Origin of the sequence: Bacteroides mediterraneensis (genome assembly GCF_025993685.1) — a bacterium.
Lineage (GTDB): Bacteria > Bacteroidota > Bacteroidia > Bacteroidales > Bacteroidaceae > Phocaeicola > Phocaeicola mediterraneensis_A.
In genome coordinates this window covers 1,728,376-1,786,046 of sequence record NZ_DAJPEN010000001.1, presented here as the reverse complement: position 1 = coordinate 1,786,046, position 57,671 = coordinate 1,728,376, and the positions used below count along the sequence as shown (strand labels likewise).

Annotated in this window: 47 protein-coding genes and 3 tRNA genes (1 of these 50 running past the window's edge); 29 read left to right on the top strand and 21 right to left on the bottom strand. The window is 45.4% G+C overall.

What is annotated here, in order from left to right:
- The 12 genes from OIM59_RS07535 to OIM59_RS07480 form a co-directional block, all read right to left on the bottom strand.
- Nucleotides 1-37: the start of a RadC family protein gene (locus OIM59_RS07535; protein ID WP_303896005.1), read on the bottom strand. 410 nt of this gene lie to the left of the window's left edge; 37 of the gene's 447 nt are visible here — the first part of the coding sequence; its start codon is at nt 35-37; its stop codon lies beyond the left edge, outside the window.
- Nucleotides 38-47: 10 nt separating this feature from the next.
- Entirely contained in the window at nt 48-320 is a 273-nt protein-coding gene (locus OIM59_RS07530; RefSeq protein WP_299170784.1) for a hypothetical protein, read from the bottom strand.
- 78 nt (nt 321-398) lie between these two features.
- On the bottom strand, nt 399-674 hold the full coding sequence (locus OIM59_RS07525; protein ID WP_303896003.1) for a Txe/YoeB family addiction module toxin: 276 nt from the start codon (nt 672-674) through the stop codon (nt 399-401).
- Nucleotides 662-952 (bottom strand): type II toxin-antitoxin system Phd/YefM family antitoxin, encoded by a 291-nt coding sequence (locus tag OIM59_RS07520; RefSeq protein ID WP_303896002.1) that lies wholly within the window; start codon nt 950-952, stop codon nt 662-664. The genes OIM59_RS07525 and OIM59_RS07520 overlap by 13 nt, the downstream gene beginning before the upstream one ends.
- A 116-nt stretch (nt 953-1,068) precedes the next feature.
- The gene (locus OIM59_RS07515; protein ID WP_303896001.1) at nt 1,069-2,088 is read right to left on the bottom strand and encodes a DUF3871 family protein; all 1,020 of its coding nucleotides are present in this window, start codon (nt 2,086-2,088) and stop codon (nt 1,069-1,071) included.
- A gap of 318 nt (nt 2,089-2,406) precedes the next feature.
- Nucleotides 2,407-4,017 carry a hypothetical protein gene (locus tag OIM59_RS07510; protein WP_303896000.1) on the bottom strand — a complete coding sequence of 537 codons (1,611 nt, stop codon included), beginning with the start codon at nt 4,015-4,017 and terminating at the stop codon, nt 2,407-2,409.
- 166 nt (nt 4,018-4,183) lie between these two features.
- On the bottom strand, nt 4,184-5,098 hold the full coding sequence (locus tag OIM59_RS07505) for a hypothetical protein (protein WP_303895999.1): 915 nt from the start codon (nt 5,096-5,098) through the stop codon (nt 4,184-4,186).
- Between the two features lie 169 nt (nt 5,099-5,267).
- On the bottom strand, nt 5,268-6,128 hold the full coding sequence (locus OIM59_RS07500; RefSeq protein ID WP_303895998.1) for a hypothetical protein: 861 nt from the start codon (nt 6,126-6,128) through the stop codon (nt 5,268-5,270).
- A 77-nt stretch (nt 6,129-6,205) separates the two neighbouring features.
- Nucleotides 6,206-7,420 (bottom strand): site-specific integrase, encoded by a 1,215-nt coding sequence (locus OIM59_RS07495; protein ID WP_303895997.1) that lies wholly within the window; start codon nt 7,418-7,420, stop codon nt 6,206-6,208.
- Between the two features lie 119 nt (nt 7,421-7,539).
- Nucleotides 7,540-7,612 (bottom strand) — tRNA-Gly (locus OIM59_RS07490).
- Nucleotides 7,613-7,705: 93 nt separating this feature from the next.
- On the bottom strand, nt 7,706-9,028 hold the full coding sequence (locus OIM59_RS07485) for a cobyrinate a,c-diamide synthase (RefSeq protein ID WP_303895996.1): 1,323 nt from the start codon (nt 9,026-9,028) through the stop codon (nt 7,706-7,708).
- A gap of 4 nt (nt 9,029-9,032) precedes the next feature.
- Nucleotides 9,033-10,700 carry a formate--tetrahydrofolate ligase gene (locus OIM59_RS07480; RefSeq protein ID WP_303895995.1) on the bottom strand — a complete coding sequence of 556 codons (1,668 nt, stop codon included), beginning with the start codon at nt 10,698-10,700 and terminating at the stop codon, nt 9,033-9,035.
- Nucleotides 10,701-10,877: 177 nt separating this feature from the next.
- Between OIM59_RS07480 and OIM59_RS07475 the strand changes: the two genes are divergently transcribed.
- From OIM59_RS07475 to OIM59_RS07445, 7 genes are all read left to right on the top strand, one after another.
- Entirely contained in the window at nt 10,878-12,053 is a 1,176-nt protein-coding gene (locus OIM59_RS07475) for an iron-containing alcohol dehydrogenase (protein WP_303895994.1), read from the top strand.
- Nucleotides 12,054-12,066: 13 nt separating this feature from the next.
- Nucleotides 12,067-12,558 carry a pyridoxamine 5'-phosphate oxidase family protein gene (locus OIM59_RS07470; protein ID WP_303895993.1) on the top strand — a complete coding sequence of 164 codons (492 nt, stop codon included), beginning with the start codon at nt 12,067-12,069 and terminating at the stop codon, nt 12,556-12,558.
- Between the two features lie 331 nt (nt 12,559-12,889).
- Nucleotides 12,890-13,462: a porin family protein gene (locus OIM59_RS07465; RefSeq protein WP_299169228.1), complete on the top strand. Its 573-nt coding sequence runs from the start codon at nt 12,890-12,892 to the stop codon at nt 13,460-13,462.
- A 198-nt stretch (nt 13,463-13,660) separates the two neighbouring features.
- Nucleotides 13,661-13,733: transfer RNA gene (locus OIM59_RS07460), tRNA-Lys, on the top strand.
- 33 nt (nt 13,734-13,766) lie between these two features.
- Nucleotides 13,767-13,839: transfer RNA gene (locus tag OIM59_RS07455), tRNA-Lys, on the top strand.
- Between the two features lie 149 nt (nt 13,840-13,988).
- On the top strand, nt 13,989-15,284 hold the full coding sequence (gene dcm, locus OIM59_RS07450; protein ID WP_299169226.1) for a DNA (cytosine-5-)-methyltransferase: 1,296 nt from the start codon (nt 13,989-13,991) through the stop codon (nt 15,282-15,284).
- Nucleotides 15,277-16,467: a type II restriction endonuclease gene (locus tag OIM59_RS07445; protein ID WP_299169224.1), complete on the top strand. Its 1,191-nt coding sequence runs from the start codon at nt 15,277-15,279 to the stop codon at nt 16,465-16,467. Before dcm ends, OIM59_RS07445 begins: the two co-directional genes overlap by 8 nt.
- Here the strand turns inward: OIM59_RS07445 and OIM59_RS07440 are convergent.
- Together OIM59_RS07440 and OIM59_RS07435 are read right to left on the bottom strand one after the other, a co-directional pair.
- Nucleotides 16,451-16,963: a very short patch repair endonuclease gene (locus tag OIM59_RS07440; protein WP_299169222.1), complete on the bottom strand. Its 513-nt coding sequence runs from the start codon at nt 16,961-16,963 to the stop codon at nt 16,451-16,453. The genes OIM59_RS07445 and OIM59_RS07440 overlap by 17 nt on opposite strands.
- A gap of 411 nt (nt 16,964-17,374) precedes the next feature.
- On the bottom strand, nt 17,375-17,938 hold the full coding sequence (locus OIM59_RS07435; protein ID WP_303895991.1) for a sugar O-acetyltransferase: 564 nt from the start codon (nt 17,936-17,938) through the stop codon (nt 17,375-17,377).
- A gap of 192 nt (nt 17,939-18,130) precedes the next feature.
- On the opposite strand from OIM59_RS07435, the gene OIM59_RS07430 reads away from it, so the two are divergent.
- Nucleotides 18,131-18,817, top strand: coding sequence for an SGNH/GDSL hydrolase family protein (locus OIM59_RS07430; protein WP_303895989.1), 687 nt, complete (start codon nt 18,131-18,133; stop codon nt 18,815-18,817).
- 28 nt (nt 18,818-18,845) lie between these two features.
- Here OIM59_RS07430 and lipB read toward each other — a convergent pair whose 3' ends face one another.
- On the bottom strand, nt 18,846-19,511 hold the full coding sequence (gene lipB, locus OIM59_RS07425; protein WP_303895987.1) for a lipoyl(octanoyl) transferase LipB: 666 nt from the start codon (nt 19,509-19,511) through the stop codon (nt 18,846-18,848).
- 157 nt (nt 19,512-19,668) lie between these two features.
- Here lipB and OIM59_RS07420 point away from each other — a divergent pair, with 157 nt between their 5' ends.
- The 6 genes from OIM59_RS07420 to OIM59_RS07395 all read left to right on the top strand — a co-directional run bounded on the left by OIM59_RS07420 (nt 19,669) and on the right by OIM59_RS07395 (nt 26,736).
- The gene (locus tag OIM59_RS07420; RefSeq protein ID WP_299169213.1) at nt 19,669-20,535 is read left to right on the top strand and encodes a DUF3298 and DUF4163 domain-containing protein; all 867 of its coding nucleotides are present in this window, start codon (nt 19,669-19,671) and stop codon (nt 20,533-20,535) included.
- 6 nt (nt 20,536-20,541) lie between these two features.
- The gene (rsmG, locus tag OIM59_RS07415) at nt 20,542-21,168 is read left to right on the top strand and encodes a 16S rRNA (guanine(527)-N(7))-methyltransferase RsmG (protein WP_299169211.1); all 627 of its coding nucleotides are present in this window, start codon (nt 20,542-20,544) and stop codon (nt 21,166-21,168) included.
- An 8-nt stretch (nt 21,169-21,176) separates the two neighbouring features.
- The gene (locus tag OIM59_RS07410) at nt 21,177-21,818 is read left to right on the top strand and encodes an MBL fold metallo-hydrolase (protein WP_299169254.1); all 642 of its coding nucleotides are present in this window, start codon (nt 21,177-21,179) and stop codon (nt 21,816-21,818) included.
- A 43-nt stretch (nt 21,819-21,861) separates the two neighbouring features.
- Nucleotides 21,862-24,711: an aminomethyl-transferring glycine dehydrogenase gene (gene gcvP, locus OIM59_RS07405; RefSeq protein WP_303895984.1), complete on the top strand. Its 2,850-nt coding sequence runs from the start codon at nt 21,862-21,864 to the stop codon at nt 24,709-24,711.
- Between the two features lie 285 nt (nt 24,712-24,996).
- Nucleotides 24,997-26,295, top strand: a complete 1,299-nt coding sequence (locus OIM59_RS07400) for a phenylacetate--CoA ligase family protein (protein WP_177866531.1) — start codon at nt 24,997-24,999, stop codon at nt 26,293-26,295.
- 12 nt (nt 26,296-26,307) lie between these two features.
- Nucleotides 26,308-26,736: an amino acid-binding protein gene (locus OIM59_RS07395; RefSeq protein WP_299169206.1), complete on the top strand. Its 429-nt coding sequence runs from the start codon at nt 26,308-26,310 to the stop codon at nt 26,734-26,736.
- Here the strand turns inward: OIM59_RS07395 and OIM59_RS07390 are convergent.
- Together OIM59_RS07390 and aspS are read right to left on the bottom strand one after the other, a co-directional pair.
- A complete protein-coding gene (locus OIM59_RS07390; protein WP_299169203.1) occupies nt 26,733-27,122 on the bottom strand; it encodes a GtrA family protein in 390 nt (129 codons plus the stop codon). The genes OIM59_RS07395 and OIM59_RS07390 overlap by 4 nt on opposite strands.
- A 39-nt stretch (nt 27,123-27,161) precedes the next feature.
- Nucleotides 27,162-28,925, bottom strand: coding sequence for an aspartate--tRNA ligase (gene aspS, locus OIM59_RS07385; RefSeq protein WP_299169201.1), 1,764 nt, complete (start codon nt 28,923-28,925; stop codon nt 27,162-27,164).
- Nucleotides 28,926-29,138: 213 nt separating this feature from the next.
- Between aspS and trxB the strand changes: the two genes are divergently transcribed.
- The 6 genes from trxB to OIM59_RS07355 all read left to right on the top strand — a co-directional run bounded on the left by trxB (nt 29,139) and on the right by OIM59_RS07355 (nt 36,809).
- Nucleotides 29,139-30,086, top strand: coding sequence for a thioredoxin-disulfide reductase (trxB, locus tag OIM59_RS07380; protein ID WP_299169199.1), 948 nt, complete (start codon nt 29,139-29,141; stop codon nt 30,084-30,086).
- Between the two features lie 31 nt (nt 30,087-30,117).
- On the top strand, nt 30,118-32,937 hold the full coding sequence (locus OIM59_RS07375; RefSeq protein WP_299169197.1) for a pitrilysin family protein: 2,820 nt from the start codon (nt 30,118-30,120) through the stop codon (nt 32,935-32,937).
- Between the two features lie 24 nt (nt 32,938-32,961).
- Complete coding sequence (locus tag OIM59_RS07370; RefSeq protein WP_299169194.1) at nt 32,962-34,455, top strand: DUF5687 family protein; 1,494 nt, start codon at nt 32,962-32,964, stop codon at nt 34,453-34,455.
- Between the two features lie 33 nt (nt 34,456-34,488).
- Complete coding sequence (locus OIM59_RS07365) at nt 34,489-35,196, top strand: ABC transporter ATP-binding protein (RefSeq protein ID WP_288353179.1); 708 nt, start codon at nt 34,489-34,491, stop codon at nt 35,194-35,196.
- Nucleotides 35,197-35,323: 127 nt separating this feature from the next.
- Nucleotides 35,324-35,821 carry a C40 family peptidase gene (locus tag OIM59_RS07360; protein WP_072543964.1) on the top strand — a complete coding sequence of 166 codons (498 nt, stop codon included), beginning with the start codon at nt 35,324-35,326 and terminating at the stop codon, nt 35,819-35,821.
- Between the two features lie 13 nt (nt 35,822-35,834).
- Nucleotides 35,835-36,809: a DUF4858 domain-containing protein gene (locus tag OIM59_RS07355; RefSeq protein ID WP_299169189.1), complete on the top strand. Its 975-nt coding sequence runs from the start codon at nt 35,835-35,837 to the stop codon at nt 36,807-36,809.
- 9 nt (nt 36,810-36,818) lie between these two features.
- Here the strand turns inward: OIM59_RS07355 and OIM59_RS07350 are convergent, their stop codons facing one another.
- From OIM59_RS07350 to pnuC, 4 genes are all read right to left on the bottom strand, one after another.
- Nucleotides 36,819-37,193 (bottom strand): DMT family protein, encoded by a 375-nt coding sequence (locus OIM59_RS07350; protein WP_022354575.1) that lies wholly within the window; start codon nt 37,191-37,193, stop codon nt 36,819-36,821.
- Between the two features lie 78 nt (nt 37,194-37,271).
- A complete protein-coding gene (locus OIM59_RS07345; RefSeq protein ID WP_072542580.1) occupies nt 37,272-37,952 on the bottom strand; it encodes an MIP family channel protein in 681 nt (226 codons plus the stop codon).
- 332 nt (nt 37,953-38,284) lie between these two features.
- Entirely contained in the window at nt 38,285-38,968 is a 684-nt protein-coding gene (locus OIM59_RS07340; RefSeq protein ID WP_299169185.1) for a thiamine diphosphokinase, read from the bottom strand.
- 13 nt (nt 38,969-38,981) lie between these two features.
- Entirely contained in the window at nt 38,982-39,578 is a 597-nt protein-coding gene (gene pnuC / locus OIM59_RS07335; RefSeq protein ID WP_299169182.1) for a nicotinamide riboside transporter PnuC, read from the bottom strand.
- Nucleotides 39,579-39,849: 271 nt separating this feature from the next.
- Between pnuC and OIM59_RS07330 the strand changes: the two genes are divergently transcribed.
- Genes OIM59_RS07330 through brxL form a run of 9 tightly spaced genes read left to right on the top strand, consistent with a single transcriptional unit; the run spans nt 39,850 to nt 57,493 of the window.
- Complete coding sequence (locus OIM59_RS07330; protein ID WP_072542577.1) at nt 39,850-40,476, top strand: BrxA family protein; 627 nt, start codon at nt 39,850-39,852, stop codon at nt 40,474-40,476.
- Entirely contained in the window at nt 40,473-41,084 is a 612-nt protein-coding gene (locus OIM59_RS07325) for a BREX protein BrxB domain-containing protein (protein ID WP_299169178.1), read from the top strand. The genes OIM59_RS07330 and OIM59_RS07325 overlap by 4 nt, the downstream gene beginning before the upstream one ends.
- 3 nt (nt 41,085-41,087) lie before the next feature.
- A complete protein-coding gene (gene brxC / locus OIM59_RS07320) occupies nt 41,088-44,675 on the top strand; it encodes a BREX system P-loop protein BrxC (RefSeq protein ID WP_299169176.1) in 3,588 nt (1,195 codons plus the stop codon).
- 24 nt (nt 44,676-44,699) lie between these two features.
- Nucleotides 44,700-45,419 carry an AAA family ATPase gene (locus OIM59_RS07315; RefSeq protein ID WP_299169174.1) on the top strand — a complete coding sequence of 240 codons (720 nt, stop codon included), beginning with the start codon at nt 44,700-44,702 and terminating at the stop codon, nt 45,417-45,419.
- Nucleotides 45,420-45,427: 8 nt separating this feature from the next.
- Nucleotides 45,428-46,276, top strand: coding sequence for a DUF4435 domain-containing protein (locus tag OIM59_RS07310; protein WP_299169171.1), 849 nt, complete (start codon nt 45,428-45,430; stop codon nt 46,274-46,276).
- A 23-nt stretch (nt 46,277-46,299) separates the two neighbouring features.
- Entirely contained in the window at nt 46,300-49,989 is a 3,690-nt protein-coding gene (gene pglX, locus OIM59_RS07305) for a BREX-1 system adenine-specific DNA-methyltransferase PglX (RefSeq protein ID WP_299169169.1), read from the top strand.
- An 11-nt stretch (nt 49,990-50,000) separates the two neighbouring features.
- Nucleotides 50,001-52,826: an SIR2 family protein gene (locus OIM59_RS07300; RefSeq protein WP_299169166.1), complete on the top strand. Its 2,826-nt coding sequence runs from the start codon at nt 50,001-50,003 to the stop codon at nt 52,824-52,826.
- Between the two features lie 12 nt (nt 52,827-52,838).
- The gene (locus OIM59_RS07295; protein WP_299169163.1) at nt 52,839-55,379 is read left to right on the top strand and encodes a PglZ domain-containing protein; all 2,541 of its coding nucleotides are present in this window, start codon (nt 52,839-52,841) and stop codon (nt 55,377-55,379) included.
- 11 nt (nt 55,380-55,390) lie between these two features.
- On the top strand, nt 55,391-57,493 hold the full coding sequence (gene brxL / locus OIM59_RS07290; protein WP_299169159.1) for a BREX system Lon protease-like protein BrxL: 2,103 nt from the start codon (nt 55,391-55,393) through the stop codon (nt 57,491-57,493).
- The last annotated feature ends 178 nt before the right edge of the window (nt 57,494-57,671 follow it).

The window sequence follows — 57,671 nt, the reverse complement described above, 5'->3', positions numbered from 1 at the left end:
AAAGTTTCACTTCTCCTACTTTATAATCTATATTCATAATGTCAATTTTAAAAAGGTTTGTTTCCATATTTATAATCCAGTATAGAATTACAGATTCTATCATAAAAGGAGAATCTGTAACCTGTATAGAAATAGCTATGATAGGCTGCTTGATATTCATGCTGCAATTCTTGATTATTTCTAAACATATCATCCAATTTATCTAAGGAATGTTTCAATGCCTGTACTACCTTTATATATCTGAGGTTGTTATCCACTTCGCCCAAACGGTTTTCTAAATCTCTGATATGGTCTATAAGTTTATCTATCTGTTTATCCATGATTGTAAGTATTGGTAGAAATAAAAAAGGACAACTAACTTAATAGCTGTCCTTTCTTCAATATTAGTAATATGTGTGTTATTTCTTGGAATAATGGTATCTCATAGAGAATATGTAAACCTCTATTATATCATTATGCACGAAGTAAACAATTCTAAGCTCTGCATTGATTCTTCTTGACCATTTGCCTGCCAGTTCATATTTAAGCGGTTCTGGTTTTCCTATTCCTGTGTATGGGTGTGCGGCAATATCTTCCAATAAAGTTTTGATTTTGTTTAAGATAGCCTTGTTTCCGCTTTGGGTAAAGTATAGATAATCTTTCCGTGCCTGTTCCGATAATGTTATTCTGTACATGTTGCCCGTTTTAAGAAATCCTCTATGCTTTCACCTTCCTTTTGGGATATAGAGTTACCGTTCTTAATATCCTCTTCACCTTTATGTATTGCTTCCATTGTATCGGGTGACGACATGATGTACTCTGTTTCTTTTAGAGAATTGTATTCATCCAAAGAAATCATTACTACTCCTTTGCCATTCCCACGATTGACAACTACGGTATCATAATCGTCAATGACCGCATCAATGTAGCTTTTCAAGTTGGCTCTTAAATCTGTGTAATTGGCTGTTCTCATAAATCCTCCTTTGTTATAATGCAAAGATATGTACTTATTTGCGTACTTACAAATATAAATGGTTAATTATTTGATATTTAAGAAAAGGACACCCATGAAGAATGCCCTTTTCTCTCTCAATCAATGAACCATTTATATCTCTCATCACCATGTAATGCTGAATTAATTCCTAAAGCCATTTCAGTAGCATTTAAAGAACGGTCTAAGAATGAATCAATATAGCTTGACTTGTTGGCTCCAGTCAACAGGTTGTAGAATTTCCACATATTAAGCTCACTTCCGAAGCTGCCAAAGTTTTCATCATTGATGTATGCCTTGGCTACACTGTTTATCTGTGTATCAGTAAGCGACATTCTGGGTAGTGCTTTCTGGTAGCCTGTTGGCAAGCATTGATAAAGTCGCATTCTGCCTATTATCTGGCAGAACTGGTGTTCACTCATGGAAGTGTTGCCTAACTGCTGCATCAGATAAAGATGTCTGGCTGGATTGTAGTTGCTGAAAAGTTCCAGTGCTGCACGATATAATTCTGTAGTGTTACTTACCCTCAAATCTTCCTTGTAACCATCAGTAAAGATGCACATGTTACAGCAGACTTGATTTTTGAATCCGATAGCCAAACGGAACAACTCTGGAACTTTCTTTGAATATAGATTCATCTGGTTGTAAGCTCTTACTCCTACGATGGAAAGATTCAGCTTGTTTCCTCCCACAGTTTCATAGATAGTAGGAATATCAATGCTGAAAGCTGCCCTTTCATAGTAGATAGTCTTATCTGATTCCAAAAGTTGATTGGCTGGCTTGTGGATTGCTTTTGGGATTCTGCCTTTAATGATGTGGCTTGTTCTGATTGTGGCCTGTTCCACCTTTTCACCACTAAAGAAAGACTGTGCTGCATCCTGTATGGTTTCCACAAACTGGGCATGATTGATAGTAAGCTCATTGTCCTTAGAGAACACTGGAGTAATGCAATCATTCTTCAAATGATTCAATGTCACTTCCTGTGTGTTGGCTTCGATAAAATGATTGGCTGGCTTTACTGGCTCGTCCATAATAACGGTAGCTTCTTCCGCATATTCACCCAAATTCATTCTTTCGCGATTCTGTGCCATAGCTGGCATAATAACTAAATTTCTCATAATGATAAATTGTTTAAATGATTATTGATTGAATTAACTCCAGAGCAATGAATCGCCCATGAAGCAATGAATTGCTTCGATTCCCTCTTGGTACGATTACAAATACTCTTGGTACATTTATAGGTGTGATACGATTAGGCTATTTATATTATCTATGTATTTGTGTATCATCCTATAAAGTCTATCAATGATGTGAGGTGAATAGTAAAATTTATAATGAATCTGGGGGGTGGGCAGGTGTCTACCAATTTTCATTTTTCTATTGAATAGTGTGAGGGGGTATAAAATTGTGGTATGCCCCCTCTTGTAATTTAAATATCAAATTTCACCTAAAGCTAATTTAATAGATTTGATAGTCCGTAAACGTTTCAGCTCTTGTATTCCCAGCTTACGGTAAGCCCTGCCTAAAATAGGGTATTCATGTTCTATATCAATGGTTTGTAAGTCAAATGTCATTGGATTTGCTTTGATTTCACAATATCGTTTATGTAATTCTCTGAATTGTGGCTTTACAATTAACTCCTTGACAAACTTCTCAGGTGCGATATGCCATTTACCTTTAGTTGTTACTACTCCAGACTGAGCATAAGTTTCTCTTAATGATTTATCTGATTGATAAACCACAGTAGCAATATAGTAACTGTAAAGTTGCAACTTGGCTACCATATCATTAACGATAAATTTATTCTCTTGATAAGATAGGTAAGATTCAACCCCAACTTTCTTAATTTCATTAACCTGTTGCTTGATTGCAGGTTCTGATAGCTTGGCATTATTAAGCATATCAGCCCTTTCTTGTGCAGCTTTAATTTCCTCGTTCACTATCTGCTCCATTTCTTCAAATGTCGTGTAATGGTCAGTAGCTTTAGTATTGAAGATATGGACTACCTTATTTCTAAATGGATTGGACTTGGTTCTGATTCTCCCTACAATTTGAGGTATATCCATATCAATGCTGACCAATGTGTGCCTGTTTAAAACATTGCTGACCACAAAGCATAATCCAGTTTCAGAATAGAAGTCCACACCTTCAAATGATTTTGAAGTTATAAAGTTGAACTTTTTGGGTGTATCAGTTGAACTGGATATGGTATATCCTTTCAATGTCATTCTATTTTTATCATTATCTGCACATATAATCCTGTAATCATCTTCCGTTAGCTGTGTTTGTTTTAGTATTGCTTTTATCTCTGTAACACTATTGATAAAGAAATAGGCTTCTTTACTTTCCTTGCCGTTTACATTCAAAAATCCTTTTGTTTGATAAACCTTAATAAATTGTGCTGCAATCATATATGGTTTATCTGTATGATAAGGATAAACAGTTATATCATCAACCTCATTCCAGTCGGCTATATGTTCAGGTATTCCATTAAATATAGTAGGTTTCAAAACTTCTGGAATAGGTGTGGCAGATATGAAACAATAAGATTTAAATTCCTTGAAGTGAGCAAGAACACCATCTATAGCCTTATTCCTGAATGAATACTGTTTAAGGAAATTATGATATTCATCAATCAATAATTTAAACTCCTTTGGATTGATAAATTCAACTAACTTATCTATTTTATCATAAGTACAAATTATTTTCTTTATTCCTGTAGTAGATAAGTAGTCTTTTAATTTCCGTTTAAGTTCATAGGTGAAATTCCCATATAAGCCAAACAGATTACTAATTACTGGGCTTAATCCTGCTTTACGTTCACTTCTTTTCCAGAATTTCATATTTCCATTTATTCCTTTAACAGGGTAACATTTATTTTCTATAAGCTCTGTTGTTGGAACGGCTATAATATAGTTTTTGTTATTAGTAAGCGCAATAGTTGTTGCACCACATCCTGTTTTCACCTTATTAAAAATGCAATTATCAGGAAAATCATTCATAATAAGAAATCCATCTTTTTCTTGAATATCTAACTTGGTTACCATATATTATTGTCTTTTAAGAAACTGTTAGCTCCAATACCAATAAATGAACAAAGGCTATGTCTAAAGTTCATAAAAGGTATAAATTGAGGTAGTTCTATAAGGCTGAAATGCCAAACTACAAAATTTGGAGTAGAGAAGCCCACCTGTCACATGGGCTTCAAATTAGTTAAGCAGCCTGTTTTTCCTGCATTTCACAAATAAACAAGACTAATTCAGCCACCAAACAGCTCTCTTTCTCATGGCATTCACTCATCTTATATGTCGTTATGATTGATGCTGGAATTTTAGCCAATGCGTCAAGAACAGTTTCTAAATTGAACTGTCGGATAGTTGTATTAATGGAATTGATAGCATATCTTTTGCCTTTTTCCTGCTTCCCAAAGACCATTTCAACCGATTCTATTAGTTGTTCTGCTTCTTCTTCCGTTCTCTTTAATTCAGGAATATCCTTTACATTTAAACCCATAGCCAACTGCATTGTTTGTACCTGTTTCAGTTTTACATCAAAAAACGACATGGCAGTATTCATAGGAATACTATGTTTCTTGGCAAAATTGTAAATTGAATTATAGGTCGGATTTTTAGATGCAATGGATGCAAAACCTAAAGATTCAACATTGTTGGGTTTACGGCTATAAAGTGTTGTGTTACCTATAACCTGTCCGTATTCCTGTAGAGAGTTAAATTTATGAATCTCAACATTCTGTAAGATTTCATCTACTTCAAATCTCCAATAAGTATCAGCGGTATCGCATGGAACATAAACATTTGGTGTGTCTTTAGGAATGATATTTCCATTTGCATCTTTCAACTCTATTCCCTCATTCCAGAATATATCAGCATTTCCTAAATGGAAAATTACGTCCAGCATTTTCTCTTTATCAATAAGAGAAATCAGGTCTGCTTTATCTTTAGGTCTTTCCATGTTATAGGTGGAATATCCCAAAATTATGTTTTCTACTGTGCCATTGATATTGGCTTTTACTGTTTTATAAGTTGCTTCTTGTTTCATGTCCTTATTATTTTTGTTGTTTACTACTACGTTTACATTCTCAACTAATTTATTATTAATATTTTCCATCATTTTTATCTTTATTGGGTTTTAATTTATCATTCAATCATCAAGCCTATGCGCACTTGGCTTTCTGATTGTACTGCAAAGGTAGGAGCAATATATTGAAGCAAGAAGAAAAATAGAGGAAGAGGATTTAGGGAAACTAACGCTTTAGTTTTCCCTAAATAATAATATGTTAGAAATCAAGAGGATAATCAATATAGTTAGAAATGCTTGTTGGAGTAGTATCTGTGCATTTCTTTATATTATCAGCTATGCGTTTTCCTATATTATCATAGTCTTTTATATATTCTTTTCCATTAATAAAAACCGTTCCATATAATTTTATTTTAAACTTGTTCTTTGTAGTTATGGGTGTAGGATTGTATTCCGTTAAATATGATTCTTCCGTAACAAAATTCCCCAAAAACAGAAGTTTTCCAATAAATGTCATTTTGCTGGGCTTCCGTACTTTTACATGGTTATCTAAGAAGTACCTGAACATCTTAACAAATAACGTTATTTTTTTTATTTCATGCTTACCTTTTTCATCTATGATTGTTTGATAGAACTTGATATTCATTAAATTATTATTGGGCTGTTGAATTAGTATCTCACAAAAATCTTTGAACGCTTTTATAAATACAGGATTTTTTAGGCTAATTCTCTTATCAGAGGTTACAGTTATATTAATATCATTGCTATTTTCAATTAACGAAATGCACTCTTTACAGAAATCATTTATTGAAAGTTTTTCTGTATTTGTATCTTCATAAAAACAACTTTCTGTGAAATCTGTAATAAATAAAAACAATAGCCATAGTTTATTTGAATCCAGTTGGTAGATATTTATAGTAGATTTGATTTTTTCATTTTGGCTATATTCTTGATAGGCTTTTTGAAATGTATCATTTAGAGTTTCGTATCTTGCTTTAAAAATGCTTTTAGCATGAATTGAAGCATTAAGTCTGGAATATTCATCATTAAATTCTGGTAAGTGGCAATATTCCATAGCAACGAAAGTGATATATTCAAGATTTTCTTCTGTTAGTTCCATTGTTAATAATTATTGGTTTATATGCAAAAGTAAAAAAGAAAATCCCACTCACAATAATTGCAACTGGGATAATCATTTTATAGTAAATTCTTCATTGCATCATCTACTTGTTCGTTATCAAAGCTATCAAGGTAAATTTGAGTAGTCGCTAAATCTGAATGCCCCAATGCTTCACTTATCAATGCTATGTTTACCCCAGATTTTTTAAGAACACTTGCAAATGAGTGGCGGGCAACATAGGTTGTAACGTTAGCTTCAACCCCAAGTTGTGCTGCAAGCAGTTTTAGATTCTTATTGACTTTACCAAGTATCTTGTGTATTCTGTTCTGTTTCTGTAAGGCGGTTTTGTGAACCTTACTATCTAAAATCGGGAATAAATAGCCTTTGCCAGTTTTTGAATATTTCTCTATTATCTGCATGGCTTCCTGTGGTATTCCTATCTTTATTTGTTTTCCTGTTTTCTGACGGATATAGTGTAGTCTACCACTTTGAATGTTCTCATTTGTTAAATTAGCTATGTCTGTGAAATTGATTCCACCACATAAATAACTAAACACGAATATGTCTTTGCTCAATTCCATATACTGCTGCTTTCCAATTGGCTGCACCTCTGTTATAAATTTCAGTATGTCGGTTTTGGCAATAGCTCTTTTTTGAGTTGTGGTATTAAACTTGTTGATTTTATATTCATTAAAAGGATAATCAGAAGCTCGGGCACATTTGGCATTGATAGCTTTATTGTATGCACTCCGTAAGGTACGAAACAATAGACTGATAGTTGTTTCTTTATTTCCTTTGGAGCGTAACCACTTTTCATATTTAGTTAGCCACATGGTGTCTATATCACTAAATGGAATATCCAGTTTTCCTTTAGTAAAAGTTTTGATAGAATTCAAAGACCCTTTATATATGAGACGGTTTCCACATTTATTCTCACAAGCATATTGTTCAATTAAATTGCAATAAAACTCCTCTACTGTTTTCAATTTGAACGTGGCACAATCTTTATTCAGCAAGGTTGAAACGGTATAATCTTTCTGTTCGCAAGTTAGCTGTAACATGCGTTGCTGAAATTCCATCTGCTTATTGAGAATAATTTTCTGAATGTATTCCTTATTCGGACAACATGCTTTAAGTGTGTTTTTCTTAAAGTCCCAATATTTAGGATTTATTGATATTCCTAAACTTTGGTATTTCTTTTTACCGTTTTTACAAATGCGAAGCATTAAAGGGTGTTCGCCATTAGATAAAATCTTAGATGTGTAACATACGACATTTACAGTTGCATTCATCGTTTATTCTGGTTTAACTCTCAGTTTAACTCACATGGCTAAATCATAGGTAAAACCAACCTGTTACAAAATAAAAAAATCAGAAGCTTACATTATATAAGCCTCTGATTATCAACGGGAGCGGCAAGCGGGACTCGAACCCGTGACCCTCAGCTTGGGAAGCTGATGCTCTACCAACTGAGCTACTGCCGCGATTTGGTGATGCAAAGATAGAATTAATTTTTTAGAATCCTCTTTTTTCTTCATTTTTTTTCGCCTGAAAAGCAGAAAAAAGAGGCTGCCGACCTACTCCCAGAGTTTGTACAGACTGATTTCTCCCCAATAATTGTGGACAGAAGTGGCGATGCAATTCTTGTAGCGGAAAAAGTACGACCCGGGCATCTCCCCTCCCTTGGCATGGCAGACCGATGTCTGGAGCGAAGCGGCTTCTTCTGTCGGCACGAGGTCGAAATAGCGATACTCATATCCTTTCAGCTTGAGTTCCCGATAGGAAGTCTGGCGGTATCCGTTGTATGGACGGTTGTCTTTCACGCAGACGGAATAAGGAAGGATGCCGGCCATCTCGTAGGCCGTTCCGCCGGGACGTGCGGTCAAGGTCTGTCCCAACAAGGCCATTCCTCCCCCTTCGGCCAACAGCTTTCCACCGTTTTCCACGTACGCGTGCAACTGTTCCATCAGGCGTTTCCGACGGTGCAGCTGGCGGGCAAACAGTTCCGGATAGCCGCCGGGCAAGTAGACGATGTCCGCTTGAGGCAGTTCGCTGCCGAACACCGGACTAAAACGGATGATTTCTCCTTGAATGCGGTCGATGCTTCTCCGGTACAGGAAAGGAAAGGCCGGGTCGGAAGCCAGGGCAATCCGCAGTTTTCGGGCACCAATCCATGCCTCTGTTTCGGTTTCCGAAATGTAAGGAAGTGAGTACGCACAAGGGAAGATACGGGTACTGAGATTCAACAGCTTGGGCAAGTCGACATGCTGCGCCAGTTGTTCGGCCACCTTCTGGAAAAGCTGGTCGAGACTCTTCCGGAGCGGCAGGGTAAGCGCCTGATGCCGGGGAGGAAGGCCTGCATCTTCCAGTAAAGGAAGATAACCCAGACATTCCACCCCCGCCTCGGCACAGGTTTCGCGCAGGAAACCATATTGGGCAGCCGAAGTGACCTGATTGAAAATCACTCCGGCTATTTTCAAATCTGTATAGAAATGCTTGAAGCCTTGCAGCATGGCTGCCGTGGAGTAGCCCGCATTGCGCGCGCTGACCACCAGCACCACCGGTATTCTTATCAGACGGGCCAGTTCGGCCCCGCTTCCTTGCGCCTTCCGGAAACCGTCGAACAGTCCCCCCTTCCCTTCTACAAGGCATACATCGGCCTTTTCGCCATAACCGTTGTAGAGGGTTTGCAGATGGGTGTGCGAGGCCATCCACGCATCCAGATTGGCCGGTTCGTGGTCTGTGGCCAGCGCATGATAGCGCAGCTCAGCCAGCTCCGGTCCGCACTTGAACGACTGCACATGCAGGCCGCGGTTACGCAACGCCCGCATCAGTCCCAAGGCCACGAGGGTCTGCCCGCTTCCGGGCATCAGGGCTCCGACAAGAAACTGTGGCTTCATCGGCTTACGACAATCCTTCTATTTCTCCGTTCACGATGTCGATGTGCAATGCCTGCGGCTCTTTCGGCAATCCCGGCATACGCATCATTTCTCCAGCTACCACTACCAGCATTTCCGCTCCGGCGTTGATGACGATGTCACGCACGGCGAAGTTGAAACCGGAAGCCACCCCGTAGAGTTTCGGGTCGGTAGAGAAAGAATACTGTGTCTTGGCAATGCAGACCGGGAAATGCGTATATCCCAAATCCTTGATCATCTGTATCTTCTTGCGGGCAGCCGGGCCGAACAGCACCTGTTTGGCTCCATACAATCCGCAGGCAATCTTGGTCACTTTCTCTTCTACGGAATCCGTTTCGTCGTAAGTGAAGGTGAGCGGCTGCGACGGGTTGTGTTCGATGGTGTCTACCACCAGGTTAGCCAAGTCGACGGCACCTGCTCCCCCTTCCATGAAGGCGTTGTTGATGGCGAAGCCCACGCCGATTTCCTCACAGTGACGGCGCACGAAGTCGAGTTCTTCGTCGGTATCGTTGGCGTAACGGTTGAAGGCCACCACTACGGTCTGGCCGAACGACTGGAGGTTGTCGATGTGCTTGTCGAGGTTCTTCACTCCTTCTTTCAAACCTTCCATGTTCGGTTCCTTGATTTTGTCTACATCCACACCACCGTGCATCTTCAGTCCCTGCGCCGTAGCCACGATGACCGTCAGTTTCGGCTGGAGACCCGCCTTGCGGCATTTGATGTTGTAGAATTTTTCCGCACCCAGGTCGGCACCGAATCCGGCTTCTGTCACTACATAGTCGCCGAAGGTCATGGCCAGCTTGGTAGCCAGTACGGAGTTACATCCGTGGGCGATGTTGGCAAACGGTCCGCCGTGTACGAAGGCCGGTGTATGTTCCGTAGTCTGTACCAGGTTGGGCGACAACGCATCTTTCAGCAGCACCGTGATGGCACCTGCCACGCCCAGGTCTTTCACCGTGAAAGGCTTGTTGTCGATGGTGAATCCCAGCAGGATGTTCTCGATGCGGCGGCGCAAGTCGTCTTCGTCTTTTGCCAGACAGAGGATGGCCATGATTTCAGAGGCCGGCGTGATGTCGAAGCTCGATTCACGGGTGATGCCGTTGGTCTTGCCTCCCAGTCCTGTCACGATGTAGCGCAGGCCGCGGTCGTTCACGTCGAGCACACGGTTCCAGAGCACTTCCTTCATGGCGAAGCCGTTGTCCTTGTTCTGGTACATATAGTTGTCGAGCAGGGCCGTAATCATGTTGTGGGCCGAAGTGATGGCGTGGAAGTCACCCGTGAAGTGCAGGTTGATCTTGTCCATCGGGAGCACCTGTGCATAACCACCTCCGGCAGCTCCACCTTTCATTCCGAAGCAGGGACCGAGCGACGGTTCGCGCAAGGCACAGAAGGCCTTCTTGCCGATTTTGTTCAGTCCGAGTGCCAGACCGATGGAAACAGTAGTCTTTCCGATACCGGCCTTGGTCGGCGTGATGGCCGTCACCAGAATCAGGTTGCTCTTCTTCACCTTTTCCTCATCAATCAGTGTTTCAGGAACTTTGGCAATGTAACGTCCGTAGTTGGAGATTTCCTCTACCGGAATGCCATACTCGCGTGCGATTTGTTTAATCTTTGTCAGCTCAATGCTGCGTGCTATTTCGATATCCGATTTCATTAGGGCAGTTTTTAAGTTTGTGCCGCAAAGATACAAAAAGCCCCGCGCCGAGGCAAATGGAATTTCCAGTTTTCTGACTAGAGGATACCGAGGTGTGTCGTTTTTCCTATAAAAAATACGGAGAAATTCTGTAACTTTGTCCAACAAAGCATATAAACCCTATAATCTGTAAGCAATATGAATAACTTCGATTTTTATAGCCCGACCGAATTCGTGTTCGGGAAAGGCACAGAGAGCCGGACGGCAGAGCTGGTGAAGAAATACCACGGCACGAAAGTGCTGATTGTCTACGGCGGCGGTTCCGTGGTGCGCAGCGGACTGCTCGACAAGATTAAGAAGGAACTCGATGAGGCGGGCATCCCTCACGTGGAACTGGGAGGTGTACAGCCCAACCCTACCGACCCGAAGGTGTACGAAGGCATTGACCTGGGACGCCGCGAGCAGATTGATTTCCTGCTGCCTGTGGGCGGCGGTTCCGTCATCGACACGGCCAAGGCCATCGCCATGGGTATTCCTTACGAAGGTGATTTCTGGGATTTCTATATCAATAAGGCCGTGCCGCAGAAAGCGGTTCCCCTAGGCGTGGTGCTCACCATCCCGGCAGCCGGAAGCGAAGGTTCCGGAAACACGGTCATCACGAAGCTCGACGGGCTGAAGAAGCTGAGTGTCCGCACGCACGGCCTGCTCCGCCCCACCTTTGCCGTGATGAATCCGGAGCTGACCTACACCCTACCCGCCTGGCAGACGGCTTGCGGGGTGACCGACATGATGGCACACATCATGGAGCGTTATTTTACTAACACCGAAGACCAGGAAGTGCCCGACCGCATGTGTGAGGGTACGCTCAAGGCCATCATCACGGAGGCCCTCCGGGTGATGAAGGAACCGACGGACTACGGGGCCCGTGCCAACCTGATGTGGGCCGGTACCATCGCCCACAACGGAACGTGCGGCGTAGGGGCCGTGGAAGACTGGGCTTCGCACTTCATGGAACACGAGGTGAGTGCAATATATAATGTAACGCACGGGGCCGGACTGGCGGTGATCTTCCCGGCCTGGCTCACCTACATGGCCAGCCATCATGTGGGCAAGGTGGCCCAGTATGCCAACCGCGTATGGGACGTGCCCGAGTCGGACGACAAGAAAGCCATGGCCTTGGAGGGAGTGGCCCGCCTGAAAGCCTTCTTCCATGCTATCGGCATGCCTGTCACCTTCAAGGAACTGGGCATCGAGCATCCGGACATCGACCTGCTGGTAAAGAAACTGCACGAGAACAAGGGGCAATACGTGGGCTGCTACGTGCCGCTGGATGCACAGGCTACCCGCGAAATCTATGAACTGGCCAACCAATAAAAGCGGAGGGATTATGGAATACAACAATCAGGACGTGCGCAGGCAGGACCGCCTGCTCGACGAGACCCGCGCTTTTGAAATCCTGCGCGACGGTGAATACGGCATCCTCTCCATGCAGAGCGAAGACGGAAACGGAGCCTACGGCATTCCGATTAATTATGTGTGGGACCGTGGAAACTCTATCTACATTCATTGTGCGCCGGTGGGCCGCAAGCTGCGTTGTATCGACGCCTGCCCCAACGTATCGTTCTGCGTGACGGGACGGAGCCGCGTCATCCCCGACAAGTTCACTACGGGCTACGAAAGCGTGGTACTGCAATGCACGGCCTATCACAGTCTGCACGAAGCGGAACGGATGTCGGCCCTCTCTCTTCTGCTCTCCAAATACTGTCCCGACCATAAAGTCCAGGGAATCGAGTATGCCAACAAGTCGTTCCCTCGCACGGAAATCATCCGGCTGGACATCCAGAAGGTGAGCGGAAAGACCAAGAAAATGGGCCTCTGACAGGAAAATTCTGGGAATACTGAAGATTGCCGGAAGACATCCGACAACCGGTGAGAATGCCTTTACGTTTGATTGCAGATGTAGAGGCATTTTTTTTAGGCCTTAAAAAAGGACAGATAATCTGGCTTTTTTATCGGATAACCTGAAATGGAAGTTTTTTTATCTCCTCCCTTGTTTTATAAAGTTTGATAATTTGAAATGTTTTTGTAAATTTGTGTACAATCACAAAACGAAAGTGGGCTTTCTCTTATCTAGGTGAAAGTAGCCCCTCCGCTTTCGGGAAAAACAGATTGGTTCAAGGGGACGGAACCTAAACTAAACCGATGATATTATGAAAAAGTTCTTCATGACGGCCATATTGGCAATGTTTGCATTGGCTGGTTTTTCTCAGGCAAGATGGGATGCCCGCGTAGGCGTGAACTTCAGCAACCTGACCAAGGTGAAAGAAACAAAAGCATTGCCCGGTTTTACGCTGGGGCTTGGCATGGATTATGGTATCAATGAAAGCTGGTCTTTCCAGTCGGGCCTGATGTTTGCCTCCAAGGGATATAAAGTGAAAGATATATATAAAGAAAGACCCGTCTATCTTGACATCCCCATTTTGGGTGCGTATAAGATCAGTGTCAGCGAAAACACCAAGTTTGTCATCAATGCCGGTCCGTATCTGTCTTTCGGGCTGGGCGGAAAAACGAAATACGATAAAGGAGGCGACCACAAAGTTTTCGGTGATGAAGGCTGGAAGCGTTTTGACCTGGGCATCCAATACGGTATCGGCTTCGAGCTGAGCGACCATTATCTGGTGAATCTGACAGGACAGCACGGGTTCATCTGTCCGTGGGATGTGGATGAAGGCGACAAACCTAAGAACATGAATTTCGCCATCAGCCTGGGATATCGCTTCTGATGTAGAATCCAAATCTGTTATTATGTAAATAAAACTGCAAGGTCGGCTGGATTTTTTTCCATGCCGGCCTTTGTTATATCTGTCTTATAACCAGTCAGTCGGGGGATATTTGAAAAAAATAGTGTAAAATAAACTGTAGAAATGTTTGGCTGTTTCAAACAAAAAGTTTACCTTTGCACTCGCAAATGAAAAAACGATGCACTCTTAGCTCAGTTGGTAGAGCAACTGACTCTTAATCAGTGGGTCCAGGGTTCGAATCCCTGAGGGTGTACAAATTTCGGAAAGTTTGACAATTATAGTGGATGCACTCTTAGCTCAGTTGGTAGAGCAACTGACTCTTAATCAGTGGGTCCAGGGTTCGAATCCCTGAGGGTGTACCGAAGCCGTGAGGCAAAATGAGGAAGTTCTAAAAATCATTCGATTTTTAGAACTTTTTTTATGTCTCTACCCTTTCTTGGGCATTATACTTTCTTTTATCTTCTCAAAGAATTATTCTATCTTTGTGGTTGAATTACTGAATGAATTTATGAATAAAATATTATCCAATATACATTTATCCGATTTTCCGGAGAAAATCTCTATTACAGAAACTTCTGGTGGTAAAGTACAGGTATATATGTATGGTCCGAAATCATATGACAATCAGCTGGCTGTAATTACCCATTATTTGCATAACCGGGAGTTCATTAAAGATTTTTCTGTAAAACAAGCCCATAAATATTTAAGAGAATATTTGGAATATAAATTCCCCAAAATAGAAATAACAGAAGGGGTTTTGCGTGATCCTTTGCAAGAAGGATTATTTAATGATTTCTTTCAGATACCTTTCCCGGATCCTAAAGATTATAAGTTTACATTCATTGATTTATTTGCTGGAATGGGTGGCTTTCGGTTAGCTATGCAAGCCCAAGGTGGAAAATGTATATTTTCGTCTGAATGGAATCCTTTTGCTCAAAAAACTTATATGGCAAATTTTGGAGAAATGCCTTTTGGAGATATTACGAAGGAAGAAACTAAGAGATATATCCCTGAACATTTTGATGTATTATGTGCGGGGTTTCCATGTCAGCCATTTTCTATCGCTGGAGTATCTAAGAAAAAAAGTCTAGGTAGAGAAACTGGTTTTCGTGATAAGACACAGGGAACTTTATTTTTTGATGTAGCTGAAATATTAAGCCGTCATAGGCCAAAAGCGTTTTATTTGGAGAATGTCAAGAATCTTGTTTCACATGATAAAGGAAACACATTTAAAATAATTCGTTCCACGCTGGAAGAGTTAGAATATTCCATACATTATAAAGTGATGGATGGTAAGGACTATGTTCCACAACATAGAGAGCGTATTATGATTGTCGGTTTTGATAAAAGACGCTATCATGGATTAGAACATTTCGAGTTTCCAAAAGCGGATAATCCCATTCGGAAGATACGGGATATCTTAGATTATGATCCGGATTCTAAATATACACTTTCTGATAAATTATGGAACTATTTACAGAATTATGCAGAAAAGCATAAAGCGAAAGGTAATGGGTTTGGATTTGGTTTGGTAGATTTAGATGGCATAAGCCGTACTTTAAGTGCAAGATATTATAAAGATGGTTCCGAAATATTGATTCCACAGGGAGAAGGAATAAATCCTCGCCGTTTAACTCCGAGGGAATGCGCCCGTCTGATGGGATATCCAGATGAATATATTATAAATAAGGTCTCTGATGTACAAGCATATAGACAATGCGGTAATTCGGTGGTTGTTCCTCTCATTACGGCTGTATCAGAACAATTGGTTAAGACAATGTTAAACGCACAAATTTATGAGTGAATTATTAAATAAGGCAATTGAGAAAGTACAAAATGCGAAATATGCCTTTTGTCGTTTTATCACGGCCAACGATACGGGGAAAAACGGTTCACATCAATCTGGATTTTATATTCCAAAATGTGCCGCTCCTTTGCTGTTTGATAAACCTGGAGTAAAAGGGGAAAATAAAGATAAATATGTGAAAGTAAAGTGGCAGGATGATTTTACGACCGATAGCCGTTTTATTTATTATGGGCAAGGCACACGTAATGAATATAGAATTACGCGATTCGGAAGGTCTTTTCCCTTTTTTGAAGAAGATAATGTGGGGGACTTGTTAATCTTGGCGCAGCAAGAAGAGGAGTATTATTCTGGTTTTGTATTGCAGAATGACCAAGATATAGATGATTTTTTTGCATTCTTCAACCTTTCTCCGGAGAGAACAAATCAATTGATAGATCTTTCTCAATCTATTCCTCCCGAAGAATTGTTGAAGACAAAGATTCAAGAAATAGTTTCTGTATATACGGATTTCCCGGAAACAATCCAAATGGCCCAGCTTGCTAGAAATGCCTACAATGATGTTCATGGTATTACGGATTCTATTATTTGCAGTAATCCTGATTTACAGTTATTGAATTGGATTGATACGGAATACAGCTTGTTCCGCTGTTTTGAAGAGAAAATATATGCCCCAATTTATAGTAGTCCGTTTGCTAACTGCCAAGAACTGATAAAATTTTCCAATGCCATCCTGAATCGCCGTAAATCAAGGGCTGGCAAGTCATTGGAGCATCATCTGGCCACTATATTTACGTCTGCCAACTTGAAATTTGAGGAACAAGTTATTACGGAAGATAATAAGAAGCCTGATTTTCTATTTCCTGGTGGAGAGGCCTATCATAATTTGTTGTTTCCAACGGAGAATTTAGTTTTTCTGGGAGCAAAAACGACTTGCAAGGATCGTTGGAGACAAGTTTTAAATGAAGCAAACCGTATAGAGACCAAATACTTGTTTACTTTACAACAGGGAATCTCTAAAAATCAATTATTGGAAATGAGACATGAACATTTAAAACTTGTTGTACCTAAACCATATAAAACATCGTTTGATAAAGATTTCCAAGCTGAGATCGAAACCTTGGATTCATTTATAGAAATAGTTAAATCAAAACAAAAGAGTTCGTCTATTTATTCTTTTTGAGAATTGGTGTATATGTTTCAGCTTCTTCAGCTACTAAGCTGGAGAAGTTGTCTTGTGTAGATACGGGAGTTTTGAACTTTTCCAGAAAGAGATGATTGATATAATATTCTATTTCCAATAAAGTTTGTTCTCTTACGGCTGGTTTTAACTGACATTCCCAAATTGTCATTACATGCCACCCTAATTCTTTTAATTTAAGTTTGTTCTTTTGGTCTCGAATTTTATTTTGCTTGATCTTTTTCTCCCAAAAACTTGTATTGCTATGGGGAATATGGCTGTCTATTTCATGTCCATGCCAAAAGCAACCGTGGACAAAAATTACAATTTTATATTTATATAATACGATGTCCGGAGTTCCTGGAAGGTCTTTTACGTTTTTACGGTAGCGATAGCCTCTATGGTATAGGTAATGACGCACGATTAATTCGGGCTTTGTGTCCTTACTCTTGATTCTTGCCATGACGGCTGATCGTTTTTTAGGGTCCCAAATATCCATAATAATGTGTTTCTTGTAAAGTTACCAAATATCGTGGATTTTTTATAAATAGGATAAGAAATTTTATACAATTCATAAGGGTGCATACGACAAGAGAACCCTTTTCTTTCGGCTATCTGAAGATTGCAAGGAATTTCAGCGACTGATAAGACACAGGGCCCCTCCCCTTTTGGGACGAGGGATATGCCTCATGGGGCGTGGCGTATTCCGGAAGGCGGACATTCGGACAAGGATGAAACTGAAACCCTTTGGCAAAGAGAGAAAAGAGCCGTTAGGCTTTTTACGTCTCCCTTGCGTGAAACTTACGTTTCCCGAGGCGGAAACGTAGGTTTCACACGGGGAAAACGTATGGTTCCGTGCCGGGAAACGTAAAAAACGACGAAGATGTTCCAGCTTGTCTCCTTTGCGTTTTCAGAAAATGCTCCGGATAAACTTGGCCGGCACCCCTCCTACTATCGTATTGGCCGGCACATCCTTCGTTACGACGGCCCCTGCGGCAATCACGGCACCGTCACCGATGGTGACTCCCTGCAGGATGGTACTGTTCGAGCCTACCCATACGCGTTTTCCCAGGACGATGGGAGCCGGCGTCATGGCGGAACGGCGCTCCGGGTTCAGGTCGTGGTTCAGCGTGGCGAACACCACGTTGTGCCCTATCAGGCAGCCGTCGCCCAGGGTCACTCCGCCCTGGTCCTGAAAATGGCAGCAGGCATTGATGAACACGTTCTTTCCCACGTGGATATTCTTTCCGAAATCCGTGTAGAAAGGAGGGAACACCCGGAAGGTCTCGTCTACCGGACGTCCGAAAAGGCGGGACATCAGTGCCCGGACTTCTTCCATGGTGTGATATGAGCCGTTCAGCTCGAATGTTACCCGGCGGGCTTCATCACTCATCCGGTCCAGAAATTCCTGTATTTCAGGGGTATCCAGCGGACGACGCTGGGCTACATGCGTCAGAAAATCATTTAGTTCCATGTCTTTATGTTTTGTAAATCGGTTTCTATCCCACAAAAATACATCGGTTTGGGGAAATTTGCGGTAGACAGATTACGGATAATTTTACCCTGATTCCTTGTTTCCGGACAAAATATCCCTTATTTGTATCTTTTTTTCCCTCCGTTTTTGCTTTTTATCATGTACATTTGTGAAAACTTTAACCGAGATATCATGAGAAAAACGTATGCTATGCTGCTTCTCTTTATGATGATTTGCAGCACCGGATTTTCGCAGTACCGGAAATCCGTTTCCATTCTGGGAGATTCTTATTCCACGTTCGAGCATTATCTTCAGCCGGACACGAATACCGTGTGGTATTTCCACAAGCCGCTGAAGAAGAATGATGTGACCTCCGTCAGCCAGACGTGGTGGTACAAGTTCATTCAGGAAAGCGGATACCGCCTGTGTGTGAACAACTCTTTTTCGGGGGCTACCATCTGCCACACCGGCTACCGCAAGGCGGACTATTCCGACCGTTCGTTCGTGACGCGGATGGACAACCTGGGCTGCCCGGACATCATCCTGATATTCGGCGGGACGAACGACAGCTGGGCCGGAGCGCCCATCGGCGAATACAAGTATGCGGAGTGGACCAAGCAGGACTTGTACAGCTTCCGTCCGGCCATGGCTTATATGCTGGAGCACATCCGCTACCGCTATCCCAATGTGGAGGTGTATTTCCTGCTGAACTGCGACCTGAAGGCGGAAATCAATGAGTCCGTAAAGACTATCTGCGCACATTATCAGGTGCCCTGCATTGAGCTGAAAGGCATCGACAAGCAGAGCAGTCATCCTTCGGTAAAGGGCATGCAGCAAATCAACGAACAGTTGAAGGCGTATTTTGCCGGTCGGCAATAATGTCGCAGAAACGGCCTGACGGGATTCGTCAGGCCGTTTCTGTAAATAATTCCAGTATCAGCTTCTCCAGCCTGTCTTTCACTTCGTCCATCGGGACTTCCCGCTTCAGTTCCGCCTGTAGCGAAGTGACTCCTTTGTCGATGAATCCGCAGGGATGGATGTAGCTGAAATACCTTAAATCTGTATTCACATTGAGGGCCAGTCCGTGCATCGTCACGAAATGGCTGCTTCTCACGCCCATGGCACAGATTTTACGCTCTTCGGGCGTACCGGTGGCCAGCCACACGCCCGTGGCCCCGTTCACTCTTCCGGCCTCAATGCCGTACTGTCCGCACAGGCGGATGACGGCTTCTTCCAGCAGGTGCAGGTATTCCTTCAGTCCCAGGTGGAAGTCTTCCAGGTTCAGAATCGGATAGCACACCCATTGCCCCGGTCCGTGGTAGGTGATGTCCCCTCCCCGGTCCACCTGGAACAGTTCGGCATGAATGGTCTGTAACTGCATGGGGTTCAGCAGCATGTTGGCAGCCTTGCCGTGTTTGCCCAGCGTGTACACATGCGGATGCTGGCAGAAGATAATCCGGTTGGTATAGGGCTTTCCGTGGAGCTTCGCCTCAATCAGCTGGTCGAAAAGAGCAGTTTGTCGCTGCCAGGCTTCTGCATAGGAAATAAGTCCCCAGTTTTCTATTGTAATCATGGTATTCAATTCTTGATAGGTTACATTTTGCAAAGAAAAAGTTTTTCCGTGGGAATGGCAAAGATTTACAAAAAGAATTCCTTTTTCCATGACAATTCGGGAAGTTATGCTATATTTGTAAGAGTATAAATCATTTGCTGATTATAAACCTCTGAATATGATGAAAGAAATACAAGGAGGAATCTTTTCCTTCATTTTATGTGGAGCGCTTTCCACGGTGATGCTGCCGGGATGTACCGGAAAACATTCCGCCGGAAAGGACGGAGTTTCAGTCGATTCTGTGCTGGCGGATACGACCGTGTATCTGGATGCGTCCAACCCCAAGGCTCCCCAATGTCAGATTAAAATCAATTTCAAATATTTACGCTCGTCCGAAGCGAACGATTCGCTGACGGAAGTCATCAACAAGGTGCTGGAAGAAGCGTTCTCGAGCGCCCATGCCGGAGCTGCTTCTCCGCAGGCCTTCGTGTCTGCCATCAAGGAAAGTCTGGCGAGCGATTACCTGAAAGACGTGCAGAAAAATTATGAAACGGATGTGAAGAACGGCATGAAGGAAGACGAGATTCCCGGCTGGTATAATTATGAATATGAGATAAATTCTGAACTAACGGAGGGAAAAGACAGCATCTGGAATTACTCGGTGGCTACCTTCCAGTATACCGGAGGGGCGCATCCCAGCAGTTGGGGGTATTGGGTCAATGTAGATACCCGCAGCGGACGCAAGCTGAGCAAGGAAGACGTGTTCCGCAAAGGGACGGACGAAGAAATATGCAAGCGGATATTCGTCAGACTGCTGGAGGAGGCGAACAGAAAGCTGGAGACCGATACGCTGACCTGTCTGGAAGGCTTGAACCAGATGGGCATCCTGCTGGACACGGATTTGTACGTGCCCGATAATTTCCGGCTCGGAAAAGACGGGGTGACTTTCCTCTACAACCAGTATGACATCGCTCCTCGCCCGATGGGACAGTTCGAACTGACGGTGCCCTATGAAGAAATAAACACTTACTTAATCAAGAAATAATCGTACATGGATATCATTTTGAAATATTTTCCCGACCTGACCGAGACGCAGAAACAGCAGTTTGCGGCGTTGTATGACTTGTATACTGACTGGAACAGCAAAATCAACGTGATTTCACGCAAGGACATCACCAATCTGTATGAGCATCATGTGCTGCATTCGCTGGGCATCGCAAAAATCATTCATTTCCGTCCAGGGACCGAGGTCATGGACCTGGGCACGGGAGGAGGTTTTCCCGGCATTCCGCTGGCTATCCTGTTTCCCGACACGCATTTCCATCTGGTGGACAGCATCGGCAAGAAGGTGAAGGTGGCCACGGAAATCGCGCAGGCCATCGGACTGAAGAACGTGACAACCCGCCACTGCCGTGCCGAAGAGGAGAAACAGCAGTTCGACTTTGTGGTGAGCCGGGCGGTGATGCCGCTCACCGACCTGCTGAAGATTATCCGGAAGAATATCCGGAAGGAACAGCACAATGTCCTCCCCAACGGACTGATTTGCCTGAAGGGCGGAGAATTGGACAGAGAGGTCATGCCGGTGAAGCACCAGACGCTCATTTATGACTTGAAGGACTATTTTGAGGAAGAATTTTTCGAGACCAAGAAAGTGGTATATGTAACCATTAACGGATAAATCGTATGCTGAAAATAAAATCATTTGAATTCAATATGTTTCCGGTCAACTGCTACGTGGTGTGGGACGAGGAGACATTGCAGGCAGCCGTCATTGATGCCGGATGCTACTACAAGGAAGAACAGCAGGCGTTGAAGAAGTTTATTGCAGACAACGGGCTGACGGTGTGCCATCTGCTGAACACGCACCTGCACCTGGACCATGTGTTCGGCAATGCGTTCATGCTCCGGGAGTTTGGGCTGCGTACGGAAGCCAGCGAGCAGGATGCGTTTCTCCTGCCGCGCATCGGAGAGTATTGCCGGATGTTCGGCTTCCCGTTGAACGAGGAAGCGCCTGCCATGGGCAACGCTCTCCACGACGGGGATGTCGTGCCGGTGGGCAACCAGGAGCTGAAGGTGATTGCCGTGCCGGGTCATTCGCCGGGCGGGCTGGTGTTCTATTGCGAGGCGCAGCACTGCATGTTCAGCGGTGATGTCTTGTTCCGGGGCAGTATCGGACGGGCCGACCTGGAAGGGGGCAACTTCGAACAGCTGCGCGACAGTGTCATGTCGCGGTTGCTGGTGCTTCCCGATGAAACAGTGGTCTATCCGGGACATGGAAACTCCACGACCATCGGCTATGAGAAGATGAACAATCCTTTCTTCCGTTGAAAAGCCGTTTTTTTACCTGAAACCATAAATCTTAGTATAAATCATGAAAACAACGACATTCGCAAACCGACACATCGGCATCGGGGAAAAAGAACTTCCCCTGATGCTGGAAAAAATTGGGGTCAAAAGCCTGGATGAACTGATTGACAAGACCATTCCGGCCAATATCCGGTTGAAGGAACCGCTGAAACTGGCTCCTGCCATGACGGAACGTGAATTTGCCACGCACATCGGCCATCTGGCCGCCCAGAACAAATTATATAAGACGTACATCGGATGCGGGTGGTATGACACCGTGACTCCGGCGGTCATCCAGCGCAACGTGTTCGAGAATCCGGTGTGGTACACCTCCTACACGCCCTATCAGGCGGAAATCTCCCAGGGACGTCTGGAGGCCCTGCTGAATTTCCAGACGGTAATCAGTGACCTGACGGCCATGCCGCTGGCCAACTGTTCCTTGCTGGATGAGGCGACCGCGGCGGCGGAAGCGGCTACGATGATGCACGGACTCAGAAGCCGTGCCCAGCAGAAGGCCCAGGCCAACGTGCTGTTCGTCGACGAGGAAATCTTCCCGCAAGACCTGGCGGTAATCCGTACCCGTGCCCTTCCGCAGGGCATCACGGTCAAGGTGGGCAGTTATAAAAAACTGGCCTTCACACCCGATATGTTCGGCTGCATCGTGCAGTATCCGAACAACAGCGGCAGCATTGAAGACTACCGGGCCTTTACGGAACAGGCGCATGCCGCCGGATGCAAGGTGGCCGTGGCTGCCGATATCCTCTCGCTGGCCATCCTGGTGCCGCCCGGAGAATGGGGAGCCGACATCGTGTTCGGAAGCGCCCAGCGTTTGGGTACGCCGATGTTCTACGGAGGTCCTTCGGCAGCGTACTTCGCCACACGGGATGAGTACAAGCGTAACATGCCGGGACGCATCATCGGCTTGTCGAAGGACAAGTACGGCCGTCTGTGCTACCGTATGGCCTTGCAGACCCGCGAACAGCACATCAAACGGGAAAAAGCCACTTCCAACATTTGTACGGCACAGGCTTTGCTGGCCACGATGTCGGGATTCTACGCCGTGTACCACGGACCGGAAGGTATCCGGGAGATTGCGGAGCAGGTGCACGCCGTGGCGGTCTGGCTGGCCGAACAGCTGGTATGTCTGGGCTACAAGCTGCGTCACGACACGTTCTTCGATACCCTGAGAATCCAGTTGCCCGACCATGTGACGCTGCAGGAAGTACGTACCATCGCTTTGGGAAAAGAAATCAACCTGCGCTATTTCGGCAATGGAGACGTAGGTATCAGTGTAGACGAGACGACGACCACGTCCGATGCCAAACGGCTTGTCAACCTCTTTGCCGTGGCGGCCGAAGAACCGATGCATGAAGCCAAACCGATTCCGGCAACGGCTTCCCTGCCGGAAGTCTTCCAGCGCAAGAGTGCGTACCTCACCCATGAGGTGTTCCATAAATACCATACGGAAACGGAGATGATGCGCTACATCAAGCGTCTGGAACGTAAGGATATTTCGTTGGCACATTCCATGATTTCACTAGGCTCCTGCACCATGAAGCTGAATGCGGCGGCCGAAATGTTGCCGCTGAGCAATGCGACTTGGATGAACATGCATCCGCTGGTGCCGGAAGACCAGGCAGCAGGCTATCAGACGTTGATTCAGAACCTGTGCGAACAGCTGAAAACCATCACGGGTTTTGCGGGAGTGTCTCTCCAGCCGAATTCCGGAGCTGCGGGTGAATATACGGGATTGCGTGTCATCCGGAGCTATCTGGAAAGCATCGGACAGGGACACCGTCATCTGGTCTTGATTCCGGCATCGGCCCATGGCACCAATCCGGCTTCTGCCGTACAGGCGGGTTATGAGCCGCTGACTTGCGCCTGCGACGAGTACGGAAACGTCGACCTGAACGACTTGCGGGAGAAGGCGGAAGCACACAAGGACGAACTGGCTGCGCTGATGATTACGTATCCGTCTACCCACGGTATTTTTGAAGAGGAAATCAAGGAGATATGCCGGATTATCCATGCGTGCGGCGCACAGGTGTACATGGATGGCGCGAACATGAACGGACAGGTGGGCCTGACGAATCCGGGTACCATCGGGGCCGATTTGTGTCACCTGAACCTGCACAAGACCTTTGCCAGCCCGCACGGAGGTGGCGGTCCGGGTGTGGGGCCGATTTGTGTGTCCGAACACTTGGTGCCTTTCCTTCCGGGACATGTCAGTCTGGGCAATCCGACGAATGAAGTGTCGGCGGCACCTTACGGAAGTGCGGGTATCCTGCCTATCACTTATGGGTACATCTGCATGATGGGTGCCGAGGGACTGAAGAAAGCCACGCAGGTGGCCATTCTCAACGCGAACTACCTGGCTGCCTGCCTGAAGGATGCGTATGGAGTGGTGTACCGCGGCAAGAATGGTTTCGTGGGACACGAAATGATTCTGGAGTGCCGGAAGCTGCACGAGGAAAGCGGTATCTCGGAAAATGATATCTCCAAGCGTCTGATGGACTACGGTTACCATGCGCCTACCCTCTCCTTCCCGGTACACGGCACGCTGATGATTGAGCCGACCGAAAGTGAAAGCAAGGCTGAACTGGATAATTTCATCGAGGTCATGGTACATATCCGGGAAGAGATTGCCGAGATTGAAAGCGGAAAGGCCGACAAGGAAGACAACGTACTGGTGAACTCGCCGCATCCGGAGTACGAGATTGTGGGCGACAACTGGACGCATCCTTACAGCCGGGAAAAGGCGGCCTACCCGATTCAGAGTGTGCGCGACAACAAGTTCTGGATTAATGTGGCCCGCATCGACAACACGTTGGGCGACCGGAAGCTGCTGCCTACGCGCTACGGGAGTTTTGAGTAAATCACTGTGAGGCGGTTCCGTTTTCCGGGTCGCTTCTGTACGAAATAAAAAGGGCCGTTGCATTTCTTCGTCCGTGAGGGAGGCAGCGGCTCTTTTTATATATCGGCTGGAAGTCGGTTGTCTTCAGAAAAGAGCCGCCGGAACCATGGAACCGACTGTTTCCCTCTGTCAAATTTAAAGCATTTCTACTTTTGTGCAATAAAAATGAAAGTTTTTGTTGGGCTTCAGTTTATTATTTCTATATTTGTAGGCCAAATAACAGAAAACAACATGAGAAACACACAAATGTACTTGCATCCTGAAGTGGAAACGATGTCGAGACCGGACATCGAGAAACTTCAGCTGCAGCGGTTGAAAGCAACTATCAACCGTTGCATGCATTCTCCTTTTTATAAGGAACGCTTTCAGCAATGCGGAATCAAACCAGAAGATATACAGTCGTTGGAGGATTTGCAACGCATTCCCTTCACCACCAAACAGGATTTGCGCGACCATTATCCTTTCGGACTCTCTGCCGTGCCGTTGGAGGAAGTGGTACGCCTGCATTCGTCCAGTGGCACCACGGGTACTCCGACCGTCATCCTACACACACAGCACGATTTGGAGGAATGGGCCAATGCCGTGGCCCGCTGCCTGTATATGGTGGGACTCCGCAAGGGCGATATTTTCCAGAACTCTTCGGGCTACGGCATGTTTACCGGGGGATTGGGATTCCAGTATGGGGCTGAACGCTTGGGCATGCTGACCGTTCCCGCGGCGGCCGGCAATACCAAACGCCAGATTAAGTTCATCACCGACTTCGGTACCACGGCCCTGCATGCCATTCCGAGTTATGCCGGACGCCTGTATGAGGTGATGCAGGAAATGCACATCGACCCGCGGCGGGATACGCACCTCAAGACCTTGATTATCGGGGCGGAACCTCATTCCGACGAGCAGCGCCGGCGCATAGAGAACATGTTGGGCGTCAAGGCCTACAATTCTTTCGGCATGTCGGAGATGTGTGGTCCGGGGGTGGCCTTCGAATGTCCGGAGCAGAACGGACTCCACATCTGGGAGGACTATTACATTGTGGAGATTGTAGACCCCGTGACATTGGAACCGGTGCCCGAAGGCGAAGTGGGCGAATTGGTGCTGACCACCATCAACCGGGAGGCGATGCCGTTGCTCCGCTACCGTACGCGCGACCTGACCCGTATCTTGCCGGGTGACTGTCCCTGCGGACGTCATCACAAGCGGCTCGACCGGATGAAGGGACGCAGCGACGACATGATGATTCTCAAGGGTGTGAACATCTTCCCCATCCAGATTGAAAACATTCTGTTGCAGTTCAAGGAGCTGGGCAACGAGTACCTCATCACCCTGACCAACCTCGATGCCAACGACGAAATGACGGTGGAAGTGGAATTGAACGATTTTACCGACGATTATGGCTTCCTTCAGAACCTGACCAAGGAAATCACCCGCCAGCTGAAGGACGAGATTCTGATTACTCCGCGCGTCAAGCTCGTACCCAAGGGAAGCCTGCCCGTACAGGAAGGCAAGGCTGTGCGCGTGAAAGATTTACGAAAGACATTGATTTAAAAAGAAAAAGATATGACCATACACCAGTTGTCTGTTTTTGTAGAGAACAAGTCGGGCACCCTGTTGCAGGTGCTCGAACTGTTGAAGGAAGCCCACATTCAGTTGATTGCTTCCACCATTTCCGATACCGTGGAATACGGCATCTACCGCATCATCTGTTCCGAACCCCTCCGGGCCTTCCACGTGTTGAAGGATGCCGGCATCTCGGCCAACGTGTCCGAAGTGTTTGCCATCAGTCTGGACAACGAGCCGGGGCGGGCAGCCGACGCCATCCGCAGCTTCAGTGAGACGGGCATAGGTATCTCCTACCTCTATTCCTTCCTGTTGGGCGGAAAAGGTATTTTGGTGTTCCGCACCGACAATCCGGAGAAGACGCGTGAAGTCATTCTGGAGCGCAGGTTGCGTTACATTGAAGAAAAAAACTTGACAGAGATGGGTTAACGGAACGTCAGGCGGCGGTTGCAGATGAAATTGACGGCGCCATAAACGAAGAGTCCGAGGAATTGTGCCAGATACTCGTTGCAGTGAAGAAGCTCCACGAGCATCAGCAGGAAAAGAAATTGTGCACTGTAGGCCAGTGCGAAAGCACCAATAAAAAATAGCATCTGATGCCAGATGCTATTTTTTTTGTCATCTGTTTCAAGCGGGAAAATCCAATATTTGCACCCAATGAAGTTGTGAATCTGCGCCACGATGTACGCACATATATTTGCGATAATATAGCTCTCGCCCTCGATGTGCATCAATAGCCAGACCACCACCGCTGCAATCAAGGCATTGAGCGTACCTACTATGGCAAAGCGTATCACCCGTACAGATTCCTTCATTCGGTTCCTTTCTCTTGTTTTTCCGTTTGAAACGTGTCTTTATTTATTTTCGTCAAGATCGATTTTCAGATGCAGCTCATCCAGCTGTTTCTGGTCGAGGAATCCAGGCGCATCCAGCATCACGTCACGCCCGGAGTTGTTCTTCGGGAAGGCAATACAGTCGCGGATAGAATCCAAGCCGGCAAACAGAGATACCCAGCGGTCGAGTCCGTAAGCCAGACCTCCGTGAGGGGGTGCACCGAACTTGAAGGCGTTCATCAGGAAGCCGAACTGTTCCTGTGCCTTTTCCGGAGTAAAGCCGAGGATTTCGAACATCTTGGCCTGCAGTGCAGAGTCGTGGATACGGATAGAACCTCCACCCACTTCCACACCGTTGACTACCATGTCGTAGGCATCGGCACGAACGGCTGCCGGATCAGTATCCAGCAAAGGAATATCCTCGTCTTTCGGATGAGTGAACGGATGGTGCATAGCCATCAGACGGCCTTCTTCTTCGCTCCATTCGAACATCGGGAAATCCACCACCCACAGGCAAGCGAATTTGTTCTTGTCGCGCAGGCCCAGCTGGTTACCCATCTCCAAACGAAGTTCACAAAGCTGCTTACGGGTCTTCATGGCATCGTCACCACTCAGAATCAGAATCAGGTCACCCGGTTTGGCACCGAAGGCTTCTTTCATCTTCTGCAGTACTTCCTGGCTGTAGAACTTGTCGACGCTTGACTTCACTGTACCGTCGGCTTCGATGCGGGCATATACCATACCTTTGGCACCAATCTGCGGACGTTTCACGAATTCAGTCAGGTGATCCAGCTGTTTGCGGGTATAGTGAGCGGCTCCTTCTGCGCAGATACCGCCGATGTAGGCTGCATTGTCGAATACAGAGAAACCGTAACCTTTCAGCACGTCCATCAGTTCCACGAACTTCATGCCGAAACGCAAATCCGGTTTGTCGCTTCCGTAGTACTTCATGGCATCTGCCCACGGCATCCGCTGGAACGGTTCGGTCAGTTCCACGCCACGCAGTTCCTTGAACAGGTGCTTGGCCATGCCTTCAAACATATTGATAATGTCTTCCTGTTCCACGAAACTCATTTCGCAGTCAATCTGAGTGAACTCCGGCTGACGGTCGGCACGAAGGTCCTCGTCGCGGAAACACTTCACAATCTGGAAATAACGGTCGAAACCGGAAACCATCAGCAACTGCTTCAGAGTCTGCGGAGACTGAGGCAGGGCGTAGAACTGTCCCGGGTTCATACGAGAAGGCACTACGAAGTCGCGCGCACCTTCCGGAGTAGAACCGATCAGCATCGGAGTTTCCACTTCCAGGAAGCCTTTGCTGTCCAGATAGCGGCGCACTTCCATCGTCATGCGGTGACGGAGTTCCAGGTTCTTGCGTACGGCTGTACGGCGCAAGTCCAGGTAACGGTATTTCATACGAAGGTCATCTCCTCCGTCCGTATTGTCTTCAATGGTGAAAGGCGGTGTCTGTGCCGTGTTCAGAATATTCAGTTCCGATACGATGATTTCAATCTCTCCCGTCGGGATGTTGGCATTTTTGCTGGAGCGTTCGCTCACCGTTCCCTTTACCTGAATCACGTATTCACGTCCCAGGTGGTTGGCACGCTCACAAAGTTCGGCATTCACCTCGGTGTTGAACACCAGCTGCGTGATGCCATAACGGTCGCGGAGGTCTACAAATGTCATTCCTCCCATTTTACGTGTACGCTGCACCCATCCGGCCAGTGTCACGTTCTTGCCTGCGTCGGCGAGTCGCAACTCACCGCAAGTATGACTTCTAAACATATCCTTATTTAAATGTTAGTTTTATCTTTTTGACAGGCAAAGGTAGCACGTATTTTTCATTTATGCAATAAAAACCCGTATCCAAAGGACAAATATGAATGAATAAAGGATGCATATTTTCGAAAAATCCACAAGCGGTTGTAAGGATTATTCCAAAAAATATATATTTTTGCTCAACAATAACTCGATTAAGATAATTTTATTTCATTATTTATGGCAACAGAACATGTAAAATGCCTGATCATCGGATCAGGACCTGCAGGATACACGGCAGCCATCTACACCAGCCGTGCCAATCTTTCTCCCGTACTTTATGAAGGTATCCAACCCGGCGGACAGCTGACCATCACGACTGAAGTGGAAAATTTCCCCGGCTATCCGGAAGGGGTGACCGGCCCCGTGCTGATGGACGACCTGAAGAAGCAGGCGGAACGCTTCGGAGCCGATATCCGTAACGGAATTGTCACAAAGGCCGACCTGAGCAAGGCCCCCTACACTTTCGTGGTAGACGATGAGAAAGAAATCACCGCCGATACCGTCATCATTTCTACCGGTGCCACAGCCAAATACCTGGGACTGGAAGACGAGAAGAAATACGCCGGTATAGGGGTAAGCGCATGCGCCACATGCGACGGGTTCTTCTACCGCAAGAAAACCGTGGCTGTAGTGGGCGGCGGCGACACAGCCTGTGAAGAAGCTATCTATCTGGCAGGACTGGCCAGCAAGGTGTATCTGGTGGTGCGCAAGCCTTATCTCCGTGCCTCCAAAATCATGCAGGAACGCGTGATGAACCATCCGAATATTACGGTATTGTTTGAACATAATGCCGTAGGCCTGTTCGGTGAGAACGGTGTGGAAGGCATGCACGTAGTGAAACGTATGGGTGAACCCGACGAAGAACGCTACGACGTAGCCATCGACGGATTCTTCCTGGCCATTGGTCACAAACCTAATTCAGACATCTTTAAGCCGTGGGTAACCACCGATGAAACCGGTTACATCGTGACGGAAGGCAATACTCCCTGCACAGGGATTCCGGGGGTATTCGCTGCCGGTGACGTAGCCGATCCGCATTATCGGCAGGCCATCACAGCCGCCGGAAGCGGATGCAAGGCAGCCATTGAGGCAGAACGTTACCTGTCGGCCAACGGACTTCTCTAATCTTATTCACAATCTAATCAAAAAAATTACAATGAAGGTTTTTAAACTGAAAAGAACTGTGGCGGCAGTTATCTTGGTGGGAGGTGCCATGACGGCCTTCGCACAGCAGATGCCGCCCATCCCTACCGATCCCAATGTGCGCATCGGTAAGTTGGACAACGGATTGACCTACTACATCCGTCACAACGAGTTGCCGGAACATCAAGCCGACTTCTACATTGCGCAGAAAGTAGGTTCTATCCTGGAGGAAGACGACCAGCGCGGTCTGGCCCACTTCCTGGAGCACATGTGTTTCAACGGAACTACGCATTTCCCCGGCAACTTGCTTCGGGAGTATCTGGAAAGCATCGGCGTGAAGTTCGGTGCCAACCTGAACGCCTACACTTCGGTAGACGAAACTGTGTACAATATTAATAATGTGCCGGTCATCCGCGACGGAATCATCGACTCCTGTCTGTTGATTCTGCACGACTGGGCCAACGACCTGACCCTCGACCCGAAGGAAATCGACAAGGAACGTGGTGTGATTCACGAAGAATGGCGTACCCGTTCAGGTGCCATGATGCGTATGTACGAAAAGGTGTTCCCTGTCATCTACAAGGACAGCAAGTATGCCTACCGTCTGCCTATCGGTACTATGGAAGTGGTCGACAATTTCCCTTACCAGGCTTTGAGAGACTATTATGAGAAATGGTATCGTCCCGACCAGCAAGGTATTATCGTGGTGGGCGACATCAACGTGGACAGCATCGAAAACAAAATCAAACGCATGTTCTCGCCCATCGAGATGCCGGCCAATGCCGCCGAACGCAAATACTTTCCGGTGCCCGACAACGACGAGCCGATTATCACCGTGGCCAAGGACAAGGAACAGCAGGTACCTATTGTTTATCTGATGCACAAGCATGACGCCGTGCCCAACGACCAGAAGAACAACATGGGATATCTGGTGATGAACTACATGATTTCTTCCATCGAAAGCATGCTCAACAGCCGTTTGAATGAGCTGACCCAGCAGGCCAATCCACCGTTCATTGAAGCAGGTGTGGGCGATGGCGACTTCATTGTGGCCAAGACCAAGGATGCGTTCATGGCGTATGCGGCTGCCAAGGAAGACGGTATCCTCCTGACAACTGAAACCCTGATGCGCGAACTGGAACGTGTGCGTCAGTTCGGATTTACGGCCAGCGAATATGCCCGTGCCAAAGCGGATTACCTGCGCGGACTGGAATCTGCCTACAACGAACGCAACAAACAGCGCAACGGTGCTTACGTAAACGAATATGTGCGCAACTTCATTGACAACGAACCGATTCCGGGTATCGAGAATGAATATGCCATCATGAACCAGGTGGTGCCGAACATTCCGGTGGACGCCATCAACCAGGTAATGAAGCAGCTCATCACCGAAAAGAACGTGGTGCTCAGTGTATTCTGCCCTGAGAAGGAAGGCATGAAATATCCGACGGAAGCCGAACTGAAAGCTGTATTGGATAAGGTGAAAGCTGAAAAACTGACCGCTTATGTGGACAAGGTTTCCGACGAACCGCTGATAAAAGAAAAACCGCAGGCCGGAAAGGTAGTCAAGACAGAACAAGGTGTGTTCGGTTCTACTATCCTGACCCTGAGCAACGGTGTGCGTGTCATCCTGAAACCGACCGATTTCAAGGCCGATGAAGTACGTATGCAGGCCTTCAGCCCGGGTGGAACTTCTCTGTTCGACGACAAGGATGTACTGCAGTTTGCACTGATCAGTCAGATTGCTTCTTTGGGCGGACTGGGTAACTTCGACGCCGTAGACTTGGACAAGGTATTGGCCGGAAAAATGGCTTCTGCCAGCGCACAAGTCAATACCCTGACAGAAGGATTGTCTGGTAGCTGCTCTCCGAAAGACCTCGAAACCATGCTTCAGCTCACTTACCTGCGCTTCACGGCGCCGCGTATGGACCAGGAAGCCTTCACTTCTTTCATCACCCGTAACAAGGCGGCTCTGGCCAACCAGGAAGCCAACCCGATGACTGCGTTCAGCGACTCTATCACCGTGGCACTCTACAACCATCATCCGCGTGCCTTGTCCATGAAAGCCGACATGCTCGACAAGATTGACTACAACAAGGTGATGGAACTGTACAAAGACCGTTTTGCCGATGCCAGCGACTTTACGTTCATCCTGGTGGGTAACATCGATGAAAAGACAGCTACTCCGCTCATCGAACAGTACCTGGGTGCCCTGCCGGCTACGAAACGCAACGAACACTTCCGCGACACCAAGATGGATATCCGCAAGGGTATGTATGAAAACAACTTCGTGAAAGAACTGGAAACTCCGAAGGCCAGCGTGCTGATGGTTTATTCCGGCGACTGCAAGTATGACATGAAGAACAAGCTGCAGATGAGCATGCTCGGACAGCTGCTCAACATGGTTTACCTGCGTACCGTACGTGAAGATGCCGGAGGAACTTACGGCGTAAGCTGCAGCGGAAGCCTGAGCAAGTATCCGAGCGAAGAAGGTGCCTTCCAGGTGTATTTCGATACTGACCCGAACCGTCGCGAAGAGATGGTGAAACTCATCAACGAAGGTATTGAAGGATTCATTGCCAACGGTCCGGAAAGCGACGACCTGAGCAAGGTGAAGGAATACATGCTGAAGACCTACAAGCAGAACCAGAAAGAAAACGGTTACTGGATGGGTATCCTGAACACGTACTACTGGGAAAATCTGGACATGAATACCGGATACGAAGAAGCAGTGAACGCCATCACCGGCGACGACCTGAAAGCCTTTGCCAAGGCCTTCTTCGGACAGAAGAACGAAGTGGAAGTCAGCATGAGTTCTCCGGTAGAAAAATAAGGAAACAGAGCAATTACTCCGCCTATGTTATTTACTGAAATACGGAGGAATCAAAAACTTGCTGCAAGGCGGAGTCCGATGTACGACCGGAACCGCTTTGCCAAGTTTCTGATTTATCTGTTTGTCGCATTTTGGGCAGCGTACCTCGTCTTAATCGGGGTTTCGCTGCCCTTTGTTTTTGAAAAGGGGTTTTCCGGAATGGAACCCTATGATGTGCTCAATGCCTGCTTGCCGGGCATCCTGTTTTTGGATTTTCTGCTGCGTTTCCTTTTCCCGACTCCTACGCAGGAAATCAAACCCTATCTCTTGTTGCCGGTCAGGAAACAACAACTGATTAATGTCCTGCTCGTACAGGTAGGACTGAAGGCGTTCAATCTGTTCTGGCTCTTTTTATTTGTACCTTTTGCGGCCATGACCGTGGTCCGTTTCTTCGGTATAGCCGGTGTCGTGGGCTATGCGGCAGGCATCTGGCTGCTGATGGTGGCCAACGCCTATTGGAGCGTACTGGTACGTACGCTGCAACGCCGTCATACGGCTTGGGTACTTCTCCCTCTCGGGTTCTATGGCCTGCAGTTACTGGCAGAATCCCTATTCCCGGAAGGAGGCATCAGCAGTTTCTTCATGACATTGGGCGAGTCCTTTATGCAAGGCCGCGTACTGGCCTATCTGGGCGTATTGGTCGTGATTGCACTATTGGGCTTCCTGAACAGCCGGGTACAGATGGCTTGTATCTATAGCGAACTGAATCGCCGGGAAAAAGTGCCGCAAAGCAAACATACCGGGCGCTACCGTTTTCTCGACCGTTTCGGACTGACGGGAGAATATATGAAACTGGAGCTGAAGATGATATTCCGCAACAATGCTCCCCGGAAAAATTTCCAGATGATGACCGTAGTCATCGTATTGTTTGCACTGAGCCTGCTGGGTCTCAGCCATGTCGGTGAGGAAGAATTTTTCGGCCTGCACCTGTATGTGGTGTATTGCTTTACGGGATACGCCATCAGCATCTTGTCGCGTATCATGGCCTATGAAGGTAACTACCTCGACGGACTGCTGATGCGCCCCGGTTCCTTGCTCTATCTGTTCCGGGCCAAATACTACGTGTATTTCCTGCTGCTGGTCATTCCGCTGGTGTGCATGCTGCCCGCGCTTATTTGGGGAGGTACCTCCGTCCTGCTGGTCTTCAGCCAGCTGGTCTACACGGCCGGTGTCACCCTTCCGGCCATCATGCTGCTGGCCCTTGTGAACCGGAAGACCGCCCCGCTGGACGCTTCCCTCATGGGAAAAGGTCAGTGGAACTCTCCTTATCAGGCCTTGAGCGTAGCCTTTGCCTTTTTTATGCCGATAGCCCTCTGCCGCATCCTGTTCTTGTGGATGGAACCCTCTACGGGCTATCTGGTCTGTGCCCTGCTGGGCCTGCCGGGCATCCTGCTTCATCCCCTTTGGTGCAGGGCGCTCTACCGGAAAGTGCTCCGGAAGCGACATTCACTTTTGGAGAATCTGCGCGAAACGAGGTAACTTTTTATTTGTAACCAATCACAATGAATCCTTATGGAAATCAAGATACAGAACTTGAAAAAAACGTATGGCAGCAAAACGGCTGTCGATATTCCCGACTACACCCTGCAAGAGCCCGAGATACTGGGCCTGATGGGCAACAACGGTGCCGGAAAGACCACACTCTTCCGCCTGATGCTCGATTTGCTGAAGGCCGACAGCGGGAGCGTGTGCCTGGATGGCACCGACGTGTCACAAAGTGAAGAGTGGAAATTGCGTGTGGGAGCCTATATGGACGAGAGTTTTCTGATAGATTACCTCACCCCCGAAGAATATTTCCAGTTCTGCGGACGCATGTATGGGTTCGATGCCGCTACCCTTCATGAGCGCATCCATCGCTATGAACGTTTTCTGGGCGATGAAATCCTGAAAGAAAAGAAATACATCCGCAACCTTTCCGCCGGGAACAAGCAGAAGATGGGTATCGTCACCGCCCTGCTTCACAATCCGGAACTCGTCATTCTGGACGAGCCGTTCAACTTCCTCGACCCAACTTCACAGTCGCTGCTCAAGCACTTGCTCCAGCATTATTACGAGGAGCATAAAGCCACTATCCTTGTGTCCAGCCACAACCTGAGCCACACCGTGGACCTCAGTACCCGTATTGTGTTGTTGGAACAGGGGCACCTGCTTCGCGACCTTGACAATGCCGACGGTGCCGCAGGAAAAGAGCTGGAAGACTATTTCGAGGTGAAGGAATAAAATGAAACAATCTTCAACAGGTTCTAAAATACGCTAAGTTGATTATCAGGTAACGAGAATATTGTGTACATTTGTTTTAAAATAACATGATATGTACAGAAACCGTATCACTCGTTTTTCGGTGTGCATGCTTGTATTGGTGTGCACACTTTTGTTTTCCTCCTGCGGCACCCGCGCCCCTCGCGTGGACTACCGGGAACTGGCACGTGCGGCTGTACGCCTGGAAATGGACATTGATGCCGACGACAACCACCGCCTGTATGTAGAAGCAGCCGACTGGATTGGCGTGCCCTACCGCCACGGAGGAAGCACCCATCGGGGAACAGACTGTTCAGGCTTCACGTCCGCCGTCTATAAGAAAGTGTACCACAAGAAACTGCAGCGCAATTCGGAGGCCCAGCGGACAAAAGACTGCCGCAAGGTGAGCAAACGCAAGTTGCAGGAAGGCGACCTGGTGTTCTTCCACGACGGGCGCCGCAAGAAGACTGCCAACCACGTGGGCATCTACCTGAAAGACGGGAAATTCATCCACGCCAGCACCAGTGCAGGCGTCATCGTCAGCCGGCTGGAAGAGCCCTACTACCGCAAATGCTGGATGCAGGGCGGACGAGTGAAAGGACTATAAATACGCACACGACATGGACTACGCATCACATTTATCATCCAAACTGACTTTATTCCTATGTGCAGCCGGTATTCTTCCGGCCATGGCCCAGCAGCAGGAAAAGGAACTGCAGCTCAACATGGATGCCGTAAAAATGATTCAATTCGATTTTGATCCTTCGAGCAAGCTGGAGAACAAGCCCCTGGAGGCTCCGCTCAACAAGAAATGGATGGACTTCAAGGTCGACCTGAAAGTGCCCCGCAGCCTGATTGATACCACCAAGGTGAAGAAACCCGAAGGCTATGTCCGCATGGAACCCTACACCATCTGGACCCGTTTCGGAGAAGATCCCGTGTACGATGTGCTGGTGACCGGACGTCCCAAGAAATGGGAAATCTCCTGGACCCTGAATCCCAACCAAGTCTACAGGGATGAAAACTATGGGCGCAGCCTGATGCCTTCTACGGGAAGAGTGTACAGGGACCTCAATGCACCGATAGGGCCAACTTTCGGCATCGGCGGGCTCGATTTCATCGGTTTCCTCTACGATAATCTGTCTCCCCGCGGACGGATGCTGGCCCACAACCGCAAGCATGCCAACGCCTGGAAGACGTATGCCGACTACGTGCCTACTGCTGCCGACAGCTTGAAAGTACCTAACTTCTACCGCCGCCCCGCCGCCCAGCGAGCCGACACCACCCATACCATGCTCTCCTTCCAGCCCGCCTTTTCGGGAGCCCCTCTCCTGCCCGTCTATGCCACACCCGACTCCGTCAAGGCCGTCCAGCCGGCAGCGAAACCCGACACCCTGGACGTCGTAGAGAAGAAGAAAAAGAAAAACCCGCAACCAGCCCGGGAGGAGGATGCGGGAAACTTGTATGAATATATCCGCCGGAAAGAAGCCGAGGACTCCATCCGGCGCAGAGAATTCCTGCGGAAAGACAAAGTCAGAAACAACCAGTACGATGTGCAGCGCGAAATCCAGCGCCTGCGCGACCGGCAGAACTGACCCCGCCGCTTATTTCTTGAATACGAAGTATACGGCCAGAATCAGGCAGAAAAAGGCAGCCAGGTGATTCCATTTCAATTCCATCTTGAAAGCAATCATGGAAAATATCGTGAAGACCGTCAGCGTAATCACTTCCTGAATCACTTTCAGCTGCATGATGTCGAACGGTCCGCCGCTGTCCTTGAAACCCAGTCGGTTGGCCGGCACCTGCAAACAATATTCAAAAAAAGCAATGGCCCAGCTGAACGCAATCACCCCGATGAGCGGCAGTGCGGCAAACCAGCTGAACTCCTCACGCATCTTCAAGTGCCCGTACCAGGCAAACGTCATGAAGATGTTCGAAAAAATCAGTAAAACGATAGAATAAATTCCGTGCGATAGCATATCTTTTTCCTTTATTTAAAAACCGGCTGCAAAGATACGCTTTTTAAATGAAAAAGACATGCTATCGAGGGTCCTTCTTTATTTATCCGTGCGCAGGAACTTCCACACGAGGGCACTGAAAGCCGCTCCCACAAACGGAGCCACGATGAAAAGCCAGAGCTGTTCGATAGCCTGTCCGCCTTCCATCAAGGCCGGTCCGATGCTGCGGGCCGGATTCACGGAAGTACCCGTAATCGGGATACACACGATGTGAATCAGTATCAGCGTCAGTCCGATGGCCAGTCCCGCCAGGTTGCCGGCCCCCTTCTTCTCGTCCGTAGCCCCCAAGGCCACCAGCACAAAGATAAAGGTAAACACGGCTTCCGCCAGAAACGCCTGTCCCATGGCATCGGGTGCGAAACTGTTGGAGCCCGTCGCCGTAGGTCCTCCGTGCGCACCGGTCGATACCAGCAAGGTCAGAATCAACGAGCCGATGATGGCGCCTACCACCTGAAAGAGCATGTACATCAGTGCCCGTTTGGTTTTCATACCTCCCGAAAGCCACACTCCCAGCGTGATGGCCGGATTGATGTGGCAACCGGATATGTTTCCGATGGTGTAAGCCATGGCGATGACAGAGAGTCCGAAAGCCATAGCCACTCCGATGGTTCCTACTCCGGCACCCACTGTGTCGGCCACTCCTCCGGCGAATACGGCACTACCACATCCCAGCAGTACAAGAACCATTGTTCCGACTAATTCTGCTACATACTTTTTCATAGGCATTACATTTAAAATCTACGATGCCCTAATTTAGCACTTTCTTTTGAGAAAAGCAAGAGAAAGAAGATTTATTTGCTTAAAAATCAGGCAGAAACGATTCGCTGAAAAACGTAAGTACGTTTTGGTCAAAACGCAAGTACGTTTGAAGGAAAACGTAAAGGCGTTTCACACAAAACGCACTTGCGTTTTAAGGTAAATGCACTTGCGTTTCTTGGAAAATATTAGTTGTCTGATTATCAGATGATTACGAATATATACAGATACAACTTGAATATAAGTCGTTTTTTGATATGCGGCGGGTGGCGGTGAATATTCCCATCTGCTGTGAGTTATTTCTTTGCTTCATAAGTACGATACACCAAGTAACGACCCTTTGCTTGAATGCGGAAACCGTGGCCAGTCACTTCGTTCAGTGTCCCCTGCCACCAGCTATGGAAATCATACAGCGGATACCGTAACCCTTCGCTCCGCAGCTGCACTGCATCCACATTGAATACCGACACCTGCTGACGGGGAAACCCTGCGAACTCCTCCGTATCGGCGGCCGGCACAAACGACCCGTAATCGGTCAGCATCGCCACCTCCAGTCCCATCTGCTGGTATTCCATGAGCAGGCTGATATTTCCCAAGGTATGGTCTTCCCGCTTGCCCGTAGCCCCCACGAAGACCATCCGCCGGATGCCTTTGTCGGCCAGAAAGGTGACCGCTTTCGTCTGGTCGTTCGTCTCCTGCTCGGAGATGCGGTGTATCCGGTCGTGAAAACGCACCCGGTTCGTTTCCGAGAGCGAATCGCCGTCGCCCACTATCCAACCGGGCATCCGTCCGCTGTCCACCAGCGTGTCCGCCCCTCCGTCGCAGCACACCACGTACGGCGAAGCATCCAGCACAGCCAGTGGGAACGGATGCGAAGGGAAATCGCCGTTGCCCACCACTACCGCTTCGGGCACGAAAGGCAAGACAGTCTGCATCCTTTCCTCCTTTGATAAATACATTTTATACTCGTTGTGTTCCATGCGACTTGCTTCATTATTCGTTTTCAACCTGGGGTTCAGTCCTCATCGCTGCCCGCCATCTTCTCCATCCGAAAATGGCTACTACGGCATACACGCCGTAAAGCACCGCGGTGAAATACAATCCTTTATACAGGTATAGTCCGCAGCACACCCAGTCGACCACCATCCATACTCCCCACTGTTCCACGTACTTGCGGGCCAGCATCCACATCCCCACCACACTCAGGGCCGTGGTGAAGCTGTCGGTCCAAGGCACATTGCTGTCGGTCCACTCAATCAGTATCCACGCGATGGCCAGCCAGCACACCGCAAACACAGCCGTCAGGGGCAGATACACCTTGCGCGGCATGGAAGTGATGGGCAGTTCCGCTACTGGCTGCGTCGGGTCTGTCTTTCTCTTCCTTCGGCTCCAGGCCATCCAGCCGTACGCCGAAGCAAGCAGGTAGTAGACATTGATTCCGAAATCGGCATACAGTCCGGCCTGATAATACACTACCAGATAGATGGCCGGCATGATGATGGACACCGGCCACAGGTAGATGCTGGCGCGATACTCCAGTGCCAGATAGACCAACCCCACGAGGGTTCCAAACAGTTCCAGGTAATTCATGGCGCAAAGATAGTGGAAAGCGGGGAAATGACCGTTTGGAAGAAGTTTTTTCTTGGGAAAAGAATGAATGGAAGAATCTAGAAATACACTTTTTTAAGCGAATTGCCTTTTTAATCCTAGTCTCAGAATGATACTTCGAATAAAAACATTATTTTTGTTGAAAGATATGACCTTATATATAAATATAGGGGAAACAAAATTTTGAATCGCCTTCAAGTCGTTTTGCAGAAGAGCAAACAACGAACGGATGGCTCAAACATGCTAACATAAAATGAATAAAAAAAACAGTCCATATACAGCAGCCATAACGGGGGGAGGTTTTCTATTTGAAGAAACCGTCACACTTCTACCCTTATTGCAGGCAACCAATAGTGAGGAACTGCTGAATGAGGAGAAGGTGAACAATCATCTGTTGCAAATAAATGCTGAACGTTCACGTGCAAAAGCCATTCTTGAAATCAAGCGCCGCTATGAAGCGATGCCGGCCTATTTTTGGAATGACTTTCTGAAAATGAATGATTCTGACAAGGTGGCCGCCCTTTTCTACGTAATCTTGAAGACCTATAAAATATGCTTTGATTTTCATGTCAATGTGACCATGAAAAAATGGAACAGCATTTCCAGAAGTGTAAAAAAAGAGGACCTCATGATGGAGTTAAATGAAATCTCAGCGAAAGATGAGTTTGTTGATTCCTGGAGTGACAATACCAAAGATCGGGTGGCAAGTGCTTATCTGACCATTCTCCGAAAAGTCGGTATGCTGGACCGGGAGAGCCATTTGAATGCACTCGTTTGCAGCAACTTCAGTTATTATCTGGCCAAAGGTGCATCCTGGTTTCTCGAAGCCTGTCTGTTGCAGCCCTACGAAATAGAAAATATAAAGAAAACCCTATTATGACCCTAAAAGAGCTTGATGACAAACTGAACAGTCCCGGTTTTCAGGACCCGGAAAATGGAGACTTGTTCTACAACTTCTTTATCTACCAATATCCGGCAGACAAGGAATACGATATCCGCAGACAGATACAAGAGTTTAAAGCGAATCTTATCCGTCCCATCAACTATGTGGATGTGCTTACGTTGAACCTGTTTGAGGAGTTCTGTCACTTCTTGGACCAGAAGAAGTTCCTGCGTCATCCGTCCATGTTGAAATATTTGATGGAGAAAGAAGAGCGCGATCCGTCTACTGCAAAAAATACGCAGGATACGCTTACCCGTAACGCACATTCTCCAGAGTTTGTCCGGTTTATTCATCAACGTATCATTGACCATATCACCATCAAGGACCAATATCGTCGCCCGTACGTTTTCATGTACGGTATCGGCAGTATGTATCCCTATTTGAGAGTCAATGAGTTTCTGGCTCTTTATGAAGATTACAACGAGACGGAGAAATATAAGATTATCGTGTTTTATCCAGGTCATCGTGACCAGAACTCTTTCCGGTTGTTTGACACCCTTCCCGATAATCATACCTATCGCGCCACCCTTTTAATTAACGAATAACCCATGAAACTGAAAGAACTATATAGCAAGCCCATCGACCGTGCAGTCAATCCTGCCGTAAGTGCCACCAAGTTTGACCCGGAAACAGAACGTGTGGAAATACAGGAATACGTGTTCACCGATGAGATTATCAACGGCCTTTTCCGTATTCTTGATGCGATAAAGAACAACCGGCCATACGACCATGTAGGTATCTGGATTGACGGTTACTACGGGTCGGGAAAATCTCATTTTTTGAAATACCTTGACTATTGCATCACTCCGTCTACCCGTGACGAAGCTTTTTCCCGTTTGCTGGAAGCTGTCAAGGCCATCGACCCCCTCGATGAAAAACATAATCTGGGTTTCGACTATGAACAGCTGGCATCCATAGCCAACTGGATGAAGCGTGCCACCATCGATACGTGCATTTTCAATCTGGAAACCAGTTACGACAACTCAACCGACAAAAAGAAGGCTTTCCTTCATGTCTTCTGGAACGAGTTCAATGGTAAACGTGGCTTTAATAAGTTCAACATTACGCTGGCCCAGAATCTGGAAAAGCCCTTGGAAGAAAAAGGTGTGTTTGAGGCTTTCAAGCAACGCATTGCCGAGGAAGGTGGCGATTGGAATGATCCGGGTATGGCAGCCGATTTGATTGATAATGAACTCGATTGGGTGCTTGACATCGCCAAAGAACTGGCCCCGACACTCTCTGTCGATAGTATCCGCGAACGTATCATCAAGCGTGATACGAACATGAGCATCGACCGTTTTGGCTTGGAACTGGCGGCTTATTTGAAAGACAAAGGCGATGACTACCGCCTGATATTCCTTGCCGATGAAGTTTCACAGTTCATCAACAAGGAACGCGACCGTTATCTCAACCTTCAGGAAATCATTACAAAACTGTCCGAAGCATGTGACAACAAGGTTTGGGTGGCTTGTACCGCACAACAAGACCTTTCGGAGATTATGGACGATTGCCATATAGTCGAAGAGAAAGACAAAGAAGGTAAAATCAAGGGGCGTTTCGAAGTGAAAGTGTCGCTCAAGGGAACACAACCGGAAGTGATTACGCAGAAACGTATCCTCGACAAGAAGGAAGAGGTAAAGCCTGTGCTGGCTGACTTATACAATAAATATAGAGCCGGTTTTGACCTTCAGTTCAAACTTCCTAATTCATACAGCAGTTATGATTCTCAGGAAGATTTTGTAGACTACTACCCTTTTGTGCCTTATCAGTTCAAATTGATTATGCAGGTATTCAACTCTTTCCTGAATTTAGGCTATGTAGCCAAAGAAGTAAAGGGAAATGAGCGAAGCATCATCAAGGTGATTCACTCTACAGCCAAAGCCAATGCCGAGGCTGAGTTGGGTAAGTTCATTTCTTTTGATGAACTCTATAACAACATGTTCGAGGAAGGCTTGCAGGCTCGTGGACAGAAGGCCGTGGACAATGCCCTCCGCATGGCACGCACTTACCAGACAGACAAGCCCGAAAAGACCCGTCTGGCTGTTCGTGTGGCCAACGTACTCTTCATGATTTGCAATATTTCGCAGACCGACCAGTTACTTTTCCCGGCTACCGTGGATAATGTGACTTCACTTCTGGTAAACAATATGGAAACACCCCGTCTGACCATCAAAAATGAGGTGGAGAAAATTGTGGAGTTTCTTTGTGATAACAACATCATCCGCCGCGAGCAAGGCAAGCAGGGCGCACCAGACACGTTCACTTTCTACAGCGAGGAAGAGATGAAGGTGGCACAACTCATTCAAAGCCAGGTGGTGGACAACAATACACAGGCCGAGCAGCTGAAGGATATTTTCAATAAATATATCACAGCCCTCCGTAATAAGGAGCAATACAAGACCCGCAGCTTTTCGGTAGGGCTGACCATCAAACAACGTACTTTCCTGAGTAACAATCCGGATGTGATGGTGGAATTCGTGATGGACCCGGATTATGATACCGCCGAGCAACTTGCCCTGCAGAATAGCAATGCCAACCGGATGGTCTATTATGTAGGCCCGCAGTATCGTGAGAACAGACGTTTGTACAACGCCTTCTACTGGTACTGTCAGGCAGAACGTTACATGGCTACCCCTGTTCCCAACGAGGACAATGCCAACACCCGCAAAGAATTTGCCAAACGGGCTGAGGAACTCTACGAAGGACTTATCAAAAAAGAATTTGAAAAGATTCTTGACACTTGCCCCATTGTTTCGGGACTGAGTGTGATTGACGAAACGGAACTGGGACAAAAGAGGGGAAACGACCGTTACCGTGCAGCCATCGAGAAACATCTGGCAGGAATTTACACGAAAGCAAACCTGGTGGATTCTCCAAACATTCCCCGTACTACGGAACAGTTGAAGAAGGCCATTCTGCGCAATATTGAAGCAGGGGAATATGAAGGCATGAACGCCGCTCTTACTGATGCAGAACACGAAGTGGAAATCTACCTGAACAAGCAGTTTGCAGAGGTGAACGTATCGGATGTGCTTGCCAAGTTCTCAAAAGCGCCATACGGATGGGACAATATCTGTACCCTCTATGTCATCAATGAACTGGTACGTCGTCACAACCGCGACTATTCTTATGCGAACAATCCGAACGTAGAAATAACGACCGTAGCCAACCGCATTGTGAACGAAAGCAACAAGTTTACACTCCGTCAGGCACAAGTTATTTCGCCACAGGTCATTCAGAATTTCATTGCCGCCTGGAAAGAGATATTCGGCATATCTTCCGCTCCATCCACTACCGACAGCACCCAACTGTTCCGTGCTTGCCGTGACATGGAAAGTGAGCGCAGTCTTGCCAGATTAGTCAAAGGTTATAAGGATATCGAGCAGCAGATAATTACCTATCCTTTTGCCGGACCCATCCGTCAGGCTGTTGAACTCTTTGAATCATGGCTTGATGAGCGTGATCCGTTGAAATTCTTCAACCTTCTCATCGCGTCAAAGGATGAAGCCAAGGCTCTTACCGACAAATGCAAGGAAGTGGTGCAATTCACGCACGACCAGCTTTCTACCTACAAACAGCTCATTCAGTTTGCAGATGACAATATCTACAATTTCCCGTTTGTACCTATGGAGCAGCAGGGAGCTGTCGGTGAATTCTGTAAAGTGAAGGAGGACCCATGGCCTATTGGCAAGACATTCCGTAACTACATCAAGCTGATGAACCAGCTTTCAGGAATCTTGGATGATGTACGAAACCGTTTGCGTGAGAAAATCAAAGCGGCCTACAATGATATGTTCGACTATCTCAAGCAGGTGGCAGAGCAGCAACATGTGCCTGTGAGCGTATTGTCCGACCGCGAAGCGACGATTCAACTTAAGACCTCTCCGACCAATATTCTGGTGTTGCAGAACAATGTCAATACCGATGCCTTCTATCAGGAACAGGTAGAGAGAATCATGTCGTATACTCCTCCAACATTACCGGAACAGGAAAAGAGAATCCGTCAGGCCTCACTGCAGACCAAGACCAAACTGCCTATTACGAATGCAGAAGACATCGAACGCTATCTGGACGGACTGCGTCAGCAATTGGAGCGTCTGCTTGTCGACCACGATGGAGTAATGATTATCAAATAACAGCAATCCTAAAACCTAGAATATATGTCACTGTCAAGAATATCGGAAGTAAATATCGACCTTTGGAATAAACAGAAGGTCCAGTTCCCGGCCCATCCCGATGTCAACATTATAATGGGGGTAAATGGAAGTGGGAAAACCACGTTTCTGAAAAACCTCTATGAGTCACTGGTGGCGGATAACCATAAACAAAGTGAAGACATTGTTTATCTGCCTTCCATTGATAATATTGCCATGCGGGATAAGCGGAAGACAACTACGGCATTAGCGCAAAATCTGGAGTATTTCATCTATGACATGAAAACCGGTCCTTCGCTGATGAGTCTTCGTATGTCCATGATAGACAGTTCTGTTGAGAAACAAGAAGAATTAAAAGCACAGATTGCTGATTTCCAGAAAACAGTCAACGGCTTGTTCGCTTTAACCCGCAAACGGATAGAGATAGAGGGAAGCAAATTTTCTGTGATCACTGATAACGGCACGTTACCCGTAGGAGCACTTTCTTCCGGAGAGATGCAAGTACTGCTGATTCTGCTCCGTGTATTTTTATTGGGCAAACGTGAATCTATCGTTCTGATAGACGAGCCGGAAAACTCACTGGATATAGACTGGCAGTTTGAACTCATCAACCTGTTGGTTCGTTTCAATCCCAACGCTCAGTTTTTCATTACGACTCATTCCCCTGCCCTGTTCGGAGATGGATGGGGAGATAAAGTCTGGTATATGGAACAAATCACAAAGTAACACGGCGTATGGAAGGAATCAATTGGATAGAGAAACAAGCCAAGCTTTATCGGAATCTTGCCCTGACAGGACGTTATCAAGCCGTGATACATCTGGAAGACGAGGAAGATGAGACATTTTGGGACTATCAACTTCAAACCATTAAGCCGGGACGTTACCGCTACCTGTATTTCAGCAAAAGTGATGACGGTAAAGACACCCGCGGATGTGAGCAATGCCTGAAATTCAAACCTTACCTTACTGCGCGTTTCTTTATCTGCATAGACAGTGATTTGCGTTTGTTAAGAGGTGAGACTGAACTTTCAGCAAAGAATTTCATTGCTCAGACCTATGCCTATTCGTGGGAGAATCACTTATGCGAAGCCTCTCATCTCAATGAACGCATGAAGCTGATACAACCAGAAACTGATTTTGACATGCAGGCTTTTCTTACGTCGTTTTCGAGAATCGTTTATAAGCCGTTGTTGTATCTGATTCGGTACGGGGCAGACAGCCGTCTCAATCAGTTGTGGAATGTATCGAAATTCAATGCCTGTATTCCTCTGCAACCTAAACGTGCTGATTTAGCAGATAACGGCAAAGCATATCTGAAAACCGTTCAGTCCCTGTTTGAAGCCGCAACAGGTGGACTGACAGAAGAACCGGCCAATCCAAATGGAATTTTAACTCCGGAAAATGCCTACTTGCACATTCAAGGTCACCAACTGTATAAGCTGATACTGCACATCGGGACCCTGCTGTGCAAAGGAACGGGCATTGCTTTCAGGACAGACATTCTTGATAAAGGATTGCATACCACAGGATATGATGAAATTGAAATGTTACAGAATGACTTGAAAGCTATTTGGGATAATTAGCTCAAAAAGATAACGAAAGATATATGGACACCAATAAGATTAAACGCTTCGCCACCGAAGCACGTAACATATTGAAAACCGGCATCGCTGCCAAGATTATGACACTTGGTTTCGACCGGAAAGGGAATGTGGCCGAAGAACACCGACCGCAACTTATGCAGGGCGGTACACTTTGGAACGGACAATTTTATACAGAGGGATTCTATCATCAGTGGATGTCTCTCTTCAATCGTGTACAGCAGAAAGGCATCAATGAAGTGTATGAAGAAGCTGCCTATACCTGGTTCAACCGACTGTGTGCCATCCGCATCTTGCAGAAGAACAATCTCTGTTCTCCTGTACTCCAGTATGCCGATGCCGCACGTACACCGGTTATTGTGGACCAAGCCCGCCAAGGCCACCTTCCTCTGATGAAAGAAGATCTTCGTCAGCGCGTAATAGAGTTACTTGACGATGATACGAAAGTAACCGAACAGTTTGCCCTGCTCATAACCGCATGGTGTCATGACAATCCCATCATCAACCAGTGTTTCGGCTCTATGGCCGACTATACTGAGCTGCTTCTGCCGAACAATATTTTGACAGAAGGCGGCTTTGTAGACATGCTCAACCATACGGAATTTGTAACCGATGAGGATTTTCAATCACCGGAACTGATAGGCTGGCTCTACCAGTTCTATATTTCGGAACGTAAGGACGAAGTATTTGCCAAGAAAGGTAAGTTTGAGGCAGACGAGATTCCTGCCGCTACGCAGATATTCACCCCCAACTGGATTGTGAAATATATGGTGCAGAATACAGTGGGCCGTATCTACCTCGACAACAATCCATACGAAACCGCGCTACAGAAGAAGTGGCAATATCTGGTGGAACCTTCTGAAAAGACTCCGGCAGAAAACATCTTAAGATACGAAGAACTGACAGACCTGAAAGTAGCCGATTTAGCCTGTGGCTCAGGCCATATTCTGAACGAGTGTTTTGATTTGCTCTACGATCTTTATATTGCTGAAGGCTATGGCCGTGGGGAAGCCATAGAGAATATCTTTCAGCATAACTTGACCGGAGTAGACATTGACAATCGTGCCAAGCAATTAGCCACTTTTGCCCTCTTGCTGAAAGCTTGCCAGAAGGATGCTTCATTTGCCGACGCTCATTGCTTGCCTCATGTATTGGCCATGCCGAAACCTTGGGATGAAGAAAAGAATGGTCTGGTCAGAGAATTCCTTCCTCATTTCTTTTTGGGGCAGGAAAATCAGATTCACGTCAATGAACTCATCGCTTGCTTCGACTTGATGCAGCATGCGGATTCGTTGGGCTCTATCATGAAATTTGAACTTAGCGATAGTACCCGATTGCTGGTAAAACAGACGGTAGAATATTGGCACAATCAGGACTTTATACCGGAGGCCATTCGTGCCCAACTTCCTGCATTTGAACTGATTCTGGCCTTAACGGAAAAGTATCATGCATTGGTGATGAATCCGCCTTATATGGGTGGAGGAAACATGAATGAGGTGTTGAGTAAATATGTGAAAGAAGCATATAAGGATAGCAAGGGAGACCTTGCTACAGTCTTTGTTGAGATGATGGGGCAACGTTCATCCATTTATGGGAGATATGCCTTCATTATACCTCCATCATGGATGTTTTTAAGTAATTTTGAATCACTGAGAAGAAATATTATAGAAAATCAAACAATAGATTCATTGTTACATTTAAGCCGTGGTGTCTTTGGGGCTGACTTTGGAGCTTCTTCTGCTGTTATATCCAACACGAAGGACCCAGAAGCTTGTGGAACATATTTCCGCCTTGTAGAGCGTACATTCCAAGAGTTTGACCAAAAACACTTGAAACTTCTCTTTGAAAAGACTTTGGCTAATCCTGATTTCCGATATTATTTCAAAGGCTACACAAAGGATGTGGAAGATATTGTCTATTCTGAGAATGGAGCCAAGATATATTACCCCAATGTTTCTCAATCCAACTTCGAGAAAATTCCGGGATGTCCGATTGGATATTGGGCTTCAGCCAATATTATAAAAATATACACGTCAAATCTCGCATTGTCAGCAGTTTGCAGCCCAACACAGGGGCTGGCAACTGCTGACAATGCGAGATTTCTCCGCCTTTGGTTCGAGGTTAGCCGAAGCCGTATAGGCTTCGGCTTTGAAAATGCCGCGTCAGCGGCTCAATCCGGATTAAAATGGTTCCCATGTAACAAAGGCGGAGGATTTAGAAAGTGGTATGGTAATCAAGACTATATTATTAATTGGGAAAATGATGGATATGAGATAAAAAACTTTTACGATGAAAAAGGCAAACAACGTTCAGTAATTAGAAATCCTAAATATTATTATCTTGAAGCAATCTCTTGGAGTTCTGTTTCTTCTAATATTGGCATTGCTTTCCGATATTATCCCAAAGGATTTATTTTTGATCATGCAGCGTGTAATATTTATACAAGAAATATCGTAGAAACTTTAGGATACGTAAATACTAAACTGATTAGTATATTCTCAAATATAATAAATCCAACTATAAATCTTTTTAGTGGTTCTGTTGGAAATATACCATATTTACCTATTAGCAATATAGATAAAGTTGTAAAGCAAAATATTTATATTTCCAAATCTGATTGGAATTCCCACGAGAGCTCATGGGACTTTGAGACCAATCCCCTTTTGACTATAAATGAGAACACCCATATCAACAAAAAAATTGAACAACAAAATAATGAAATAGGTGAATACATCTACATTGATTTAGCTACTCCAAAGCCTGATAGTCTGAAATGGCTCGTGGAACAATACAAGAAAAAGTGGGAGCAAATGTTCAGCCAACTGCATGAGAACGAAGAAGAACTCAACCGCCAGTTTATCGAAATATACGGTCTGCAAGATGAACTGACACCCGACGTACCGATTGATGAAATCACCATTCTACAACAGGGTGAAATCTCCTTTGTACCATCTGAGGAAGGTGAAGATGTGCCTAAGGTGATGAAGTGGAACGATGATGTTATTATCAAACAGCTCATCAGTTATGCCGTGGGATGCATGATGGGACGTTACCGTTTGGACAAACCGGGATTACATATCGCACATCCAGAACCGACCGAAGAAGAGATTGCCCCCTACTCTTATCACGGCAGGAAGTATGACATAGATGATGACGGCATCCTGCCTTTGATGAACAGTGACTGTGGTTTCAGTGACAATGCCCCTCTGCGTATGGCAGACTTTGTTCGCATCGCATTTGGAGAAGAAACGCAAGTAGAGAATCTGAACTACATGGAGCAATGCTTGGGTAAAACATTGGAACAATATTTCGTGAAGGACTTCTGGAAAGACCATAAAAAGATGTATCAGAACCGTCCGATTTACTGGCTGTTCGCATCCAAGAAAGGTACCTTCCAGGTAATAGCTTATATGCATCGCATGAATGCCTATACAGTGGAACGTATCCGAGCCAAATACCTCCTCCCTTTCATAGAACACTTGGAGCAGGAGATTAAAAAACTCGATATGCGCCGGGCAGAACTGACTACCAAAGAAAGCAAGCAACTTCAAACACTTCAGAAGCAACTCGATGAGTGCCGTGAGTATCACGAACGTTTGCAGGTAGTGGCCGAACAAGCCATCAGCTTCGACCTTGATGATGGTGTGGTAGTCAATTATGCCAAGTTCGGGGATATATTAGCAAAACTCAAATAAAAAAGTATATTATGGATAAGCAACAAATATCTCATCTTTTACATATACAAAAAGCAAGTCGGGAAAATCGACTAGCGATATTTGTAGGTGCCGGAGTTTCTAGAAATTCGGGTATTCCGACTTGGAATGAACTTATAGAATCAATGAAGGCTGAACTTCCTGAAAAGTTGACAAATGAAATGGATGCTCTAAAAGTAGCCCAGTTGTACAAAGATTCACGGGGGCATAAAGAGTATATGGATAAAGTAAAAGAGGTATTACTTTATAATAAAGCTGTACCTAATAGATTACATAAAAGTATTTTGTTGCTAAATCCATGCCATATAATAACTACAAACTACGATGATTTAATAGAACAAGAGCTTATTAATCAATTTACGCAATATGATATTGTAAGAGAAGATAAGGATATTCCACAAATTGCATATCCAAATGTTCTTGTTAAAATGCATGGAGATTATATAACCGATAATATAGTTCTTACCGAAACGGATTATTATAATTATCCAAAGAATTTTCCGCTTATACGTGCTTTTGTACAATCTATATTTGCAAGTAAACTCGTGCTATTTGTTGGCTTCTCTTTCGCTGATTTAAATTTAAAAATGATATTAAATGAGTTGCAAAATATTTTGTCAGAGAATATGCAAAGAGCCTACCTGTTATCATGCGAGGAACCGGATTTTGTGACAAAACAATATTTTGAGAAAAAAGGAATCAATATACTTTATTTCAGCGAGAAAGAAATTGATGTAATTAATGGTAAAGAATATAATCCAGATGATTTAAATGGAATAGGTCGGTTAACAGATAAGATTCTATATTCCATCAACAATTATAGCAAAATTCCTAAACAAGACTTATCTGCATATCTTTATGATCGAGTTATGTCCTACAGCCAAGAATTACGCTCTTTTGGAGATGGATTAAGATATTTTTTCCCTCAAGATAGAAGTGAAAGAATGTTTTGGAATACTCATTCATGTGGTTTGCAAACTGGTTTATCGGATTTTAAGGAACTAGCCAAACAGGTTAAAACAAACCAAGGGAAGCGGCAATATTTGATTTCACATCCTAAAATTCAACTGAAACCGTTATTAAAGTTTGCATGTTATAATTATTTGTATGAGATTGATGGAATCAAAATCATAGATAGTAAATTTATAAAGAATGCAAATCATTATTTCCCCAAGATAACTCTTTATTATTTACATCATTTTTCATCTACTGATGCTTGTAAAAGTTTAAAGTTATTACGAGAAAAGGATATTCAATATACGCTAAATGACTTAGAACTCCCTTTTACACTATACCAGTTGGGGGATTATTGGGAAGCTTATAGAATGTATAGGGAGCTATTATCACAGTATTGGCAAAGAAAAAAATACATTCTATATTTTATATGCAGATATAATATGTGGTCAATTAAGGGGCATGTCGCGTTTCAAAAAATATGGGATGAAACTATAGATATAAATAAAGAATTAAAGCTTGCGGAAGAATCGGACTTAGATGATATATTGCGTAAGCTACCATTGGATATAGAGATAAAAAACATATTTCAGGACTTAATTTCTTATAGAGACTTTGGTAAACACAATGTAAGAACGGAACAATTAAAAGGAGAAATTCTTAAACAAAGAAAATCTGCAGAAAGAGGTGGTTGGTCAATCAACAATAATATTACGGTTCTAATGTCTTTGTATCAACGTGAAAGCGTATTCTCATGGGCAAACTATATTATATGCGATAATAATGGCTACTATAAATCAATTTGCAATAATACTGCATCAGGCATATTGAACAGTTTTTTAACTCCTCAAACAGAATTTTTAGGGAAAAAAATTAAGTCTACGAAGATTAATGAGCTAAATGATTTCATGCTTGAAATGTTAGTATTTGATATGGATAATAAGAAACTGCAAAATCTTTTCAAGAACTATGAAATATTTAATCTAAAAATCTCAGAATCCGGCCTAACGTATATTAACTTATGTCTAAAAGGACTTACAGATAATGGACAATTCTTATACAAAGATGAATCTCGGTTCTATATTCCATTGAGTAATCTCATGTTAATTATATCGAAGTCTCAGAAATTAAATGTTGATATTAATTTATTATATCAAGCAGTTATAAAATATTGGAAATACGAACAACAAATAAGTTCTAACAGTATAGAATGTATTGTTAATCAATTTACGCCATGTAAAGAAGAGGCTTTGAAGCTACTAGAATCAATATTATATCATTCAGCTAATATAAATGAATACTTTCGTAGTATTTACATACTAGTTGAATATCTAAAAAAACAAGGCCAAATTTTCACCGACATTCGTATGAATGAACTGATAAATAATCAAGATAAAATCAAAGCGCTGTCATTAATATATCCAATAGTTCAAGAAAAAGAAAAAATTAATGTATTAGACTGTTGCCTAAAAATGATTAATAGCTTTTATGATTATATATATTTCATTTACAGTAACAATATTATCGAATATTCAATTGAAAAATTTAAAGAATTACTTGAAATAGAGAAAAAAAGCATAAATGAAAGTCATTGCTACTTATTGTCTAAAATTAGAAAAGATAATAATTTCCAAGATTTGAATGTAATAATTGATGATTTCGCTCAAAATAATGATTGTATGCAGTTTTTTCTTTCCCCAGACAATTATTCATCACCCGAAAAAGTTGAAATTGACTGGATTTTAAAACTTGAAAACAGAGCAGATTTTTTTAAAAATGAGATTTATAGAAATAAATTGAAAGAATATATAAAAGTAAATACCTTAAATAAAGAGAGCTTAAATTACCTCGTCGGGCTGCTTTAAAAAAAGAAATTTATGATACAAGACAGAATATACAGTTACTTTGAGCGCAACCCTCAACTACATGTGCTCTTTATCTTCGACAAGATGGGCATTATCCAGACAGAGCTTGAAGACGTAAAAGATTGGTCTGACGGATACGTCTATAAAGTGTTCGACGGCGCCTGGTTCAATACAAAATATGCCATAGAGAATACTTGGAAGGACAAACGCGTCGTGCTGCTCTTTCCTGTGGGAACCTATCCACATTCAGAAGAACAGCAGCTACAGTTTCCATTGCTCGATATGCTTAAAGCCAACATGGAATACAAGGAAGATGACTATGCTTCATTTATGCAGCAGTATAACCTGCCGGAGCGGTTCCGTGGTTTTATCAAGAAGAACATTGCGGAAATCATGTCCTCTAGAATCCAAAATATCCTCAATGGGCATATCGATTCCGCTACTTTCAGCGAAGACCTTGTTTGCCGGGCTTTCATCTCCAATTACCTTGGCGACAAGAAACTTTTGGACTGGGAAACAATCATTGTAAAGATGATTATCCTTGATGCTACTTGGGAGGAGAAAAAACGTACGGACTTCTGGCATAGGCTTTCAAGGAACTTGGATGCCAGCAAGACAGCTAATGACAAACTGATGAAACTCTTTGGGGTAAGCTATAACCTGAATGCTTCTCAAAAGATGAAAAGCGTTGCCGAATGTTTGAAATACAATTGCATTACACAACTGTTGGATGTAGTGCCGGGGGATTCATACAAACAATATAAAATCAGCAGCTCTGCAGTTCTTGACCAGATAAACAAGATTTATGAATGGGGCACGCACGATCGTCTGCTTAGTGAGAAGTTTATCCAATCCATGAGAATTTTGGCTTCAGATATTAAAGAAGAGGAAATCATTAATATCTATGGCATTGATGCAAACTACTTTTATTATACAGAAGCTCTTTGCTGGCCGATTCTGCAGGAAATAGTTGAAAAGAAATTGATGGCTGATCCGGAAGATGTGAACGACCGTATGCGTGAATTATCCCTGAAACTGCCCGCTGACAGTCATATTCAAATCATTATCCGGTTTATTGAACAGTCGGCCCTGTTTTATATGCAGGTGCGTGGACTGGGGACACTTAAACTTAACAATACGAAGGAATACGTAAATAAATATATTACAGAGTTCTATCTGGTAGATATGTCCTACAGAAAGACACTCGAAGCTTATCATGAACTAATAACCAAAGAGAATCCTATCGAGCTTGTATTGAATGTGGCCAAAAGACAATTAGACCAGGAATATGCGAAGGTTGCCAACCTTCTTAATCTGGAATGGCTGACCTGCGTGGAAGAAAAAGGGGCTTGGTTTACGGAAACGGGATTGAAGCATCAGGAGGATTTTTATGCTAACGAGTCTGATTTGAATGTGAAACAGGTAATCATTATCAGTGATGCCCTGAGATACGAAGTGGCTATGGAATTGATGCAGAGACTGGCCAAGGAAAAAAATATGGCTTCAATCGAGGCCTATCAGGCCATGTTGCCCACGGAAACAAAGTGCTGCAAGCTCTCCCTCCTACCGCATCACTCTTTGGAACTGATTGGTACGGATATGGCGGTGGACGGAGCCGTATTGGCAACTACAGAACAACGGACAGCTCATTTGGATAAATATCGTGAAGGAGGAGTGTGTGTACGTTATGAAGATGTGATGAATGGTGACCAGATTTCAACGCGGGAACTGTTCAAAAGGCCTTTAGTATATATCTTCCATGATACGATTGATGAAGCAAGCCATTCTCAAAGCCCGTTTGAGGTAATCAGTGCTTGCCGCAAGGCCATAGACCAGTTGTCTGTATTAATCAAACGTCTGCATGCTACTTGGAATGTGACCAATGTAGTGTTGACTGCCGATCATGGCTTTCTGTACAATGACATGAAATTTGAGGATAAGGACAAGCACAATATCACTGATGCATCAGCAGAGAAAAAAACGAGGTATTATCTCACAGACAGCGATGAATATGTGGAAGGAATCATCAAATTCCCTCTTGAAAGAGTATCTGCCATAAAATGTCAGATGCCACTTTGGATAGGCGTACCAGTCGGCACCAACCGACTGGCGGCTTCGGGAGGCTACAACTTTGCCCATGGCGGTGCATCCCTTCAGGAGATGATTATACCGGTAATCAGGAGTCAGCAGAAGCGGATAAACAAGACTGAAAAGGTGGGTATCTCTTTAATGAATCATAACCTGAATATGGTCAGCAGTCGGTTGAAATTCCAACTTATACAATCGGAAGCCGTGAGTATGACCGTGATGGAACGCAAGGTGGTATGCTGCATTTATAACGGTGACGATCCTGTGACTCAGGAAAAGGAACTGACCTTGAACAGTACGGATGCAACGAACCTGAATAACCGGGTGTATGAAGTTACGCTCAATTTGCAAAAATCGGTCAGCGCAAGTATGTTGCAGCTTCGTATTTATGATGCAGATGACCGGTTAAATCCGCTTATTCGTGAGACAGTGAAGAATAATACAATGATTGAACAAGATTTTTAGGAGCATAAGATATGGACTCACAGCAGAAAGTATTAAATGCCTTTATTGGTAAGGTGGTAAGAAAAGATCTGGCTTTTTTGGTTAAGGGAGGACTTCCTGTACCGACTTACGTACTGGAATACTTGCTTGGCCAGTATTGTGCCAGTGATGACGAAGAAATCATTAACGAGGGACTGGAGAAAGTAAAGGATGTCATCAAAAACAATTACGTACATCGGGCTGAAGCAGAGTCTGTAAAAGGACTTATCCGTGAGCATGGCAAGCATCGTATCATTGATAAAGTGACGGTGGTGCTTAACGAAAGAAACGATGAATATCAGGCTACTTTTGCCAACCTAGGATTGACGGGAGTACCTATCGGAACAGACTATGTGCGCAAGAATCCAAAACTACTGAGTGGTAACGGAGTATGGTGCATCGTCACTATTGGTTATGTCAGTGGAGAAGATGTAAAGGTGAGATGGGAAATTCAGACTCTGAAACCTATACAGATTTCAAATATCGATTTGCAAGAGTATATTGACCAGCGCAAGAACTTTACCACAGAGGAATGGATGGATTTGCTCATGCATACGGTAGGGTTAAATCCGGACTCCATGAACCGACGGGAAAAATTCATCACGCTTGCCCGCCTTCTCCCCCATGTGGAGAATAACTTCAACTTTGTAGAGCTTGGCCCTAAAGGAACTGGTAAATCGCATGTATTCCAGGAGTTGTCACCTTATGGTGTACTCGTATCGGGTGGAGATGTGACCAGTGCACGTCTTTTTGTCAAAATGCAGGGAAACAAAGAAATTCTGGGTCTTGTAGGCTATTGGGATGTAGTGGCATGGGATGAATTTGAGCAACAGAAAGGACGTAACGTGGATGCCGTGCTCATTGATACGATGCAGAATTATCTGGCTAATAAATCGTTTAATCGTGGCAAGGGGACGCATGAAGCCAGTGCCTCGATGGTGTTTGTAGGAAATACAAAGCATACTGTTCCCTTTATGTTGAAGAATACGCATCTGTTTGAATCCATACCTACCTCTTTCATCAAAGGTGCTTTTCTTGACCGAATCCATCTGTATAATCCCGGATGGGAGATTAGAATGTTGAAAAAAGACAGCTTCTCCAAAGGTTACGGACTTATTACTGATTACATTGCTGCGGTACTCCATGCCCTGCGCAATGATGACCGTACGGCAGTTTTGAAAGACTATGCCAAATTCGACGGTTCTCTTTCGGAGCGTGACCATCTGGCCATCCGCAAGACATTTTCCGGAATGATGAAGTTGCTTTATCCTGATGGAAAGATGACTGATGCGGAAGCGTACGAATTGGTTGATTTTGCTGCTGAAGGTCGTAAACGTGTAAAGGATCAATTATATGTAATTGACGAAACTTTCAATGCCGAACCAGCCAAATTCAAATATATCAATCTAAAAACAGGTATAGAAATGAATGTTGAGACATTGGAAAAAGTAAGCAATCCTCTTATAATTCCAATAAACTCAACGATAAGTACAGCGACTGGGAAGCTAACCGATGCAGAGGCTCAGCCTTTGAATGAAGAAAATACAGAAACATGCTCCGTAGAGGAAGAAAGAAAGTCGAGCTGTCAAATTGCAAAGCGTCCCCGTATCCATATTCTGCAAGAAAAGAGCATGACCTTTAGAATGGGACAAACCGGTGTGAGTTACGAGAAATTGTTTGCTCCTTATATGGCAGGAGCAAATAGTATCACTGTGGAAGATCCCTATATACGCACTTCATGGCAAATTAAGAATTTTATGGAATTTGCTTTAATGCTCATTAATACTCGTCCGGTAGATGATTTGAAACTCAATCTTATCACTAATGAAGAGGAAGAAAAAATTCCTGAGTTGATAGACAAGTTTGACGATATCAAAGATGACCTGGCATCGTACGGCATTGAGTTTGAGTACAAATTCAGAGATTTTCATGATAGATGCATCAAGACTGACACAGGATGGACAATCATGCTTGGACGCGGATTGGATATATTTGAGAAATACAATACTTACTCTATCGCTTCGTCTAGACAAGATATGCGAAAATGCAAAGAGTTTACGGCTACATTTATGAAAGGAACGACAAGCATTAGCTGAAATACATAATAAATTTATGTCTATAGCGTGCAAAATCAGAAAATAGCCAGTTTCCCGTCATTGATAAAATTGGCATCGATGGCGGGCTTCCTTTCAAAGAAATTGTCAATAAAAAATAACGGCTATATAGAAAACACTTTCCACAATTCGGGTATAAACATCTGTAAATGGTATACAT

Coding starts and splice junctions, on each gene's coding strand:
- OIM59_RS07470 (WP_303895993.1), top strand. CDS start 12,067: ATGGAATACAACAATCAGGACGTGCGCAGGCAGGACCGCCTGCTCGAC.
- OIM59_RS07430 (WP_303895989.1), top strand. CDS start 18,131: ATGAGAAAAACGTATGCTATGCTGCTTCTCTTTATGATGATTTGCAGC.
- OIM59_RS07345 (WP_072542580.1), bottom strand. CDS start 37,952: ATGAAAAAGTATGTAGCAGAATTAGTCGGAACAATGGTTCTTGTACTG.
- OIM59_RS07400 (WP_177866531.1), top strand. CDS start 24,997: ATGTACTTGCATCCTGAAGTGGAAACGATGTCGAGACCGGACATCGAG.
- trxB (WP_299169199.1), top strand. CDS start 29,139: ATGGCAACAGAACATGTAAAATGCCTGATCATCGGATCAGGACCTGCA.
- OIM59_RS07440 (WP_299169222.1), bottom strand. CDS start 16,963: ATGGATATTTGGGACCCTAAAAAACGATCAGCCGTCATGGCAAGAATC.
- OIM59_RS07525 (WP_303896003.1), bottom strand. CDS start 674: ATGTACAGAATAACATTATCGGAACAGGCACGGAAAGATTATCTATAC.
- OIM59_RS07465 (WP_299169228.1), top strand. CDS start 12,890: ATGAAAAAGTTCTTCATGACGGCCATATTGGCAATGTTTGCATTGGCT.
- OIM59_RS07370 (WP_299169194.1), top strand. CDS start 32,962: ATGTTATTTACTGAAATACGGAGGAATCAAAAACTTGCTGCAAGGCGG.
- OIM59_RS07390 (WP_299169203.1), bottom strand. CDS start 27,122: ATGAAGGAATCTGTACGGGTGATACGCTTTGCCATAGTAGGTACGCTC.
- OIM59_RS07495 (WP_303895997.1), bottom strand. CDS start 7,420: ATGAATGCAACTGTAAATGTCGTATGTTACACATCTAAGATTTTATCT.
- brxL (WP_299169159.1), top strand. CDS start 55,391: ATGGACTCACAGCAGAAAGTATTAAATGCCTTTATTGGTAAGGTGGTA.
- rsmG (WP_299169211.1), top strand. CDS start 20,542: ATGGATATCATTTTGAAATATTTTCCCGACCTGACCGAGACGCAGAAA.
- OIM59_RS07515 (WP_303896001.1), bottom strand. CDS start 2,088: ATGAGAAATTTAGTTATTATGCCAGCTATGGCACAGAATCGCGAAAGA.
- OIM59_RS07300 (WP_299169166.1), top strand. CDS start 50,001: ATGGATAAGCAACAAATATCTCATCTTTTACATATACAAAAAGCAAGT.
- OIM59_RS07530 (WP_299170784.1), bottom strand. CDS start 320: ATGGATAAACAGATAGATAAACTTATAGACCATATCAGAGATTTAGAA.
- OIM59_RS07325 (WP_299169178.1), top strand. CDS start 40,473: ATGACCCTAAAAGAGCTTGATGACAAACTGAACAGTCCCGGTTTTCAG.
- OIM59_RS07360 (WP_072543964.1), top strand. CDS start 35,324: ATGCTTGTATTGGTGTGCACACTTTTGTTTTCCTCCTGCGGCACCCGC.
- OIM59_RS07395 (WP_299169206.1), top strand. CDS start 26,308: ATGACCATACACCAGTTGTCTGTTTTTGTAGAGAACAAGTCGGGCACC.
- gcvP (WP_303895984.1), top strand. CDS start 21,862: ATGAAAACAACGACATTCGCAAACCGACACATCGGCATCGGGGAAAAA.
- OIM59_RS07420 (WP_299169213.1), top strand. CDS start 19,669: ATGATGAAAGAAATACAAGGAGGAATCTTTTCCTTCATTTTATGTGGA.
- lipB (WP_303895987.1), bottom strand. CDS start 19,511: ATGATTACAATAGAAAACTGGGGACTTATTTCCTATGCAGAAGCCTGG.
- OIM59_RS07295 (WP_299169163.1), top strand. CDS start 52,839: ATGATACAAGACAGAATATACAGTTACTTTGAGCGCAACCCTCAACTA.
- OIM59_RS07330 (WP_072542577.1), top strand. CDS start 39,850: ATGAATAAAAAAAACAGTCCATATACAGCAGCCATAACGGGGGGAGGT.
- aspS (WP_299169201.1), bottom strand. CDS start 28,925: ATGTTTAGAAGTCATACTTGCGGTGAGTTGCGACTCGCCGACGCAGGC.
- OIM59_RS07480 (WP_303895995.1), bottom strand. CDS start 10,700: ATGAAATCGGATATCGAAATAGCACGCAGCATTGAGCTGACAAAGATT.
- OIM59_RS07475 (WP_303895994.1), top strand. CDS start 10,878: ATGAATAACTTCGATTTTTATAGCCCGACCGAATTCGTGTTCGGGAAA.
- pnuC (WP_299169182.1), bottom strand. CDS start 39,578: ATGAATTACCTGGAACTGTTTGGAACCCTCGTGGGGTTGGTCTATCTG.
- OIM59_RS07510 (WP_303896000.1), bottom strand. CDS start 4,017: ATGGTAACCAAGTTAGATATTCAAGAAAAAGATGGATTTCTTATTATG.
- OIM59_RS07365 (WP_288353179.1), top strand. CDS start 34,489: ATGGAAATCAAGATACAGAACTTGAAAAAAACGTATGGCAGCAAAACG.
- OIM59_RS07520 (WP_303896002.1), bottom strand. CDS start 952: ATGAGAACAGCCAATTACACAGATTTAAGAGCCAACTTGAAAAGCTAC.
- OIM59_RS07310 (WP_299169171.1), top strand. CDS start 45,428: ATGGAAGGAATCAATTGGATAGAGAAACAAGCCAAGCTTTATCGGAAT.
- brxC (WP_299169176.1), top strand. CDS start 41,088: ATGAAACTGAAAGAACTATATAGCAAGCCCATCGACCGTGCAGTCAAT.
- OIM59_RS07435 (WP_303895991.1), bottom strand. CDS start 17,938: ATGGAACTAAATGATTTTCTGACGCATGTAGCCCAGCGTCGTCCGCTG.
- OIM59_RS07505 (WP_303895999.1), bottom strand. CDS start 5,098: ATGGAAAATATTAATAATAAATTAGTTGAGAATGTAAACGTAGTAGTA.
- OIM59_RS07445 (WP_299169224.1), top strand. CDS start 15,277: ATGAGTGAATTATTAAATAAGGCAATTGAGAAAGTACAAAATGCGAAA.
- OIM59_RS07340 (WP_299169185.1), bottom strand. CDS start 38,968: ATGGAACACAACGAGTATAAAATGTATTTATCAAAGGAGGAAAGGATG.
- OIM59_RS07485 (WP_303895996.1), bottom strand. CDS start 9,028: ATGAAGCCACAGTTTCTTGTCGGAGCCCTGATGCCCGGAAGCGGGCAG.
- OIM59_RS07375 (WP_299169197.1), top strand. CDS start 30,118: ATGAAGGTTTTTAAACTGAAAAGAACTGTGGCGGCAGTTATCTTGGTG.
- pglX (WP_299169169.1), top strand. CDS start 46,300: ATGGACACCAATAAGATTAAACGCTTCGCCACCGAAGCACGTAACATA.
- OIM59_RS07315 (WP_299169174.1), top strand. CDS start 44,700: ATGTCACTGTCAAGAATATCGGAAGTAAATATCGACCTTTGGAATAAA.
- dcm (WP_299169226.1), top strand. CDS start 13,989: ATGAATAAAATATTATCCAATATACATTTATCCGATTTTCCGGAGAAA.
- OIM59_RS07355 (WP_299169189.1), top strand. CDS start 35,835: ATGGACTACGCATCACATTTATCATCCAAACTGACTTTATTCCTATGT.
- OIM59_RS07350 (WP_022354575.1), bottom strand. CDS start 37,193: ATGCTATCGCACGGAATTTATTCTATCGTTTTACTGATTTTTTCGAAC.
- OIM59_RS07500 (WP_303895998.1), bottom strand. CDS start 6,128: ATGGAACTAACAGAAGAAAATCTTGAATATATCACTTTCGTTGCTATG.